The 55,679-nt window shown below is 64.2% G+C and carries 55 protein-coding genes, 1 tRNA gene, 4 pseudogenes and 1 riboswitch; of the genes and pseudogenes, 34 read left to right on the forward strand and 26 right to left on the reverse strand.

The genetic code is table 11. The features are described from left to right. The 3 genes and pseudogenes from X730_RS0134600 to X730_RS139985 form a co-directional block, all read left to right on the forward strand. Positions 1-743 (forward strand): annotated as a pseudogene (locus X730_RS0134600) (KUP/HAK/KT family potassium transporter); the annotation flags it as partial. Between the two features lie 4 nt (positions 744-747). Further along, a pseudogene (locus X730_RS1000000166715) lies at positions 748-1,194 on the forward strand (KUP/HAK/KT family potassium transporter); the annotation flags it as partial. Positions 1,195-1,229: 35 nt separating this feature from the next. Further along, positions 1,230-2,270, forward strand: a complete 1,041-nt coding sequence (locus X730_RS139985) for an aldehyde reductase (RefSeq protein ID WP_023731260.1) — start codon at positions 1,230-1,232, stop codon at positions 2,268-2,270. A gap of 53 nt (positions 2,271-2,323) precedes the next feature. Here X730_RS139985 and X730_RS139980 read toward each other — a convergent pair whose 3' ends face one another. Beyond that, a complete protein-coding gene (locus tag X730_RS139980; RefSeq protein WP_023741658.1) occupies positions 2,324-3,214 on the reverse strand; it encodes an SDR family oxidoreductase in 891 nt (296 codons plus the stop codon). A 138-nt stretch (positions 3,215-3,352) separates the two neighbouring features. On the opposite strand from X730_RS139980, the gene X730_RS139975 reads away from it, so the two are divergent. Both X730_RS139975 and X730_RS139970 read left to right on the forward strand, forming a co-directional pair. Next, positions 3,353-3,760: a helix-turn-helix domain-containing protein gene (locus X730_RS139975; RefSeq protein ID WP_023690335.1), complete on the forward strand. Its 408-nt coding sequence runs from the start codon at positions 3,353-3,355 to the stop codon at positions 3,758-3,760. Positions 3,761-3,835: 75 nt separating this feature from the next. Then, positions 3,836-5,068, forward strand: a pseudogene (locus tag X730_RS139970) (NAD(P)/FAD-dependent oxidoreductase); the annotation flags it as partial. Here X730_RS139970 and X730_RS1000000166720 read toward each other — a convergent pair. Together X730_RS1000000166720 and X730_RS139965 are read right to left on the reverse strand one after the other, a co-directional pair. Continuing rightward, entirely contained in the window at positions 5,034-5,792 is a 759-nt protein-coding gene (locus X730_RS1000000166720; RefSeq protein ID WP_081731648.1) for a glutathione S-transferase family protein, read from the reverse strand. The pseudogene X730_RS139970 and the gene X730_RS1000000166720 sit on opposite strands and share 35 nt — an antisense overlap. Position 5,793: 1 nt before the next feature. Continuing rightward, entirely contained in the window at positions 5,794-6,099 is a 306-nt protein-coding gene (locus X730_RS139965; protein WP_023668375.1) for a Rieske (2Fe-2S) protein, read from the reverse strand. Between the two features lie 95 nt (positions 6,100-6,194). Between X730_RS139965 and X730_RS139960 the strand changes: the two genes are divergently transcribed. The 3 genes from X730_RS139960 to ilvC all read left to right on the forward strand — a co-directional run bounded on the left by X730_RS139960 (position 6,195) and on the right by ilvC (position 8,505). Beyond that, a complete protein-coding gene (locus X730_RS139960) occupies positions 6,195-6,653 on the forward strand; it encodes a MarR family transcriptional regulator (RefSeq protein WP_023668376.1) in 459 nt (152 codons plus the stop codon). 155 nt (positions 6,654-6,808) lie between these two features. Further along, positions 6,809-7,462: a TetR/AcrR family transcriptional regulator gene (locus X730_RS139955; RefSeq protein WP_023690330.1), complete on the forward strand. Its 654-nt coding sequence runs from the start codon at positions 6,809-6,811 to the stop codon at positions 7,460-7,462. A 23-nt stretch (positions 7,463-7,485) separates the two neighbouring features. Further along, the gene (gene ilvC, locus X730_RS139950; RefSeq protein WP_013531065.1) at positions 7,486-8,505 is read left to right on the forward strand and encodes a ketol-acid reductoisomerase; all 1,020 of its coding nucleotides are present in this window, start codon (positions 7,486-7,488) and stop codon (positions 8,503-8,505) included. Between the two features lie 80 nt (positions 8,506-8,585). On the opposite strand, the gene X730_RS139945 is transcribed toward ilvC, so the two are convergent. Beyond that, positions 8,586-8,870 carry a PilZ domain-containing protein gene (locus X730_RS139945; protein WP_023685169.1) on the reverse strand — a complete coding sequence of 95 codons (285 nt, stop codon included), beginning with the start codon at positions 8,868-8,870 and terminating at the stop codon, positions 8,586-8,588. Positions 8,871-9,036: 166 nt separating this feature from the next. Next, complete coding sequence (locus tag X730_RS139940; protein WP_023690328.1) at positions 9,037-9,630, reverse strand: BA14K family protein; 594 nt, start codon at positions 9,628-9,630, stop codon at positions 9,037-9,039. A 157-nt stretch (positions 9,631-9,787) separates the two neighbouring features. Between X730_RS139940 and X730_RS139935 the strand changes: the two genes are divergently transcribed. Beyond that, positions 9,788-10,900, forward strand: coding sequence for an endonuclease/exonuclease/phosphatase family protein (locus X730_RS139935; protein WP_023690932.1), 1,113 nt, complete (start codon positions 9,788-9,790; stop codon positions 10,898-10,900). 5 nt (positions 10,901-10,905) lie between these two features. Further along, complete coding sequence (locus X730_RS139930; RefSeq protein WP_023668380.1) at positions 10,906-11,625, forward strand: hypothetical protein; 720 nt, start codon at positions 10,906-10,908, stop codon at positions 11,623-11,625. Here the strand turns inward: X730_RS139930 and X730_RS139925 are convergent. The 4 genes from X730_RS139925 to X730_RS139910 all read right to left on the reverse strand — a co-directional run bounded on the left by X730_RS139925 (position 11,622) and on the right by X730_RS139910 (position 15,202). Beyond that, a complete protein-coding gene (locus X730_RS139925) occupies positions 11,622-11,864 on the reverse strand; it encodes a hypothetical protein (RefSeq protein WP_023690325.1) in 243 nt (80 codons plus the stop codon). The two genes, X730_RS139930 and X730_RS139925, sit on opposite strands and share 4 nt — an antisense overlap. A 128-nt stretch (positions 11,865-11,992) precedes the next feature. Beyond that, positions 11,993-13,210, reverse strand: coding sequence for an ABC transporter permease (locus X730_RS139920; RefSeq protein ID WP_023685173.1), 1,218 nt, complete (start codon positions 13,208-13,210; stop codon positions 11,993-11,995). Then, entirely contained in the window at positions 13,207-13,911 is a 705-nt protein-coding gene (locus tag X730_RS139915; RefSeq protein ID WP_023685174.1) for an ABC transporter ATP-binding protein, read from the reverse strand. Before X730_RS139915 ends, X730_RS139920 begins: the two co-directional genes overlap by 4 nt. Before the next feature lie 4 nt (positions 13,912-13,915). Further along, positions 13,916-15,202: an efflux RND transporter periplasmic adaptor subunit gene (locus tag X730_RS139910; protein WP_023827322.1), complete on the reverse strand. Its 1,287-nt coding sequence runs from the start codon at positions 15,200-15,202 to the stop codon at positions 13,916-13,918. 113 nt (positions 15,203-15,315) lie between these two features. Here X730_RS139910 and X730_RS139905 point away from each other — a divergent pair, with 113 nt between their 5' ends. Both X730_RS139905 and X730_RS139900 read left to right on the forward strand, forming a co-directional pair. Beyond that, entirely contained in the window at positions 15,316-16,224 is a 909-nt protein-coding gene (locus tag X730_RS139905) for a PhzF family phenazine biosynthesis protein (RefSeq protein WP_023827323.1), read from the forward strand. Between the two features lie 346 nt (positions 16,225-16,570). Next, positions 16,571-16,646, forward strand: a tRNA-Lys gene (locus X730_RS139900). Positions 16,647-16,823: 177 nt separating this feature from the next. On the opposite strand, the gene X730_RS1000000167745 is transcribed toward X730_RS139900, so the two are convergent. The 8 genes from X730_RS1000000167745 to X730_RS139865 form a co-directional block, all read right to left on the reverse strand. Beyond that, a complete protein-coding gene (locus X730_RS1000000167745; RefSeq protein WP_155922523.1) occupies positions 16,824-17,096 on the reverse strand; it encodes a hypothetical protein in 273 nt (90 codons plus the stop codon). Between the two features lie 250 nt (positions 17,097-17,346). Continuing rightward, a complete protein-coding gene (gene cobT / locus X730_RS139895) occupies positions 17,347-18,357 on the reverse strand; it encodes a nicotinate-nucleotide--dimethylbenzimidazole phosphoribosyltransferase (RefSeq protein WP_023827324.1) in 1,011 nt (336 codons plus the stop codon). Between the two features lie 24 nt (positions 18,358-18,381). Next, the gene (locus X730_RS139890; protein WP_031197312.1) at positions 18,382-19,149 is read right to left on the reverse strand and encodes an adenosylcobinamide-GDP ribazoletransferase; all 768 of its coding nucleotides are present in this window, start codon (positions 19,147-19,149) and stop codon (positions 18,382-18,384) included. Beyond that, positions 19,146-20,459 (reverse strand): cobyrinate a,c-diamide synthase, encoded by a 1,314-nt coding sequence (locus tag X730_RS139885; protein WP_023827326.1) that lies wholly within the window; start codon positions 20,457-20,459, stop codon positions 19,146-19,148. Before X730_RS139885 ends, X730_RS139890 begins: the two co-directional genes overlap by 4 nt. Further along, positions 20,456-21,268: a uroporphyrinogen-III C-methyltransferase gene (gene cobA / locus X730_RS139880; RefSeq protein WP_023827327.1), complete on the reverse strand. Its 813-nt coding sequence runs from the start codon at positions 21,266-21,268 to the stop codon at positions 20,456-20,458. Before cobA ends, X730_RS139885 begins: the two co-directional genes overlap by 4 nt. Continuing rightward, positions 21,265-22,029 carry a precorrin-4 C(11)-methyltransferase gene (gene cobM / locus X730_RS139875; protein WP_023690316.1) on the reverse strand — a complete coding sequence of 255 codons (765 nt, stop codon included), beginning with the start codon at positions 22,027-22,029 and terminating at the stop codon, positions 21,265-21,267. The genes cobA and cobM overlap by 4 nt, the downstream gene beginning before the upstream one ends. Next, positions 22,026-22,412 (reverse strand): cobalamin biosynthesis protein, encoded by a 387-nt coding sequence (locus tag X730_RS139870; RefSeq protein WP_023822155.1) that lies wholly within the window; start codon positions 22,410-22,412, stop codon positions 22,026-22,028. Before X730_RS139870 ends, cobM begins: the two co-directional genes overlap by 4 nt. Next, positions 22,409-23,644 carry a bifunctional cobalt-precorrin-7 (C(5))-methyltransferase/cobalt-precorrin-6B (C(15))-methyltransferase gene (locus tag X730_RS139865; RefSeq protein WP_023827328.1) on the reverse strand — a complete coding sequence of 412 codons (1,236 nt, stop codon included), beginning with the start codon at positions 23,642-23,644 and terminating at the stop codon, positions 22,409-22,411. The genes X730_RS139870 and X730_RS139865 overlap by 4 nt, the downstream gene beginning before the upstream one ends. A 1-nt stretch (position 23,645) precedes the next feature. Between X730_RS139865 and X730_RS139860 the strand changes: the two genes are divergently transcribed. Beyond that, a complete protein-coding gene (locus X730_RS139860; protein WP_023827329.1) occupies positions 23,646-24,413 on the forward strand; it encodes a cobalt-precorrin-6A reductase in 768 nt (255 codons plus the stop codon). Here the strand turns inward: X730_RS139860 and X730_RS139855 are convergent. The 9 genes and pseudogenes from X730_RS139855 to X730_RS139820 form a co-directional block, all read right to left on the reverse strand. Continuing rightward, positions 24,377-25,141, reverse strand: a complete 765-nt coding sequence (locus X730_RS139855) for a precorrin-3B C(17)-methyltransferase (RefSeq protein ID WP_023685186.1) — start codon at positions 25,139-25,141, stop codon at positions 24,377-24,379. The genes X730_RS139860 and X730_RS139855 overlap by 37 nt on opposite strands. Beyond that, a complete protein-coding gene (locus tag X730_RS139850; RefSeq protein ID WP_031197313.1) occupies positions 25,138-25,911 on the reverse strand; it encodes a precorrin-2 C(20)-methyltransferase in 774 nt (257 codons plus the stop codon). The genes X730_RS139855 and X730_RS139850 overlap by 4 nt, the downstream gene beginning before the upstream one ends. After that, positions 25,908-26,616: pseudogene (locus X730_RS01000000164800) on the reverse strand (precorrin-8X methylmutase). Before X730_RS01000000164800 ends, X730_RS139850 begins: the two are co-directional and overlap by 4 nt. 2 nt (positions 26,617-26,618) lie before the next feature. Then, positions 26,619-28,097 (reverse strand): precorrin-3B synthase, encoded by a 1,479-nt coding sequence (cobG, locus tag X730_RS139845; protein ID WP_023827330.1) that lies wholly within the window; start codon positions 28,095-28,097, stop codon positions 26,619-26,621. Continuing rightward, positions 28,094-31,696, reverse strand: a complete 3,603-nt coding sequence (gene cobN, locus X730_RS139840) for a cobaltochelatase subunit CobN (protein ID WP_023827331.1) — start codon at positions 31,694-31,696, stop codon at positions 28,094-28,096. The genes cobG and cobN overlap by 4 nt, the downstream gene beginning before the upstream one ends. Positions 31,697-31,714: 18 nt before the next feature. Beyond that, positions 31,715-32,767 carry a cobalamin biosynthesis protein CobW gene (cobW, locus tag X730_RS139835; RefSeq protein WP_023827332.1) on the reverse strand — a complete coding sequence of 351 codons (1,053 nt, stop codon included), beginning with the start codon at positions 32,765-32,767 and terminating at the stop codon, positions 31,715-31,717. A gap of 2 nt (positions 32,768-32,769) precedes the next feature. Then, on the reverse strand, positions 32,770-33,195 hold the full coding sequence (locus X730_RS139830; RefSeq protein WP_023700378.1) for a DUF1636 family protein: 426 nt from the start codon (positions 33,193-33,195) through the stop codon (positions 32,770-32,772). A gap of 37 nt (positions 33,196-33,232) precedes the next feature. After that, positions 33,233-33,438, reverse strand: a riboswitch (cobalamin riboswitch). A gap of 58 nt (positions 33,439-33,496) precedes the next feature. Further along, positions 33,497-34,189, reverse strand: a complete 693-nt coding sequence (locus X730_RS139825; RefSeq protein ID WP_023690307.1) for a DUF6348 family protein — start codon at positions 34,187-34,189, stop codon at positions 33,497-33,499. A 29-nt stretch (positions 34,190-34,218) separates the two neighbouring features. Further along, a complete protein-coding gene (locus X730_RS139820; RefSeq protein ID WP_023827333.1) occupies positions 34,219-35,442 on the reverse strand; it encodes a winged helix-turn-helix domain-containing protein in 1,224 nt (407 codons plus the stop codon). A 327-nt stretch (positions 35,443-35,769) separates the two neighbouring features. Between X730_RS139820 and X730_RS139815 the strand changes: the two genes are divergently transcribed. From X730_RS139815 to X730_RS139715, 21 genes are all read left to right on the forward strand, one after another. Beyond that, positions 35,770-36,135, forward strand: coding sequence for an NADH-quinone oxidoreductase subunit A (locus X730_RS139815; RefSeq protein WP_023670825.1), 366 nt, complete (start codon positions 35,770-35,772; stop codon positions 36,133-36,135). Next, positions 36,126-36,707, forward strand: a complete 582-nt coding sequence (locus X730_RS139810; protein WP_023670824.1) for an NADH-quinone oxidoreductase subunit B — start codon at positions 36,126-36,128, stop codon at positions 36,705-36,707. The genes X730_RS139815 and X730_RS139810 overlap by 10 nt, the downstream gene beginning before the upstream one ends. A gap of 4 nt (positions 36,708-36,711) precedes the next feature. Then, positions 36,712-37,317 (forward strand): NADH-quinone oxidoreductase subunit C, encoded by a 606-nt coding sequence (locus X730_RS139805; RefSeq protein ID WP_023731236.1) that lies wholly within the window; start codon positions 36,712-36,714, stop codon positions 37,315-37,317. A gap of 9 nt (positions 37,318-37,326) precedes the next feature. Further along, positions 37,327-38,517, forward strand: coding sequence for an NADH-quinone oxidoreductase subunit D (locus tag X730_RS139800; protein WP_023670822.1), 1,191 nt, complete (start codon positions 37,327-37,329; stop codon positions 38,515-38,517). Then, positions 38,518-39,849: an NADH-quinone oxidoreductase subunit E gene (locus tag X730_RS139795; protein WP_023670821.1), complete on the forward strand. Its 1,332-nt coding sequence runs from the start codon at positions 38,518-38,520 to the stop codon at positions 39,847-39,849. Continuing rightward, positions 39,849-40,052, forward strand: a complete 204-nt coding sequence (locus tag X730_RS139790) for a hypothetical protein (RefSeq protein ID WP_023670820.1) — start codon at positions 39,849-39,851, stop codon at positions 40,050-40,052. Before X730_RS139795 ends, X730_RS139790 begins: the two co-directional genes overlap by 1 nt. Before the next feature lie 3 nt (positions 40,053-40,055). Further along, on the forward strand, positions 40,056-41,360 hold the full coding sequence (gene nuoF, locus X730_RS139785; protein WP_023670819.1) for an NADH-quinone oxidoreductase subunit NuoF: 1,305 nt from the start codon (positions 40,056-40,058) through the stop codon (positions 41,358-41,360). A gap of 74 nt (positions 41,361-41,434) precedes the next feature. Next, a complete protein-coding gene (locus X730_RS139780; protein WP_023685199.1) occupies positions 41,435-42,127 on the forward strand; it encodes an NADH-ubiquinone dehydrogenase subunit in 693 nt (230 codons plus the stop codon). Between the two features lie 11 nt (positions 42,128-42,138). Further along, positions 42,139-42,420 carry a pentapeptide repeat-containing protein gene (locus X730_RS139775; RefSeq protein ID WP_023685200.1) on the forward strand — a complete coding sequence of 94 codons (282 nt, stop codon included), beginning with the start codon at positions 42,139-42,141 and terminating at the stop codon, positions 42,418-42,420. Then, positions 42,420-44,501, forward strand: coding sequence for an NADH-quinone oxidoreductase subunit NuoG (nuoG, locus tag X730_RS139770; RefSeq protein ID WP_023827334.1), 2,082 nt, complete (start codon positions 42,420-42,422; stop codon positions 44,499-44,501). The genes X730_RS139775 and nuoG overlap by 1 nt, the downstream gene beginning before the upstream one ends. A gap of 2 nt (positions 44,502-44,503) precedes the next feature. Then, the gene (gene nuoH, locus X730_RS139765; RefSeq protein ID WP_023685202.1) at positions 44,504-45,547 is read left to right on the forward strand and encodes an NADH-quinone oxidoreductase subunit NuoH; all 1,044 of its coding nucleotides are present in this window, start codon (positions 44,504-44,506) and stop codon (positions 45,545-45,547) included. Beyond that, positions 45,547-46,038 (forward strand): NADH-quinone oxidoreductase subunit NuoI, encoded by a 492-nt coding sequence (nuoI, locus tag X730_RS139760; RefSeq protein ID WP_023685203.1) that lies wholly within the window; start codon positions 45,547-45,549, stop codon positions 46,036-46,038. Before nuoH ends, nuoI begins: the two co-directional genes overlap by 1 nt. Positions 46,039-46,161: 123 nt before the next feature. After that, entirely contained in the window at positions 46,162-46,782 is a 621-nt protein-coding gene (locus X730_RS139755) for an NADH-quinone oxidoreductase subunit J (protein ID WP_023690957.1), read from the forward strand. 1 nt (position 46,783) lies between these two features. Then, a complete protein-coding gene (gene nuoK, locus X730_RS139750) occupies positions 46,784-47,092 on the forward strand; it encodes an NADH-quinone oxidoreductase subunit NuoK (RefSeq protein ID WP_023670810.1) in 309 nt (102 codons plus the stop codon). 10 nt (positions 47,093-47,102) lie between these two features. Then, complete coding sequence (gene nuoL / locus X730_RS139745; protein WP_023827335.1) at positions 47,103-49,076, forward strand: NADH-quinone oxidoreductase subunit L; 1,974 nt, start codon at positions 47,103-47,105, stop codon at positions 49,074-49,076. Further along, a complete protein-coding gene (locus X730_RS139740) occupies positions 49,076-50,581 on the forward strand; it encodes an NADH-quinone oxidoreductase subunit M (RefSeq protein WP_023827336.1) in 1,506 nt (501 codons plus the stop codon). Before nuoL ends, X730_RS139740 begins: the two co-directional genes overlap by 1 nt. A gap of 18 nt (positions 50,582-50,599) precedes the next feature. After that, positions 50,600-52,036, forward strand: coding sequence for an NADH-quinone oxidoreductase subunit NuoN (nuoN, locus tag X730_RS139735; RefSeq protein ID WP_023827337.1), 1,437 nt, complete (start codon positions 50,600-50,602; stop codon positions 52,034-52,036). Between the two features lie 4 nt (positions 52,037-52,040). Further along, positions 52,041-52,862, forward strand: a complete 822-nt coding sequence (locus tag X730_RS139730) for a biotin--[acetyl-CoA-carboxylase] ligase (protein WP_023670806.1) — start codon at positions 52,041-52,043, stop codon at positions 52,860-52,862. Between the two features lie 32 nt (positions 52,863-52,894). After that, positions 52,895-54,568 carry a ribonuclease J gene (locus X730_RS139725; RefSeq protein WP_023739141.1) on the forward strand — a complete coding sequence of 558 codons (1,674 nt, stop codon included), beginning with the start codon at positions 52,895-52,897 and terminating at the stop codon, positions 54,566-54,568. A gap of 97 nt (positions 54,569-54,665) precedes the next feature. Further along, positions 54,666-55,070, forward strand: coding sequence for a methylmalonyl-CoA epimerase (gene mce, locus X730_RS139720; protein ID WP_023827338.1), 405 nt, complete (start codon positions 54,666-54,668; stop codon positions 55,068-55,070). Further along, positions 55,067-55,351, forward strand: coding sequence for a DUF1467 family protein (locus X730_RS139715; RefSeq protein ID WP_023670803.1), 285 nt, complete (start codon positions 55,067-55,069; stop codon positions 55,349-55,351). The genes mce and X730_RS139715 overlap by 4 nt, the downstream gene beginning before the upstream one ends. Positions 55,352-55,679 lie beyond the last annotated feature (328 nt).

The following is a 55,679-nucleotide window of genomic DNA, read 5'->3' on the forward strand; positions in this document are numbered from 1 at the left end:
CGTCAATGTTTTGCTGGCGTTGGCGGTGATGTTGCTGGTCGTCGGTTTCGGCGAATCGAGCAAGCTGGCCTCCGCCTATGGCATCTCGGTGACCGGCAACATGCTGGTGACGACGGTGCTGCTGTTCGTCGTCATGACGCGCATTTGGAAATGGCGCCTGTGGGTGGCCGTCGCCATGACGGCGCTGTTCGCGTTCATCGACATCGGCTTCTTTGCCTCCAACATCGTCAAGGTGTTCGAGGGCGGCTGGGCGTCGCTTGCGGTGGCCTTCACCATCGTTCTGGCGATGTGGACCTGGGTGCGCGGCAGCCGCTATCTGTTCGACAAGACCCGGCGCAACGAAATCCCGCTCGATTTCCTCGCCGGCAATCTGCTGAAGAAGAAGCCGCAGCTGGTGTCCGGCACCGCCGTGTTCCTGACCAGCGATCCGCAAAGCGCGCCGACAGCGCTGATGCACAGCCTGAANGCTGGTGTCCGGCACCGCCGTGTTCCTGACCAGCGATCCGCAAAGCGCGCCGACAGCGCTGATGCACAGCCTGAAGCACTACAAGGTGCTGCACGAGCAGAACGTCATTCTGTCGGTGGTCACCGCGCCGCAGCCGCTGGTGCCCGACAGCGAGCGGGTCAAGATGGAGACAGTCAACGAGTTGTTCATGCGGGTGGCGCTGACCTTCGGCTATATGGAGCAGCCCAACATTCCGCGCGCGCTGGCGATCTGCCGCAAGCAGGGCTGGAAGTTCGACATNGCTGGTGTCCGGCACCGCCGTGTTCCTGACCAGCGATCCGCAAAGCGCGCCGACAGCGCTGATGCACAGCCTGAAACACTACAAGGTGCTGCACGAGCAGAACGTCATTCTGTCGGTGGTCACCGCACCGCAGCCGCTGGTGCCCGACAGCGAGCGGGTCAAGATGGAGACAGTCAACGAGTTGTTCATGCGGGTGACGCTGACCTTCGGCTATATGGAGCAGCCCAACATTCCGCGCGCGCTGGCGATCTGCCGCAAGCAGGGCTGGAAGTTCGACATNTCGTTCTTCCTGTCGCGGCGCTCGCTCAAGGCATCGCCCAATTCCGGCATGCCGGTGTGGCAGGACAAGCTGTTCATCGGGCTCGCCCGCTCGGCGGCCGATGCGACGGAGTATTTCCAGATCCCGACCGGACGTGTGGTCGAGATCGGCACGCAGGTGGCGATCTGAGGGTCTCGAACGGATAAATCGTCGAGGAGGCTAATATGAGCGGCGAATTGGTGCTGGTCACCGGCGGGTCCGGCTTCCTCGGCGCTCACTGCATCCTCGAACTGTTGAAGGCCGGCTACCGCGTCCGCACCTCCGTGCGATCGGCCAGGCGCGAAGCCGATGTGCTCGCCATGCTCAAGGCAGGTGGCACGGAGCCCGGTGACGCCCTTTCATTCGCCCATGCCGATCTGATGGCCGACGCAGGCTGGCCGGCGGCGGTGGCCGGCTGCGATTACGTGCTGCATGTCGCATCGCCTTTTCCGCCCGGCGTGCCCACGCATGAGGATGACCTGATCCTTCCGGCGCGCGAGGGCGCGTTGCGCGTGCTGCGGGCGGCGCGGGATGCCGGGGTCAGGCGCGTCGTGCTCACCTCATCCTTCGCGGCCGTCGGCTATGGCAAGATGCGCGCGGATGGGCAGCCTTTCAACGAGGAAAACTGGACCGATCCGGCAGGCAAGGTCAGCGCCTATGTGAAGTCCAAGACGCTCGCCGAGCGCGCGGCCTGGGATTTCATCGCCGAGCAGGGCGGCGCGCTGGAGCTTGCGGTCGTCAATCCCGTTGGCATCTTTGGACCGGTGCTCGGCGCGGACCATTCGACCTCGACCGAATTTGTCCAGCGCATGCTGAACGGCGCCGTGCCTGGGCTGCCGCGCCTGTCCTTCGGCGTCGTCGACGCGCGCGACGTGGCGGATCTGCATGTTCGCGCCATGACCCACCCCGCCGCCAAGGGCGAACGGTTCCTCGCTGTCGCCGGCGATTTCATGACGGTGCGCGAGATCGCGCAGACCCTGAAGACGCGGCTCGGGCCGGCGGCGTCGCGCGTCTCGACGCGGGAGTTTCCCGATTGGCTGGTGCGCATCATCGGGCTGTTCAATCCGGAAGCGGCACAACTCGCAACGGAACTGGGCAAGATCAAGAACGCCACCAACGCCAAGGCGGTGCGCGTGCTCGGCTGGGCGCCACGCTCGCGCGAAGATGCTTTGATTGCCACGGGCGAAAGCCTGATCCGGCTGGGACTGGTCAAGCGACGTAGGTAATTGTGCGGGAGGCCGCCGAACCTTAAGGGCTCGGCGTCCCGCAACGGCAGCTTTCAGCCGGCCAGTGCAGCCTTGTTCGTCTCCAGAAACTGCTTCAGCGGCACCGACTTTCGGCCGGAGAGTTTTTCGACCGCGTCGGTCACCATGCCGAGGTCACCGGCGCGGGCGGCGGCGTCGAATGAAACCAGCACCTTGGCGAAGGGTTCAGGCAGGCCGGCCGACTTCATTCCCTCGGTCAGGGCTTCGTCGGAAAGCTGGATGACCTGGATCGGCTTGCTGGTGACTTCGGTGACCAACGCCGCCACTTCGGCAGCCGTATACGCACTGGGGCCGGTCAGCGTGTAAGTCGCGCTTTCGCTGCTGTCCGAGGCGAGCCCCGCTGCGATCGCCGCCGCGAAATCGTCGCGCGTGCCGTAGGAAATGGCGCCGTCGCCGGCGGAGGTGTACCACTGACCCGATGCCAGAACCTGCGGCAACGCCATGAACAGGTTCTCGTTATACCAGCCATTGCGGAAGATCGTGTAGGGGATGCCGCTCGCCTTGATCGCCTGTTCGGTGTCGTAGTGGTCGGGCGCGAAAACAACCGGCGAACCAGGCTCGGGGTTGGGCATCGAGGTGTACAGCAGGTGGCCGACGCCAGCCTGTTTGGCCGCCGTCACCGCCGCAAGCTGCTGCTCGCGCCGCTTCCCCTGTACCTCAAGTTCGTTGGTCGAGATGACGAGTGCCCGGTCGGCTCCCGCGAAGGCCTCGGCAAGCGATTGCGGGTCGTTGAAGTCAGCGGCTCTGACGACGACGCCGCGCGCCGCCAGATCGGCAAGGTTGGCGGGTGTACGGGTGGTGGCGATGATGCGGTTTGCGGGGACCTTTAATGTGTCCAGCAGGTGGTTGATGACGCCGCGGCCAAGCTGGCCGGAAGCGCCGGTGACGAGAAGGGTTGCGGTCATGGGGGATCCTGAAATTGCGCCGGGTGGCGGGTGCTTCTGACAGTCTCAAAAAGAGACCAGCACTAAAATAAGAATTGACCGGCCACCGTAAAGAAGGCAGTTTTTAGGGAGGTAGGCACCGCCAGGGAACCAGCAGCCATGGACGGCAAGGTCGTCAATCTGAGAACCAAGCTCAATATATTCAAAGCCACCAGCGATGGCGCAAACATTGCCGATTGCCCGGTTCGCGACGTGATGCAGGGCGTGAACGGCAAATGGAGTTCGCTGCTGATGGCGGCGCTCGCAGAGCAGCCCTATCGTTTCGGCGAGTTGCGGCGCCTGGTGCCCGACATCTCGCAGCGCATGCTCACCCAGACGCTCCACGATCTGCAGCGCGACGGCTTTGTTCATCGCGAAGTGTTCCCGACCAAGCCGCCAAGCGTCGAATACAGCCTGACCGATCTCGGCCGTTCGATGTTCGGCGCCTTGCATCAATTGATCCTGTGGGCCGAACTCAACCATGGTGCGGTGCGCAAGGCGCGCGCTGCCTTCGACGCCGGTGGCTGATATTTTGGTCCATGCAGCAAAGGCTTGATTTGACAATGGCGCTGAAGGATTGTCCGGCCAGTAGTTGGGCGGGCAATGGAAAAATCTCTCGACATCGCGATTGCGGGCGCCGGCCCGGCGGGGCTCGCCACCGCGCTCTATCTCAAGCGCGCGGGCCACAACGTCACCATCTTCGAACGTTTCGAGGAACCCAAGCCCGTCGGTTCCGGACTGATCCTGCAGCCGACCGGGCTGAGCGTGCTCGCCGATCTCGGCCTGCTCCACGACATTCTGGCGCTGGGGAGCCGCATCGAGCGTCTGCATGGCGCCGATGCCTCGAGCGGCCGCACCGTGCTCGCCGTGCGCTACGACGCGCAGCCTGGCGGCCGCTTCGGGCTGGCGGTGCACCGGGCGGCGCTGTTCAACATGTTGTTCCGCGCCGCGCAGCGCCAAGGCATCGCCATGGAAACCGGTGTCGAGATCGAGGCGCTGGACGTCGGTGAGCGGGCAAGCCTGATCTTCGACAAGAGCCGAACGGTGGAGGGCCGCAGGGCAGGGCCGTTCGACCTCGTCGTCGACGCCAGCGGCTCGCGTTCGAAGCTGCGCCGGTGCCTCAACGATCCGGCCGAGCCGCGGCAGCTCACTTACGGCGCGTTCTGGGCCTCGCTCGGCTGGCGCCAAGGCTTCGACGAAAATGCGCTGCTGCAGCGCTACGACAAGGCCAGCGTGATGATCGGCGTCCTGCCGATCGGCCGACTGGAACCGGGCGCGGAAAAGATGGCGGCGTTCTTCTGGAGCCTGAAGCCGGCGGATGCCGAAAACGTGCGCGCGGCAGGGCTCGACGCCTGGAAGGCGAGACTGGTCTCGCTGTGGCCGCAGTGCGAGGCGTTCACCAGCCAGATCGACAGCTTCGACCAGCTGTCGCTGGCGCGCTACGGCCACCACACGATGAAGCTGCCGGCCGGCCGCAGGCTGGCCGTGATCGGCGATGCCGCGCATTCGACCAGCCCGCAGCTCGGGCAAGGCGCCAACATGGCGTTGCTCGACGCGGCAGCGCTCAGCCATGCCTTGGCACAGACGGGCAACGTCGAGGCAGCGCTGGAAAGCTACGCCCGGGCGCGGCGATGGCATGTCCGAATCTTCCAGCTGCTGTCGCTGGCGCTGACGCCGTTCTACCAGTCGGACGGCACGATGCTGCCCTTCTTCCGCGACAGGCTGGTGGCAACCATCGCCAAAATCCCGCCAGTGCCAAGCGTGCTTGCCTCGATGGTGGCCGGCACGCTGATCGATCCGTTCAGGCGGATCGGGCTAGAGGAGGTGCACTGGCCAGATCATCCGGCGGGATCAGGGTCGAGAGAAGCGAATTTCTCGCACGCAGGAATAGACGCAGCCGCTGCGGATAGTCCGGCGCCACGGCACCCTTGATCGAGGCGCGTTCGCTCAACGCCTTGCGCCAGGCCTGGACCAATGGCTTGCCGTCCAGAATGCCGAAATTGCCGATCCGGTCGAAGGCGTCGAGATAGCGGAAGACCGGGCCGTAGACGGCATCGACGAGGCAAAAGCACTCGCCATTGAACCACGGTCCGGCCTGGTCGGCCAGTTCGTCCTCCAGACGATCGAACATGGCCGAAAGTGCCGTGGACTCTGCCAGGAAGGCGGCCTCCGTCGAAGCCGAGTAGAACCGGCCGATGGCGTTCAATGTCGCCGAGCCGAACTCGATCCAGGCGCGATGCCGGGCACGGGCGTAGGCGTCGGCCAGATGCAGAGGATTGGCTTGCGTCTCCTCGAGGAATTCGAGAATGACGGCGGATTCGAAGATCACTGTCTCCTCGCCATTTGCCTGGACGATCAGCAGCGGCACCTTGCCCAGCGGCGAAATCGCCTTGAACCAGTCCGGCTTGTTGGCGAGGTCGATGGTGACACGCTCAAACGGCACGCGTTTCTCGGCCAGCGAGATCGCCGCGCGCTGCACATAGGGGCATAGATGATGGCTGACGAGAATGAGCTTGCCAGTCATTTCATTCTTCTCAGCCATTTCATTCTTCTCAGGCATGTCACTCTCCCCAGACATAGTTCAACGCGCCGTCCTCGACGCGCGTCGACAGGAACATCAGTCGCGACGCTTTTGGCGCCGGACCTTCAAGCCGATCGCCGCTTTCCATATCGAAGGCGGCACCGTGCCATTGGCAGACCAGCTTGCCGTCCTTGCAGTCGAGCGGCCCGCCGAAATGCAGGCAGACATTGGCCGCGGCACGGACACGCTCGCCGCTGCGCCAGACATGGACCTCGCGGCCGAAGAACGGTGCGATCAGGCTGCCCGTCTGTGGGACGTCGGCGACTTTGCAAATTTCGTGTTTCATGGATCTTTCCCGGATCGATGCAGTTGCATGCATATAGATGCAAGTGCATTGACCGTCAAGCTTGATGCAACTGCATCTACCGCCTAGGGTGGGTCATGACCAAAACAACCACGCCTTCGCCCGAAGCCGTCAAGGCCTGGGCCCGCCTGATGCGGGTTTCGCGCCAGCTCATCGAAAAGGCGGAAGAGGCTTTGAAGACTAGCGGCTTGCCGCCGCTCGACTGGTATGACGTGCTGCATGAACTCGCCGAGGCGGGTGAGGGCGGGCTGCGGCCATTCCAGCTGACCGAGCGCACACTGTTTGCGCAGTATAACATCTCGCGGCTTCTGGCGCGCCTCGAGGCAGACGGACTGGTCGAGAAGCTCAGGGCTGCCGATGACGGCCGCGGCCAGACCATCCGCATCTCGGCCAAGGGCCGTCAGACGCGGCGACGGATGTGGGCTGTCTATGGACGGTCTATTGCGGAATTGGTCGGCGCAAAACTCTCCGCCGAGGAGCTGAAGATACTGGCGAGCCTGCTTGGAGAGCTGCGCCATCCGCCCGCCGATGATTGATCCGTCAGAATCTCGTGGTTTGCCCGGCGGCTCTCACGTCGACGATTTTTCTACCTAACCCCTTGCGTCGAGCACAGGATTGCGCAATATGCCGAACCGTAACGTACGGTACGCCGTTTGAGGCGACCCGGCGACCTCATCGAATGGGCAGGAAATTGTTGCAGGCGAGTGCCGAGATCGATACCAGCGAAGTGCTGACAGAGCGGCAAACGGCCGTCCTGGACGCGGCTTTGCGGCTGCTGGTCGAGGAGGGCGACAATCTGACCATGACGGCGGTGGCGCGGCGCGCCAGCTGCTCGAAGGAAACGCTCTACAAATGGTTCGGCGACCGCGACGGATTGCTGACGGCGACCGTGCAGTGGCAGGCATCGAAAGTGCGCGTGGTGCCGGTCGACGGTGAGCGGCTCGATCTTGCCTCGATGACGGCAAGCCTGGAAGGCTTCGCCTCGGACTGGCTAAAGGTGATTTCGAGCGATACCTCGATCGCGCTGAACCGCGTCGCGGTCGGCCATGCCGGATCCGGAAAGGACGATCTCGGCGCCATCGTGCTGGAGAATGGCCGTTTCGCGCTGGCCAGACGGCTGAAGCCGGTGCTGCTTGCCGGCAAGCAGGCCGGACTGCTCGACTTTACGGACGCCGAAATGGCGTTCCGGACCTTTTTCGGGCTGGTCGCCCGCGACGTGCAGATCCGTCTGCTGCTCGGCGACAGGCTGGAATTGACTGAAGCGGCGATCGGCGGCGATGCCGCCCGGGCGACGCAGCAGTTTCTCGCTCTTTATGGAGCAAAAACCGGGCCGCAAGGCCTCTAATCTCTGTGGGAAGGAAGCAAAAGATGCGTGTCTATTACGATCGCGACGCCGATCTCAATCTGATCAAGGGCAAGAAGGTCGCCATTATCGGCTATGGCAGCCAAGGCCGGGCGCACGCGCTCAACCTCAAGGATTCCGGCGCCAAGGAAATCGCCATCGGCCTCAAGGCGGGATCGGCGACCGCCAAGAAGGTCGAGGCTGATGGCCTGAAAGTGATGAGCGTGGCGGACGCTGCCAAATGGGCCGATTTGATGATGATGGCGACGCCTGACGAATTGCAGGCCGACATCTACAAAAACGAAATCGCGCCAAACATTCGTGACGGCGCCGCGATTGCCTTCGCGCACGGCCTCAACGTGCATTTCGGCCTCATCGAGCCGAAGTCGACCGTCGATGTCGTCATGATCGCGCCGAAAGGCCCCGGCCACACGGTGCGCGGCGAATACCAGAAGGGCGGCGGCGTGCCGTGCCTGGTCGCCGTCAACCAGGATGCTTCCGGCAATGCGCTCGATCTCGCTCTGTCCTACGCCTGCGGTGTCGGCGGCGGCCGTTCGGGCATCATCGAGACCAATTTCCGCGAGGAATGCGAGACCGATCTGTTCGGCGAGCAGGTCGTGCTCTGCGGCGGCCTGGTCGAGCTGATCCGCGCCGGCTTCGAGACGCTGGTTGAGGCCGGCTACGCACCCGAAATGGCCTATTTCGAGTGCCTGCACGAGGTCAAGCTGATCGTCGACCTGATCTATGAAGGCGGCATCGCCAACATGAACTACTCGATCTCGAACACCGCCGAATGGGGTGAATATGTCTCAGGCCCGCGCATCATTACCGCCGAGACCAAGGCCGAGATGAAGCGCGTGCTGAAAGACATCCAGACCGGAAAATTCACCTCGGAGTGGATGCAGGAATACCGCGCCGGCATGTCGCGCTTCAAGGGCATCCGCCGCAACAATGACAGCCACCAGATCGAGGAAGTCGGCGCCAAGCTGCGCGCCATGATGCCCTGGATTTCCAAGAACAAGCTGGTCGACAAGGCCAAGAACTAACCCGCAGTCGTCGGGATTGGGAGCAAAGAGCCGGCGGAGCGATCCGCCGGCTTTTGATGCCGGTTTATCGATCAGGATAATCAGCCATAGTGCCAATGCGGCTTCGGCTCGGTGCCGGTGAACTCGACGCCGATGCGGTCGTCGCGGCGCCAGCGCACGATGGCCTTGTAGCCGATGCCGTCGACAGGCACATAGAGCAGGAACTCGTCCGGCACGCGCGCGTCTATCGAGACTTTCAGTTCGGCGCCGCCGGCATGCATGTTGCGGACCGTGCACTTGACCTCGGAATTGGTGAGGCCGGTCAGAATCGTCGCGCCCTTCAGCACGCGCTGCCGGTGTTTGTTTCGCAATTCGTTGTCGGCCATGACGGCGTCCTTCGCGACCGGATCGGCGCGATCGTCAGATGGGGCACGATATCACGGATAGGCTGAGCCGATAAACATATGGTTAGCGGTGACCGAGACCAGCCGTCTTTCCCAATGAAAACGGCGCCGCGATGGGGCGGCGCCGTCGTTTATTGTCGTTTATAGGTCAGCTGTAGGGCGACCAGCATTGCTGGCGCGGGCCACCATAGGGCTGGAACGTGTTGTCCCAGGCCCGGTAGGACCGATAGCGGTCGTAGCACCACTGGACATGGGCGCTGGACAGACGCTGCGTGCGGTAATAGCGGCGGGGCGCCGGCTGCACGTAGTAGCCGTCATTGTAATAGCCGTTGTTGTAGTAGCCGTTGTTGTAGATGCTGCCGAGGCCGAGACCCAGGCCGAGGCCGAGAACTGCTGCGGCGCCGGTGTCAAAATCACGGCCGCGATGGTGGCGGTGATGGCGCCAGCGCCAGTTGTCGCCGCCGTTCCAGTTGCCGCCATTCCAATTGCCGTTGTTCCAGTTGCCTGACCCGGCAAAGCGACGGCTGTCGTGGCGGCGCCACTGCCAATCGTTGAAGGAGCGGCGGTCATTGCCGCCCGCCCAGCTGTCGCGAACCGGTGTGATGTCAGACAATGCGGTGCTTGCCGGCACCGACAAGTCCGGCTGCAGGATCGGGCCCGCGGCAGATGGCGCCGTGAGACCCGAGAAAAGACCGAGCGCTAACAGCCCGGATTTGACTGTGGACGAAAAGAGCGAGCTCATTGCACTCTCCAAGTGATACAGGCCCCACGCCCGGATACCCCAGGGAAGTGGCCTATTGATGGACCTTGGCGTCTGAACGGAGGATGAACAGAAAGGTTCCATCAGCCATGACGAGCAGCCCTTGTTTTCATTGGCGCTTGCGGGCAAAGGTCAGTCCATGTCGCTGCGCCTCGCCACTTTCAATGTCGAAAACCTGATGAACAGGTTCGATTACTCGGGCTTCCGCAACCAGCTCAACGAAGACCGCACGCTGGCGCTTTTCGACATCCAGAGCGAAGCCGAATACCGGATGCTGGAGCAGGCGCGCGCCATCGCGCAATCCGACGATACGCGCCAGTTGACCGCGCTCGCCATCGCCGCCACCCGCGCGGACATCATCTGCATGCAGGAGGTTGACAACATCGAGGCGCTGAAGGCGTTCGAGTATGGCTATCTCTTCAAGATGGTGGGCGAGGGTTACCGGCAGAAATACACCACCGCCGGCAATGATTCGCGCGGCATCGACGTTGCCGTGATGATGCGCAACGAGACCGCGCAAGGTCAGCCGATCGAATTCGTGCGCATGACCAGCCATGCCTATGTCACCTTCGAGCAGTTCGGGCTGCACACGCCTGAACTCGAGGCGCTCGGCAACCTGGCCAACGAACGCATCTTCCGGCGCGATTGCCTGGAGGTCGACATCAAGGTCGGCGGCGTGCCGCTGACGCTTTACCTCGTCCATTTCAAATCGATGGGCTCGCCGCGCAACGGGCTCGACGGACGCGAGGCGACGATGCCGGTGCGCATCGCCGAGGCGCAAGCCGTGCGCCGCATCATCGAGGAGCGCTTCGGCAAAGAGCACGCAGCCGATAAAAACTGGGCGATCTGCGGCGACATGAACGACTACCGCCAGCGGGTGAAGATCGAGGGCGACGCCGTCGACGGCTACCGCTTCCAGGTGATCGACGAGAGCCAGTCCTGTATCGATGTGCTCACCGCCGGCGGCTTTTGCGAAAACGTCGTCGAACGCCGGCCGGAGATGGACCGCTGGAGTTTCTACCACACGCGCGGGCCGAAGGAGCGGCATCTGTGCCAGCTCGACTACATCCTGCTGTCGAAAGGGCTGGCGGCGAAGAATGCGACGGCGGTTCCCGACATCATCCGCAACGGCCAGCCCTGGCGCACCATCTTTCCGGCGGGACAGGCGGTGGAGCGCTTTCCGCGCGCCGGCTGGGACCGGCCGAAGGCGTCGGACCATTGTCCCGTCGCAATTACCCTGGACATGGCTTGAGCACGGTGAGCTTCGACCTGCCGCGCAACGTCATCCTGCCCGTCGACGAAATCGACGTCCGGCTCGACCCCGGCCCGCATCCGTTCGAGCGCGACAACGCGCAGGCGATCACTGACAACTGGCGGCGCGAGGTCACGGCCAATCCGGCGCTGTTCGACGGCACGGTGGTGCTGCTCTCGGCGCTCGCCTGGCGCGACAACCGGATCGTCGGGCGTTGTCACGCGGTGAAGTACTCGACCTTCCTGCTGTGGCGAAAGAACCGGCAGGGGACGGGCGCCGAGCATGCCTATGGCCACGCCATGCTGGTCGCCGGCGACAACGCCCTGGTGGCGATCCGCATGGGCGCGCACACGGTCCCGGCCGGCAGTGTCTACTTCGCTGCCGGCTCGTTCGAGCCGATCGATTTTCGCGATGGCCGCGTCGATGTCGATTTCAACATGATCCGTGAAGTGCGCGAGGAGACCGGGCTTGACCTGACAGGCGCTGCGCGCGGCAAGCGCTACCATGCGCTGTCGACTTCGACCGGCACGGTCCTCTTCCGCCGCTACCACGTCGATGCGCCGGCCGACGAGATTGCGCGGCGCATCGGCGCCTTCGTCGCGACCGAGACCGAGCCGGAGATCGAGGGGCCGGTGATCATCCGCCACGCCGCCGACCTGCCGGAAGGGCTGGCACCGCATATGAAGCCGCTGGTCGAGTGGCATTTTGGCGGTGGCGGGGGCTAACGGCGCGGATTGTTCTGCGCCGCCTTGCGGTCGTTGCGGGCGGCGACGAGGAACAGGATAACGCCGATGCCCAGCAATCCACCCATGACCATGCCCATCGTCTGGCCGACGACTGCCTGAAAATCGGCGGTGACACGATCGGGATTGGCCATGCCGTAGCGGGCGAGATACCACCAAAGTCCCGCAAGGGCGCCTTCGATGATCACCATCGTCAGAATCAGCCGCGCCTTCTTGCTCATTGCCACTCCTTGACCAGATGCTTTGCTCTAAAATTAGCATCGCAGACCGGACGACAACAAGTATTGCGATGTCGACAAGCACCCATCCTTGTGGATAGCGGTTGGTTGCGGTGGAGCTGATCTGGCGCTTATTCGTGGCGCAGCGCGTCGATCGGGTCGAGCCTGGCGCCGCGCAGCGCCGGGAAGAAGCCGAACACCATGCCGATCAGCGCCGAAAAACCGACGGCGAGCAGGATGACCGCCGGGCTCGGCGCAAACGGTATGGCCAGCGTTGCCGAGGCGAGGCCGGCCAGCGCCAGGCCGATCAGGATGCCGATAATGCCGCCGAGCAGCGACAGCACCGTCGCCTCGACCAGGAACTGGATGAGGATGTGCTTTTCATGCGCGCCGATGGCGAGCCTGATGCCGATCTCGCGGGTGCGCTCAGTGACCGAGACCAGCATGATGTTCATGATCCCGATGCCGCCGACCAGCAGGCTGACGCCCGCGACGGCGCCCAGCATGCCGGTCATGGTGGTGGTGGCGCTGGCCATGGCGTCGGCGATCTGGGTCATGTCGCGGATCGAGAAATCGTCTTCGCGGTCCGGCGTGATGCGGCGGGTGTCGCGCAAAATGTCCTCGACTCGCGGCTGCAATTCGGTGGTCGGCGTGCGGTCGTCGGCGGCGACGTAGATGTTGTCGATGTCGCGGTTGCCGGCGATGCGGCGCTGATAGGCGGCAAGCGGCATCAAGACGACATTGTCCTGGTCCTGGCCGAAGCCGGTATAGCCCTTGGGTTCGAGCAGGCCGATGATCTTGCACGAGGTGCGGTTGACGCGGATGATCTCGCCCTCGGGTTCGCCGGCGCCGAAGAATTGCTGGCGCACCGTCTCGCCGATCAGGCAGACGCCGGTGCCCGAGCGTGTCTCCGAATCGCTGAATGGGCGGCCCGACACCAGCTTCCAGTCGCGGGCGTCGAGATAGGCGCTGTCGGTGCCGGTGACGCCCGAGGTCAGGCTCTCGGTGCCGAAGATGACGCGGACTTGTTTCTGCGACGCCGGCGCGATGGCGCGCGCGCCGGTCAGGTGGGCTACGAGGGCGGCTACATCCTTGTCGGCCAGAGGCCGTACCGCCTGGTCGAGCCCGCCTGGTCCGCCAGTGCCTGCCGGGCGGCCGGAACGGACGACGAGCAGGTTCGAGCCGAGCTTGGCGATGTCCGACTTGACCTTGGCCGTGGTGCCCGAACCGATGGTCAGCATGGCGATGACGGCGGCGACACCGATGACGATGCCGAGCAGCGTCAGGAACGAGCGCAGCACATTGCGGCGGATGGAGCGCAGAGAGAGGCGGACGGTTTCCCAGATCATGACGCCAACTCCGACTTGGCCGTGTCGGACGCGACGTGGCCGTCGAGGAAGCGGATGGTGCGCTCGGCATAATCGGCGACATCGGCCTCGTGGGTGACCATGGCGATGGTCAAGCCGAGCTCCCGGTTCAGCCGCGTCAACAACTCCATGATCTCATGCGTGCGGGCGGTGTCGAGATTGCCGGTCGGCTCGTCGGCGACGAGCAGCGTCGGCCTGGTGACGATGGCGCGCGCGATCGCCACGCGCTGTTGCTGACCACCGGAGAGTTCGGCCGGCGTGTGATGTTCGCGCCCGACCAGGCCGACCTCCGCCAGCGCCTGCATGGCAAGATCGCGGCGCTCGCGGGCCGGCGCGCCGCGATAGATCAGCGGCAGCTCGACATTTTCCGCCGCCGTGGTGCGCGGCAACAGATTGTAACCCTGGAAGACGAAGCCGATATAGAGATTGCGCAGAAGCGCCCGGCGGTTGCGGTCGAGCCGCCCGGCGTCGATGCCCATGAAGGAGTAGGTTCCGGCCGTCGGCGTGTCGAGGCAACCGATGATGTTCATCGCGGTCGATTTGCCCGAACCGGACGGGCCCATGATGGCGACGAATTCGCCACGCTGGATGGCGAGGTCGACGCCGGCCAGCGCATGGACCTTGGCTTCGCCCTGGCCATAGCTCTTCCAGACCGTGTCGAAACCGATGAGGCCCGCGGCCATGGCGTCAGCTCCGCAGCTGCGAGGTCGTGATAACCTCTGCACCTTCATCCAGCCCGGAGGTGATCTCGGTCAGTTCGCCGTCGGTGGAGCCGATCTTGACGTTGACCGGGTGCGGCCGGCCGTTCTCCAGCACATAGAGCGTGCGTGAGCCGTCGGTGGGCGCCTTCACCGGCTGGCGGCGGTTGCCGCCACGGCCCATGCGGCCGGTGAACAGATCGCTGAGGCTCCACGCGCGCGCGGCCTGCTGCGCCGGGCGGTAGCGGAAAGCGGTGGACGGCACGGTGAGCACGCTCTTGGCCTGCCTGGTGACGACCGAAACCGTGGCGGTCATGCCGGGCCGCAGCAAAAGCTCGTTATTGTCGACTTCCAACCGTGCATTGTAGGTGACGACGCCGTCGGTGGTGACCGAGGCGTAGGAGATGTCGCGGATCTCGGCGTCGAACGGCCGCTCCGGAAAGGCATCGACGGTGAAGCGTGCATGCTGGCCTGGTTTGACCGCGCCGATATCGGCCTCGTCGACCGCCGCCACCAATTCCATGTTCCTCAAATCGGCGGCGATGATGAACAGAACCGGCGCCTGCAGCGAGGAGGCGACCGTCTGGCCGGGGTCGACGGAACGCGTCAAGACGATGCCGTCAATCGGCGCATAGATGGTGCTCTTGGCAAGGTCGGTCTGCTGCGCCTTGAGATCGGCCTGGGCGATGGCGAGATTGGCCTGCGCACTATCGAGCGCCGCCTTGGAGCGGTCGCGCGTGGCAGTCGCCGCCTCGAGCGACTGATCGGTCGCCATGCCACGCCTGGTCAGTTCGGCCGCGCGGGTGAGGGCGCTTTCGTTCTCCTTCAGGGTTACCGTGGCGTCCTCGACATTGGCGGCAGCGGCCTTGGCCGAGGCTTTGGCGCGTTCGATCTGGACCTCAAGTTTCACCGTGTCGAGCGTCGCCAGCACATCGCCCTTCTTGACCTGCTGGTTCTCTTCGGCCGACACCGAGCGGATGATGCCGGACAGTTCGCTTGAAATGTCGACCTGGGTGAGGGGCTGCAGCGTGCCGGTCGCCGATACCGCGACGGTGAGGTCGGCAATGGTGGCCGGCGTTGTGGTGTAGTCGATCTTGGCCGGGGAGCCGGCATACCATTGGTAGCCGGCGAGGCCGCCGGCAACGGCGATCAGCGCCAGCAGCGCGTAAAGCCAGCCACGACGGCGCGTCTTGCGCACACCACTCTGGTCAAGCCCAAGCGCCGCCTCGATGGCGGAATCCGATTCCGTCTTTGGCAGATTGACAAGCTGGTCCACGCCGGACCCCTATGAAAGCGTAATGTCCCTATATGTGCACAGATCAGGCTTGGTGGTTCGAATATCAAATTAAATTTCGGCCATGTTCGGATTGAGGCGGAAGGTTTTTCAAGATGCAGACCCGCAATTACTTGCTCTACGATGTGTTTACGACGGAGCGGCTGGCCGGCAATCCGCTGGCTGTCGTGCTCGACAGCCAAGGGCTGGATACAGCCGCCATGCAGGCCATTGCGCGCGAGTTCAACCTGTCCGAATCGGTCTTCGTGCTGCCGCCGGACAATCCAAAACATCGCAACCGCATCCGCATTTTCACGCCCGACTATGAGATGCCGTTCGCCGGACATCCGACAGTTGGCGCCGCGATCGCGCTGGCCGAACTGACAGGCGAGGGCGAAGCCGGCATCTTCGTGCTGGAGGAGAATATCGGCCCGGTGCGCTGCGCCGTCAGCCGGCACGATGGCGCCACCTTTGCCGAGTTCGACCTGGCGAAGCTGCCGGAGCCGCTGAAGCTCGATGCCGACCCGGAGGCGATCGGCGCCGCCCTCGGGCTGGCGCCGCACGAGATCGGCTTCGAGAATCACCTGGTGTCGTTCTGGTCGGCAGGCGTGCCTTACGTCACCATTCCGGTTGCCAATCTGGAGGCTGCCGGCCGGATCAAGCTCGACAACCAGGTCTGGTCGGAACTGGCGCCGCGCAAGAGCGAATGGGCCTTCGCCAGCCCGTATGTCTATTGCCGCCAGACGGTGAACCATGACAGCGCCTTCCATGTCCGCATGATCGTGCCGGGCACGCCGTCCTATGAAGACCCGGCGACCGGGTCGGCGGCGGCGGCCTTTGCCGGCGCCATCATGCAGTTCGATGGCCCGACCGACGGCATTTCGCAGCTGTGGATCGAGCAGGGGCTGGAGATGGGCCGGCCATCGCGTATCCGGCTCGAACTCACTGTCGAGGGCGGAAAACTGGCCTCCGCGCGCATCGGCGGCCATGCCATCAAGGTGGCGGAAGGCAGGCTGTTCGTTTGAGTGGCCCGTGGCTGAGATCGTCGCTGTCGGCGATCCTTCACGCCCCCCTCTGTCCTGCCGGACATCTCCCCCACGAGGGGGGAGATCGGATGTCGCATTGGCTTTCGCCAATCTCCAACGCCGAAAGACAGGCGAAACGGCAAGGCTGCCAATCTCCCCCCAAGTGGGGGAGATGCCCGGCAGGGCAGAGGGGGGCGCTGTCCCGCCGACGACTCTGGTTTTTGCTTCGCTGCAACACTCGAAACCGAAGCCCGGAGCGATTTGTCGGGAAATGATTCCGGCAGGGCTGGACAGGACCGGTATCGGCGGCTATATGCCCGCCAACGCCGGTTTTTGCCGGCCGAGTGGGTGCGTAGCTCAGTTGGTAGAGCAGCTGACTCTTAATCAGCGGGTCCACAGTTCAATCCTGTGCGCACCCACCAAATTTCTAGAAGAGTTGGTGGAAGACCTTGGAATGCCGGACGCGTTGACGCGCCTCGACATGCCTCAATCATGGGGCAGGTTTGCCTTAAACTCGGCGGCCGGTAAGCCGGTGCGCTATTTGGCGAAGGAGTGAAGGCCGCGCTGGATTAAGAAAAGCCCGGAAGCCGAAGCCGCCATCAATTAAAGCCAGTTTGAAACCACGGACTGGTGTCATACCCTAAGCGCGGATTATAATGATCCAGGAAGTTTTCGGCCCTATTTGACGGTCGCGCAACCACGGTGCCTGTCGATTTGCAATCCGGTTTCGCGGTCGGCTTGCTGCCAGCCTTCTTATGAGCTGTAGAACACGAGGTTGTAGCCTGAGCGGTGGCCACCTTTTTCTTCTCTTTCGCAACAGCTGCTCCGGTAGCGGCCAATACTATTGCTACGCCAAAGACAACGAGTTTCATTGAAAACGCCCTCACCCTGCACAATCCGTAATGATTGCGCCTGGTCACCGTTACGTCAATCACATTTTGTCGGCAACGGCGGCGAATAGTGCCAGTAAAAAGAGCCCACCACAGAAGCAGCGGGCCAACCCCCAGGTGGGGAATCTTTCAGCGGCCGTGCTGTTCGAGCCACCAGCCTGGAATGCCAGTGACCGGCCCGACGATGGTCAGTGAAGGTTCGGGCCGGCGCCCTCCCGTCAAATCGCTCTAGCTACTTCTCTGACACGCCAGCCTCGGCAAAACTCGCCATCCTCGCATGGCATTCCAGTGCCGAGCGGACGATGTTGACGGCGAGGCAGGCGCCGGAGCCTTCGCCGAGCCGCATGCCGAGGTCGAGCAGCGGCGGCAGGCCGAGCGCTTCGAGCAGGCGGCGGTGGCCGGATTCGGCCGAGACATGGGCGGCGATGGTGTGGGCGAGGCCTGAGGGGTGCAGTCGCGCCAGGGGCGCTGCCGCTGCCGTGCAGACGAAGCCGTCGAGCAGCACCGGGACGTTCTTGCGGCGAGCGGCGAGCGTGGCGCCGAAGATGGCGGCGAGTTCGCGGCCGCCAAGGGCGGCGGCGATCTTCAGCGGGTCGGACAGCGCGTCGGCATGGCGCTTGAGGCCGGATTCAATGGCGGTGACCTTGCGCTTCAGCCCGGCATCGTCGACGCCGGTGCCGCGCCCGGTCCATTTTTCAGCGCCGCCGCCGAACAGGGCGGTCGAGATGGCGGCCGCCGGCGTGGTGTTGCCGATGCCCATCTCGCCGAAACAGACGAGGTCGAGGTCGTTCGTCACCGCGTCATAGCCGGCCGAAACGGCGGCGAGGTAGTTTTTTTCGTCCATTGCCGGCACGTCAGTGAAGTCGCCGGTCGGATGATCGAGATCGAGCGGGATGACGTCGAGTTCCGCGCCGGCGATGCGGGCAAGCTGGTTGATGGCGGCGCCGCCGCCGGCAAAATTCGCCACCATCTGCACGGTCACTTCCGACGGGAAGGCCGACACGCCCTGCGCGGTGACGCCGTGATTGCCGGCGAATACGAAGACTTTGACGCGATCGAGTTTCGGCATGTCGCGGCCCTGCCAGCGCGCCAGCCAGGCGGCGAGGGTTTCCAGCCGGCCCAGGCTGCCATGCGGCTTGGTCAGCGTGTCCTGGCGGCGGGCGACGGCATTGGCGGCGGTATCGCTGCCGGCAGGCAGATCGAGACAGGCGGCGCGCAGTTGGTCGAATGATTTGAAGGGCATGGGGAAGGAATCTCCGGGGAAGAATCAGGACAGGGAAACGGAAGCGACGAGCAGGACAGTGATCTCGCCCAGCTGCTGCAGGGCGCCGATCGTGTCGCCGGTGTGGCCGCCGATCTGGTTGAGGCAGAGCGCGCGCAAGGCGCTGAACACGAGAGCGAGCAGGATCAGTGCGGCAAAGGCGCCGCCGAGCCCCAGGGTCAGAAGCGGGATGGCGCCGAGCACGGCGCCGAGAACAGCTGTCTGGGTCGAGACGGTCCCGGCGCCGGCAGACAGGCCGTCACTGCGCGCCGCCGGCGCCAGATGCATGAACGCGCCGAGCAGGCCGCGCGATGCGGCGTTGGCGGCGATCAGCGCGAAGAGCACGCCTGTCGGATTGGCCAGTTGCCACAGCGCGCTCCAGCGGATGAGCATCGACAGGCCAAGAGCTGCTGCGCCATAGGCGCCGATGCGGCTGTCGCGCATGATCTCCAGTTTTTTATCGCGCGTCTTGCCGCCGCCAAAGCCATCTGCGACATCCGACAGCCCATCCTCATGCAGGCAGCCCGTGGCGAGCAGGGTTGCTGCAAGCGCAAGGGCGGCCGCCGGACCGGCGGCGAGGCCGAGCTTAATCCCGATAGCGTAGACGACAGCGCCGACCAAAGCGACGGCGAGGCCGGCGACAGGCGCCGCCCAGATCGCATCGGCCAGGCTGCGGCCACGAAGGTCGAAGACCGGCAGCGGCAGGCGGGTGAAGAAGACGAGGCAAAGCGCGGCGTCGTCGAGCGCTTGCCGGGGCGAGGGCACGGAGGTCATGCGCCCCTCGCAATGGCGTGGAAGAAGGTGCCGCTCACATGGCCGCGGCGATAGCCGGAGGCGCCGAGTGGATTGCCCTGGCCGTCGGCGAGGTCGGCCAGCGGCTCATCATTGCCGGTGGCGATCATCTGCGCATAGTGGAATTCATGGCCACGGATCAGCGCGCCTTGCGGCCCCAGCGGACAGGCGGCGCGCAGGCGTGCCTCGCGGTAGCCGAGGTTCATCTTGCGCTTGGCAAAGCTGGTGGAATGGCCGAGCAGGCCAAGCATGGCGTGCGTCTCGCCGGCCGCGTCCTCCAGCGCTTCGCCCAGCACCATGAAGCCGCCGCACTCGCCATGGATGGGTTTGGTCTCGGCAAACCTTGCCATGCCAGCTCGGAAATTGGTCGCCGCCGCGAGGCGGCCGGCGTGAAGCTCGGGATAGCCGCCGGGCAGCCAGCAGACATCGCAATCCTGCGCCGGTGCTTCGTCGGCGAGCGGCGAGAACGGCACGATCTCGGCGCCGGCCTGACGCCAGTGGGCGGCGACGTGCGGATAGAGGAAGGTGAAAGCGGCATCTTCGGCGAGTGCGATGCGCTGGCCGGGCGGCTGCAAGGCATGTTCGAAACTGCCTGATGCCGGCGAAAACGGCGCGGCCAGCGCCATGATGGCGTCAAGGTCGAGGGATTTCTCGACCATGTCGGCGAGGCGGTCGAGATGCGTCATCAGGTCGGCATATTCGCCGGCCTGGACGAGGCCGAGATGGCGCTCCGGCAAATTGAGCGTGGGATCGCGCAGGATGGCGCCGACGACCGGCAGGCCGAGCGTTTCGATCGCCTCGCTGCACAGCTTGCGGTGGCGCTCGCTGCCGAGACGGTTGAGCACGATTCCGGCCATGCGCACATCCGGGTCGTAGGTGGCAAAACCCTTCGCGACGGCGGCCGCCGTCGTCGACTGTCCCGAGACGTCGAGCACCAAAAGCACCGGCAGGTGGTAGAGCCGCGCCAGATCGGCGGCCGAGCCGGTGCGGCCTTGTCCGGCCGGGATGCCGTCGAACAGGCCCATGGCGCTTTCGAGGAAGATAAAATCGGCGTCCTCGGTGGCATTGCCGGCCAACGCGTTGAGCAGGTCAGGCGACATCGCCCAGCTGTCCAGGTTGACGCCGGACAGACCGGTGGCGGCGGTATGAAAACCCGGATCGATATAGTCGGGGCCGGACTTGGCGCCGCGCACCTTGATGCCGCGCCGGACGAGCGCGCGCAAAATGCCGATGGTGACGCTGGTCTTGCCGGAGCCGGAACGCGGCGCGCCGATGATGATGGCGCGGGTCATGCGTTACCCGCCAGTGCTGCGCGCATGGCGACGATGCCGCCGACGACAATGAGGGCCGGCGAGGCCAATTCCGCCGCGGCGGCCGCTTCGGAAATGGTGGCGAGTGTCGCGACGACGGTCCGCTCCTGCGGTGTCGTCGCCGAAACGATGACAGCCGCCGGCGTCGACGGCGCCAGCCCGCCTTCGAGCAGCGACGCGGCGATAACAGGCAGATTGGCCATGCCCATATAGATGACCACCGGCTGGCCGGTGCGGGCGATCGCGCCCCAGTCGAGATCGTCATCTGTGCCGGCGGCATGACCTGTCGCCAGGATGATCGCCTTGTTGATGCCGCGCATGGTTGCGGGAATGCCGGTGGCGGCCAGCGCGCTCAGCCCCGATGTCAGGCCGGGCATGACGCGGAAAGGGATTTTTTCGCGCGCCAGCGCCAGCGCCTCTTCGCCGCCGCGGCCGAAAATATAGGGATCGCCGCCCTTCAGCCGGACGACGCGGCGGCCCTCGCGTGCCAGCCGCACCAGCAAAGCGGTGATGTCGTCCTGCTTCATCGACGGCTTGCCGCCGCGCTTTCCCGCAAAGAACAGCTGGGCATTGTCCGCAACGGCGACAACGTCAGAGGAGACCAGCGCGTCATAGACCACAGCGTCGGCCTCGGCCAATGCCGCCAGCACTTCCAGCGTCAGGCAGCCGGGATCGCCGGGACCGGCGCCGGCCAGCCAGACATGGCCCGGCTCAAGCCGGCGCGGCTTGAAGTTCAGCCGTGCAAGCGCCTGTTCGAGCATCGGGTTTTCGCTTTTGGTCTTGCCGCTCACAATCCGTCCCGCCCGCGAAAACGCCGCTGGTAGTGGGCGTCGTACAATGAACTCTCGCCAAAACCTTCCGCTGCCAGCGAGCGGCCGACGAAGATGATCGCCGTGCGCTCCATGGGATCGGCGGCGAGCAGCGCCTCGATGGTCGCTAGCGTGCCGGTCAGCACGCGCTCGTCCGGCCATGAAGCGCGAAAGACGATCGCCACCGGGCAATCGCCGCCATAATGCGGCGACAATTCGGCGACGACGCGATCGATGGCGTGGATGGCGAGATGAATGGCCAGTGTGGCGCCGGTGCGGCCGAAGCCGGCCAGCGTTTCGCCCGGCGGCATTTTCGAGGCGCGGCCGGAGACGCGGGTCAGCACCAGGCTTTGCGCCACCTCGGGAATGGTCAGTTCGCGGCGAAGGGCTGCGGCTGCGGCGGCGAAAGAGGGAACGCCCGGCGTCAGCGTGTAAGGAATGCCGTGTTTTTCCAGCCGGCGGATCTGCTCGGCCACGGCGCTCCACACCGAGAGGTCGCCGGAATGCAGGCGGGCGACATCGTGGCCGGCCTGGTGCGCTGTCACATATTCGACCTCGATTTCGTCGAGTGACATCGGCGCCGTATCGATCAGTTTGGTCCCCGGTGCGCAGTGTTGCAGCAATTCCGGCGCGACGATCGAGCCGGCATGCAGACAGACCGGGCAGCTTGCCAGCAGCTTGGCGCCGCGCAGTGTGATGAGGTCGGCGGCGCCGGGACCGGCGCCGATGAAATGCACGGTCATGGCGCGTCTCCGCTGATGGCGATGGCGCAGGTGACCGGGCCGAGCACGGTGCGTGGACCAAGCAGCTTTGCACCGGGGCCGGCAACGGCAAGGGCGGAGGCTTCTGAGACGGAGGGCGTGCCGGCGAGATCCTGCGAGAGATCGGATTTGCTGAGTGCCTCCGACGAGACGGCCTGAAGTGCTGCGTCATCAACGATGATGACGGGAAGGTTGAGCGTGCGGCCAGCGGCAGAGATCGGTTCTTCGTCTTTCTTGAGCGCGGCGGTCGCCAAGGCCGACAGCGCCGTTTTCGCCAGCCCGTGCGCTTCGAGGGCGGTTTCGATCGCCGCGAGCACGTCTTCGACGCTCACGCCCTTCCGGCTGCCGATGCCCGCCACCATCATGGCTTCACCCAGCTCCACTGGGTGACCGGCATGGCCGGGCGCCAGGCCTGCATCGAACCGACAGGAGAAGCGCGGGAAATGGTGATGCGGGTAAGGTCGCCGCCGCGCTTGATGTGCTCCGCGAGAAGCAGCGCCTCCATCTCCAGCGTCACCGCATTGGCAACGAGACGGCCACGGGATGGCAGCGCCTTGATGGCGGCGTTCAGTACGCCGGCGTCGCTGCCACCTCCGCCGATGAAGATCGCATCCGGCGTGTCCAGCCCGGCCAGTGCCTTGGGCGCCGACCCTTCCACCACGACAAGACCGGGCACGCCGCAATGCGCGGCGTTGCGGACGATGCGGGCGGCGCGGTCGCTGTTGGCCTCGATGGCGATGGCGCGCATCGAGGGGTGAGCGAGCATCCATTCGATGCCGATGGAGCCGGAACCGGCGCCGATGTCCCACAGCAATTCGCCACGCCTCGGCGCCAGCGCCGCAAGCGTCATGGCGCGGATGTCGTGCTTGGTGATCTGGCCGTCATGCTCGAACAGATGGTCGGCGCGGCCAACGCTCAGCGGCAGGATGCGGGCCTCTTGTGTCGATTCAAGCTCAAGCGCCAGCACGTTGAGCGGATTGATGTCTCTGAGATCGAAAGCGTCGGCACGTGCCGAGCGAAGCTTCTCGTTCGGTCCGCCCAGCGCTTCCAGAACGGTCAGCCGCGAACCGCCGAAGTCGAGCTCTACGAGCAGGCGCGCTATTGTCGCTGGTGCATCGCCGTCTGATGTCAGCGCCAGGATGCGCGCCCTGGGCTGCAGCAGCGGCCGGATCAGGTCGAGCGGCCTTCCATGCAGCGAGACGGTCTCGATGTCCTGCAACGCCCAGCCGAGCCGTGCGGCGGCCAGCGAAGTCGCTGACGGCGCGGGGATAACATGCATTTGCCCAGGCTTCACCTTGCGGGCAAGCGTAGCGCCGACACCATGGAAGAACGGATCGCCGGAGGCGAGCACGCAGACCTGCCGGCCGGCCAGCGCCAGCACGTCTGCCATGCCGGCATCGAAAGGAACCGGCCAGGCGCGCGCCTCGCCCTTGGCCAGGGAGGCCACCAGCGCCAGATGCCGCTTGCCGCCGAAGACGAATTCGGCCTCGGCGATCAGCCGCTTGGCCTCGTCGCCGAGACCCGCTAAACCGTCCTCGCCGATGCCGATCACCGTCAGCCATTTCGGCTTGGCGCCGCGCTTACTCTCAGCAGGCATGATGACCCACCGCATTCTGATCCTTGGCGGCACCAGCGAAGCCCGGCACCTGGCGGGAAAGCTGGCCGCGCGGAGCGATCTGTCTGTCACTCTGTCGCTGGCCGGCCGCACCGAAAGCCCGGTGGCGCAAGGCGTGCCGGTGCGCAGCGGCGGATTTGGCGGCAGTGAAGGGTTGGCCGCCTATCTCAGGGAGACGCGAACCGATCTGCTGATCGACGCGACGCATCCCTATGCCGCGCGAATTTCCGCCAATGCGGCGCAAGCCGCGCGCACTTCGGTTGTGCCGATCCTTGCTTTGCGCCGCCCTGGCTGGGAGCCGATAGATGGCGACCGCTGGACGCAGGTCGATATGACAGGCGATGCGGTGCACGCGCTTGGGTCGCCGCCGCGCCGTGCCTTCCTGGCGCTCGGCCGGCAGGAGGTCGCGGCTTTCGAGGCGGCGCCGCAGCATCATTACCTTGTCCGCAGCGTCGATCCGGTCGAGCCGAAACTGGCGGTGCCTGATGCGACCTACCTGCTGGCGCGTGGGCCGTTTCGCGAGGCGGATGAACGCGCGCTGCTCGAGGAGCACCGCATCGATGTCGTCGTATCCAAGAACAGCGGCGGCGAGGCCACCTACGGCAAGATCGCGGCGGCGCGGGCGCTCGGTATCGAGGTGGTGATGGTGCGCAGGCCCATCCTGCCGGAGGTGCCGTCGGCCGAAACTGTCGAAGCATTGGCCGCGATGATCGATCATGGTCTCGACCCCGTCGCGGAACGCGGTGTGTAGACCAGCGCCGGTTTGTCACCGCGCTTGATGATCCTTGTCTCCGGCGAGCCGATGATGATGCAGGTCGCCATGTCGGCCCTTTCCGCCTCGACATCGGCCAACAGAAAAACCTCGATGCGCTCGTCCGGGCGGCCGGCGGCGCGGCCGAAGATGACCGGCGTGGTGCCGGGCAGGATGGCGCGCAGGCATTCGAAGGCACGGCCGAGCTGCCAAGGGCGCGCCTTGCTGATCGGATTGTAGAGCGCGATGACGAAGCCGGCGCCGGCGGCAGCGAGCAGGCGCAGTTCGATCAGCTCCCACGGTTTGAGATTGTCGGATAGCGAGATGGCGCAGAAATCATGGCCGAGCGGGGCGCCGATGCGGGCGGCGACAGCCAGCATCGCAGTGATGCCCGGCACGACGGCGACATCGACCGCGCGCCACTCGGCCGGACCGGCCTCGATCGCCTCACAGACCGCGGCGGCCATGGCAAAGACGCCGGGATCGCCGCCGGAAACGACGGCGACGTCATGGCCCTCGGCGGCCTTGACCAGCGCGTCCTTGGAGCGGGCGAGTTCCTCGCGATTATCCGAGGCGACGCGGGTCTGGTCCGGGCGCAGCTCCAGCCGGTCGAGATAAGGCTTGTAGCCATAGAAGAACTTTGCCTCGGCGACGGCGCGGCTGGCTTGCGGCGTCACTTGATCGGCATTGCCGGGCCCAAGGCCGATGACGGTGAGGCGGCCGCTCATGGCTTGGCTCCCATGACGCCAGGCCGGCCGGACCAGCCGGCAACCAGCACGATGGCGAAATAGGGCGCCTTGTCGTCCGGCTTGTCGGCAAGCCTCATCGTGATGCTGCCGGCCATGGTGCCGCGCTCGACATAGACGGCGCGGGCGAGCTTGCCGGTGGCCTCCAGCGCCCGCCTGATCTTGGGCAGGTTGCGGCCGACCTTCATGATGACGGCGGCATCGGTGTCGGCGAGACGGCGTGTCAGTTCGAATTCGCTCATCGTGCCGGGCAAAACCGTCAGCACATCGTCGCCCTGGACGATCGGCACGCCGGTCTGCGACCAGCAGCCCGACATGGCGGTGACGCCGGGGATGACTTCGGTCGGGAAGCGATGGGCGAGGCGGACATGCAGGTGCATGTAGGAGCCGTAGAACAGCGGGTCGCCTTCGGAGAGCACGGCGACCATGCGGCCGGCTTCGAGGTGTTCGGCGACCTTCTCGGCCGACTCCTCGTAGAAATCGGTGATCTGCGAACGGTAGTCGTCGTGATCCTTGTCGATCTCGGTGGTGACGGGATAGAGAAGCGGCAGTTCCAGCATATCCGGCCGGAAACGCGCCTCGACGATGGCGCGCGCGTTGCTGTTGTTGCCGCGCTTGGCGAAATAGGCAACGACATCGGCCTCGGCCAGGACGCGCGCGGCTTTCAGCGTCAAGAGTTCGGGATCGCCGGGACCGGTGCCGACGCCGACGAGGCGGCCTTTTGCCAGATCTTCTTTGACAGCTGCGTTCACAGGCCGGGCCTCGCCAGCGAATTGAGCGCGGCTGCAGTCATGGCGCTGCCGCCAAGCCTGCCGCGCACGATGGCGTAGGGTACGCCATAGGAATTCTCGGCCAGCGCATCCTTGGATTCGGCGGCACCGACGAAGCCGACCGGCATGCCGATGATGGCGGCCGGTTTCGGCGCGCCATCGCGCAGCTTTTCCAGGAGATAGAAGAGCGCTGTCGGCGCATTGCCGATGGCCACGACCGAACCGGCCATGCGTTCGCCCCAGAGGTCGATCGCGGCGGCCGAGCGGGTGTTGCCGATCTGCTTGGCGATGTCGTGCGTGCGCGGGTCGCGCAAGGTGCAGATCACCTCATTGCCGGCCGGCAGCCTGGCGCGGGTGACGCCATGCGAGACCATTTCGGCATCGCAGAAGATCGGTGCGCCGGCCGCCAAAGCGCTGCGGGCGGCGGCGACGAAANCCATGCGAGACCATTTCGGCATCGCAGAAGATCGGTGCGCCGGCCGCCAAAGCGCTGCGGGCGGCGGCGACGAAATCGCTGGAGAAGACAAAATGACTTGATGCTTCGACCTGGCCGCAGGCATGGATCATGCGGATGGCAACGTCGGCCTCGGCCTCGGAAAAGCGGGACAAATCTGCCTCGGCGCGGATGATGGCAAAAGAGCGCTCATAGATGGCGTTGCCGTCATGGATGTAATAGTAGGCGGCCATGCTTATTCCTGTCGGTAGCTTTCGGCGATTGCCGCCGGCCCGAGCCTTGTCAGGCAAGCGGCGGCGGTTTCGCCCTGAAATCGTGCGCTGCGGATCATCGCCGCGACGCGACTGACGCCGCGTGCGGCGTCATAGCCCGGCCTGTAGCCCGCAGGAAGGGCCTTTGCCGTCGCGTTCACGACAAGTCCGGCTCCGTTTTCGCCGCCGACGATTGTTAGCGCGGTAGAGCCGGGGTGAGCGCAGCCCTTGGCGCAACCGGAAATGTGCAGTGTGAAGTCGAGGATATCAGCGTTTTCGGCGGCGATTGTCTCGGCGATGTCGCGCGTGGCGATGCGGCCGGAGGCACACGCAGGGGTGCCGGGGCAAGCGGCGATGCGGGTGCGCGGGTCGGCGGCGGTGGTGACGAAGCCGAGGGCGGCGGCGGTGGTTTGGAGGAGGGGGTTCGCGGCTGGTGGTTGGCCGAGGAACAGCAAGGCGCGGCCGGGTGCGAGGCGGATTTCGGCGGTGCCGAGGGACAGGGCGCTTTGGGCGAGGGCGATGAGTTTTTCGGCCGGCATGCTGCCATAGGGGAGGGCTATGCCGAGAGCGGTGGTGTCGTTGGATAAGGGGAAAAGACCGATAGGCCGGCGATCCTGCACACCCCCCTCTGTCCTGCCGGACATCTCCCCCGCTTGGGGGGAGATTGCGTCTTCGTGGGCGATTTCGCCAATTTTCAGCGTTGAAAGTGGAGAGCCGCCGGCGACCCTGCTGATCTCCCCCCTTGAGGGGGAGATGTCCGGCAGGACAGAGGGGGGCGCCTCGCGCAAACTTGTCAAACATAGCCAATCGGCAAGAGATGCCAATTGCCTCTCCGACAAATCCTTTGCATGGGCGTCGCGGCCCTTCTCTGCAACCATTCGAAGAGCAGCGACAGTGATATCGCGCGCTGCATCGTCCCCAACCGTCGCAAGCAGTCTCGCGCTTTGGCCGTCAATCGCGACAGATACAGTCCACAGAACGTTACCGCCGTCCCCCACCGCCTTCAGCCTGACATCGGCCGTCACCCCATCCATCGTCAACTGCCCGCCGCCATCGACAACCACCGAAACCTTCGGCCCGAGCCTTGGCGTCAGCCCAGCTTCCTCGACCGCAGCCCTGACCGGCTCAGCCAAAGCTCGCGGATCGGCAATCTCCCGTGGATCGATGCCGGCCAGCGGCCCGGTCTCGACCGGCACGCCGGTACGCACTGCAATCCCCAGTGCATCGACCTCCGCCGCCAACAGCACCGCACTTTCCGCTGTCAGCCCGCGTATCTGCAGGCTGCCTCGTGCGGTCACTTCCATGATGCCGTTGCCGTGCTTCAAGGCGGATTCGCAGAGTCCGATCAGCGACCTGGGGGAAAGCCCTCCCGCAACCGGGTTGAGCCGCACCAGCAGGCCATCGCCGGTCTGCATCGGCGCCGAGAGAGCCGGACAGGCGCCGCGGCGCGAGAAGGCGTTCATGCCGCGACCCCGAGCCACTCGGCCTCGGCGATGAGGGCCGCGAGATCATCGTCTATCGAGTTGCGCAGGGGATGCCAGAGACCGCGCCGCCGTGCCGACAGGAAGCGTTCGGCGATGACTTTGGCTGCGGCCGGGTTTTCGCGCAGGATGAAGGCGCGGACATCGGGAGCACCGACATAGGCATCATACACGGCCTCGATCAGCGCGCCTGAAATGGCGTGCGTGGTTTCGGCAAAGCCGATGAGGCGATCGACCGTCTCGGCGAATTCCGATGCGCCGCGCGGGCCGTGCCGCATCTGACCGGCTATAAAGCGGGCATTGACCGCACGCGCCCGCACCACCCGCGATACCGCCTCGCCGACCGAGCGCGGCTTGGGCTTCAGCGGATCGGTGGTGTCGAGCACGATGACGTCGGCATTTCGGCCCAATGCCGCAAGGGCGGCCGAAAAGCCGCCGATGAAGGCGACATCGGCGGAGCCCTCGAGAATATCGCGGCCGGGATCGTCGCCGGTGTGGACGAGCAGATCGGCCTCGGCGATGCGGGTCTCGAAAGCGCCGGGGGAGGCGATGCCTTCGCCCTCGGCGCCGCCATAGGCATGCGATGTCGCATCGAGATAGGCGCGGCCGATCTCTTCGCGCGCGGCCCAGTCGCCACTCGACAACAGGTCCTCGACGCCGGCGCCGTAGGTGCCGGGCGAGGTGCCGAAGATGCGCGGGCCGATCTTGCCATCGGCACGGGTTCTGGCGGCGAGCGGGTTTTCCGAATCGTCCTCGTCGCGTGCGGCAACGGCGTTGGCAGCGGCGTCGATCAGCGCGATCTGGGTCGGGAACATGTCGCGGAACAGACCCGAAATCCGCCAGGTGACATCGACGCGCGGGCGGCCGAGCGTGGCCGGCGGCAGCACTTCGATGCCGGTGATGCGGCCGGTGGCCGAATCCCATTGCGGCCGGCAGCCCATCAGCGCCAGGCCTTGCGCGATCTCCTCGCCCCCGGTGCGCAGCGAGGCCGAGCCCCAGAGGTCGATGACCAGAGAACGCGGCCAGTCGCCATGTGACTGCATATAGCCGCGCACGACCTCTTCCGCCGCCGATCGGCCCAGATCATAGGCGGTCGGCGTCGGCATGGTGCGCGGATCGGAGGTGAAGAGATTGCGGCCGGTGGGCAGCACGTCGGAGCGGCCACGCGCAGGCGCCCCGGCCGGGCCGGCCTTGACGTGGCGGCCGTCGAGCGCCGCCAGCAGCGCGGCCTTCTCGGCTTCGGCGCTTTGCCGGCGCATGGCGTCGGGTTCGTCGTCTGGCGCGCGGCCGTAAATATGCAGGCCGTCCTTGATGGCGAAATCCTTGAGGTCGCAGAGCCAGGCGTCGATGCGGCGCAGCGCCTCGTCGGGCGCATCGGTTCCGGCGACGCCGGCTTCGGAGGCGAAGCCGGTCTTTTGCGCCGTGTCGACGATCAGCTTGGCCAGACGATCGCGGCGGCGGCGGTCGAGGCCGTCGGCCTGGGCATATTCGTCGACGAGGCGTTCGAGCTTGTGCTGCCCTTCGTCTAGGCCGGCACCGGTCAGCGGCGGCGGCAGATGGCCAAGCGTGACGGCGGCGATACGCCGCTTCGCCTGCGCCGCTTCGCCGGGATTGGAGACGATGAAGGGGTAAATGACGGGCAACGAGCCGGTGACGATCTCGGGGAAGCAGTTTTGTGAGAGCGCTACCGTCTTGCCGGGCAGCCATTCCAGCGTGCCATGAGCGCCGACATGGATGAGAGCATGGATGCGGAGCGATTTGCGCAGCCACAGGCCGAAGGCGATGAGGTCGTGGCGGGGAGGGAGCGTCGGGTCGTGGTAATCGGCGCGGCGGTCGGCCGAGCGGCCACGGTCGGGGGCGAGAGCGACAGTGATGTTGCCGAAGGTGGCGGCGCGGAAGGGGAAGCCGCTCTTACCCTCCCCCTTGTGGGGAGGGTGGCCCGNCGCCGACCCTCCCCACAAGGGGGAGGGTGAAGGGACGCCCCATGCCGCCTCGACTGCAGCCAGTGCCTCAGCCGGCAAATCCTTTGAGAAGTCCAGATACTCATCCAGCCCCAGCCCACCATCGCTCCGCTCCAACGCGTCCAGCAGCGCACGCGGCGTTTCTGGAATCCCGTCAACGCGATAGCCCTGCTCCTTCAGGTCATGCAGCATGGCCAGCACGCTGGACGGCACATCCAGGCCCACTGCATAGCCAGTGCGGCCGGGCGCGCTCGGATAGTCCGGAATGAGGATCGCCAACTTACGCGTCGCGCGGGGCGTCTGCTGCAACCGTGTGAACGCCGCTAGCCTGTCCGCCACTTGCGCCACGCGATCCGGTTCCGGGCGGTTGGCGAAGGCGCGGTGGCCGAGCGCCGGGTCGGTCTCGCTCTCGCCCTTGAAGGAAATCGCGCCGGCGAGGATGCGGCCGTCGAGTTCGGGCAGCACGACATGCATGGCGAGGTCGGCGGGCGCCAGGCCGCGCTGGTTGTTGTCCCAGACGTCGCGGCGGGTGGTGGCCACGATGACCTGGAAGACAGGCACGCCGGCGCGGTCGAACAAGGTTTCGACGCCCGGTTCGGCGCCGGATGCGAAGGCGGTTGCGGTGATGATGGCGGCGGGGTTGAGCGCGGCCAGAGCAGTTTCGACGAAGGCCAGGGAGGTCGGGTCTTTGAGGCTGGAGACGAAGATCGGGACCGGTCTCATGCCGCGCTGGCGGAGTGCAGCAAAGAGGGCATCGATTGGCGCGACATCGGCGGCCAGCAGCATCGAGCGGTAGAAGAGGATGGGGATGATGGGAGAGTTGATGTTGTCTGCGCCGAGTTCCCGCCCACCCCCCTCTGTCCTGCCGGACATCTCCCCCGCAAGGGGGGAGATTGATCTGTCGTCAACGGTTTCGCCAATCTTAGATGACCCAGACAGCTTCCTGTTCAACGGGGCCGAAGAGGAGCCGGCTGTGGTGACGGCTGATCTCCCCCCTTGAGGGGGAGATGTCCGGCAGGACAGAGGGGGGTGTGACGGAACGCCGACATCGGCAAATTCGACCACGCCGCAGCCAGGCTCATAAAACCCGGCTTTCGGCACGCTGACCGGCTCAGCCGCCGCCGCATCCTGCCCAGCCAACCCCGCCAGCCGCTGCATCAGCGCTGCCATATTCTCCGGCCCGCCCTCGCGGAAATAGCCCAGCAGGCCGTCCAGCTCCTCGCGCGGCAGCGTAGAGGCTTCGATCAGCCTGAGATCCTCGTCGTGGCTCTCGCCCGGCAGCAGCGCCAGCTTGATGCCGTTCGCACGGGCAGTCGCGGCAAGCTGGTCGCAGCCATAGCGCCACCAGTCGTAGCCGCCGAGGATGCGCACCAAAATCACCTTGGCGTGGCGGGCGACGCTGTCGATCCAGAGGTCCACGGACATGGGATGGCGCAGGTCGCGCAGCGCCGCCAGCCGCATCGACGGCAGGCGGACGGCATCGGCCTTCCAGGCCGCCGCGAGGCCGGCGAGGTCGCTGTCGGTGAAGGACAGCGCCACGATATCCGCCGGCGTCTGCCGGAGATCAACTGGCTCGGCGAGATCGTCGAGCGAGGCGGAGGTCGTGGCGAGTATATGCATCGCGGCTCGTGCCTGAGATCAACCGGCGAGTATACGCTCGATCGCCGGACGGTTCAGCCCCTTCAGGCCAATGACGACGAGACGCGAGCGGCGATCGTCCTCGGCCGTCCAGGCGCGGTCATAGTAATGGTTGACGCGTGGGCCGACGGCCTGCAGCAAAAGCCGCATCGGCTTGCCGCCGACATCGACGAAGCCTTTTACACGCAACACGTTTTCCTGTTCGGCGGCGGTGGCGACGCGCTTGGCCAGGTCGTCGGGATTGGCGATCGAGGGGATGTCGACGATGAAGGTGTCGAAATCGTCATGCTCATGATCGAAAGCGCCGTCGTGATGCGACTTGCGGTTCTCGATGTCGTCTTCGACGGCGAGACCGAGGCCAAGCAGCACCGACGGGTCGACCTTGCCATGCGCAGTCGGCACGATTTTTACCCCGCGAGCGGAATGCTCATTGATGATGGCGTTGGCGCGGGCCGAACCGGCTGAATCCATCAAATCGCTTTTCGACAGGATGATCAGGTCGGCGCAGGCGATCTGGTCCTCGAAGACTTCTTCGACCGGATCGTCGTGGTCGAGCGTTTCGTCCTGAGCGCGCTGTGCCTGCAACGCGTCCATGTCGTTGGCGACGCGGCCTTCGGCCAGCGCCGGGCCGTCGACCACGGCGATGACGCCATCGACGGTCACCCGGCTCTTCACGCTTGGCCACTGGAACGCCTGGACCAGCGGCTTGGGCAGAGCGAGGCCCGAGGTCTCGATCAGGATGTGGTCGACCCTCGGTGTCAGCGCGAGGATCTTGTCGAGGGCGGGCACGAAATCGTCGGCGACTGTACAGCAGATGCAGCCATTGGCCAGTTCGACGATGTTTTCCTCGGGGCAGGTGTCGATGCCGCAGCCTTTCAGGATTTCCCCGTCGATGCCGATGTCGCCGAACTCGTTGACGATGATGGCGATGCGCTTGCCGCCGGCATTTTCCAGGAGATGGCGGACCAGCGTCGTCTTGCCGGCGCCGAGGAAGCCTGTAACGACAGTGCAGGGAACACGGGAGAGGTTGGCGGCCGGGTTTGAAGCGTTCATCGTCAGTCCTTCAGCATGTCGAGGGGTGGGATGCGGGCAACGAGGCCGCGCTTGAGGCTATCGGGCCGGCCGCGCCACGGGATGAGGCCGTCGGCCGAAGTCGCGAAGAGCTTTGCGCCGGTAACGAGGTCGGCGCCGCTGGTTGCGGTCAGATCGCCGAAAACATAGCTCCAGCAGCCATCGCGCAGGATCGCGGCGCTGAGGCGGCGCTTGCAATTGCCGAGACATTCGGCGGTGCGGACCCGGATATCGCCGGCAGCGGCGCGGCGTGTGTCCTCAGCCAGCAATTCGCCGGCGCGCGGATGGGCGTCGGAACCGGTCTCATCGCGGCAGGAGGCGCAGACGATGACGGTCACGCCGGTCAGGGCGTCGTTGTCCCCGGACGCAATGTCCGCTGTGCCAGCCGAAAAACTGCTGTTCTGGTCCAAAAACCGTGCTCCTTGCCCGGAAACCCGCCAGGCGATCGGATACTTTGTCTCAGACGGCAGGTCTCCTGGCTCGCGGGTCGTCGCCTTGGTTAGCCGCCTTCCCGGTGTTACCCAGTGGCTTTCGGCCTTGGCTCGTCGCTTACAGTTGCGGGGACAGCCGCGGATTTGGGACCGAAATCCCGCACCGCATTCCCTCTTGGCCCTTGCCGTTGCGGGCAGGGGACCGTCTGCAGCGGATTTAGGCTTTTGCGGGCGGCGGTGTCAACGCACGGCTACGACATGGCGATGTCGGCAGGGGCTGTCATGTCCCGGCTTCCGGCAGTGCCAGGATGACCTGTCGGATAGCTTGATAGCCATCGCTATAGTCCCAGTCATGACCGACAGCCAGATTCTGTCCCTCATGCCAAACCGCGTTGTCCAGAAGGACTTCGGCACTAATCAGCGTGCCCTTCAAGCCTGCCAGAAAGGTCCGGACAAAATGGCTTCCGGGGGGTACCGAAGCTGTGAACAGCTTTTCCAGCTTGGCATAGAATGCTGGATAGCCTGGTGTCAGCGAGCATAGCTCGGTTGTGGCCTGGGAAATGACCGGGCCGCTATAGATTTTCCAGCGGGCATCTTTTCGCCAGATCTTCCAACTGGCGCTGCTTCGCTGCCAAAGCTCTATTTCGGCCTGCATGTTCTCGCAGACGTGATCGGCCAGTCCCTCAATGGCCACATGGAAAACACCACGGAGAAACTTTTCAAACGCCTGGTTCAGTTCCTGTTCGCGCGTGTCGCCGAAGCCAGCAAAGGATTCAATGACCGGCTGAACATCAAGCAGCGGAGAAAAAATGTAGATTTCCAGGACCAGCCGGTCAGAACTCGTCTCGAACACCTCAGCCTCAAACCGAAGCTGCTTCGATTGGAGCATGACGTCCCTATCTCTGCGGACTGCATCTATTCCATGCGCAATGAGGGCGCCATGGATCATGTCGAGCACTTTGTCCGATGCCATTGCACAACCTACGAGGCTTATTGAGGCGTCTATGACAGACGCTGCAAGGGTTGGCCATCTCTCTCGCTAGCCAATGCCGGCCCCAGATTGCCGGCCGGCGTCACTTCGATGCGCTCAAGGCCAAGCCAGCCCTGCATCTCCTTTAGTTCCTCGAAAAGCTGTGCGGTGGTCTCAGGCGGTGCGCCTGCTTCGGCATAGGCGGCGTGGACGCGTAAGACACTCGCAGGCCGGTCGGCCTTGAGATCGACGCGGGCGACGATCCGGTCGCGGAGCAGGAAGGGCAGCACGTAGTAGCCATATTGGCGCTTTTCGGCCGGCGTGTAGATCTCGATGCGGTAGTGGAAATCGAACAGGCGCTCGGTGCGCGAGCGCTCGAAGACCACCGGATCGAAGGGCGCCAGTAGCGCGCGGGCCTCGATCTTTCGCGGCAGACGGGCGTCCTTATAGAGGTAAGCCGGCTTGTCCCAGCCTTCGACGTTTACCGGCAGCAACTCGCCCATCTCAACCAGTTCCTCCAACCGGCCCTTCATGTCGGCTGGCGACAAGCGGAAATAATCGCGCAGGTCACCCGACGTCGCGATGCCGTGGGCGCGGGCGGAAATGCGCAGCAATTCGCGGTGCGCGTCCTCGGCCGCCGGCACCGGCAGATCGAGGATCGCCTGCGGCAGCACGCGCTCGGGCAGGTCGTAGAAACGCTCGAAGCCACGGCGGTGCGCCGTGGTGATGCGTCCGGCCCAGAACAGCCATTCGAAGGCGTGCTTGGCGTGGCTCCAGCCCCACCAGCCGCCCGAACCTTTCTGGCCTTCCAGTGCCGAAGCGGCGATCGGGCCGCGCTCGGCGACCGCGCGGTAGATCTCTTCGATATAGGCGGCGTGCTCGCGGCCCCATTTGGCGAGGCCGAGATACATTTCGTCGCCGCTTTCAGCGCGCTGCATGCGCCAGCGCATCAGCGGGTAGGTCTCGACCGGCAGGAACGAGGCCTCATGCGCCCAGTATTCGAACACCGTGCGTTTGCGGGTGATGGCCGCATTGTCGAGCAAAGCCAGCGGGTAGGGGCCAAGGCGCGAATAGAGCGGCATATAGTGGGCGCGCACCACGGCGCTGACGGAATCGATCTGCAGCAGGCCGGTGCGCGACAGCACGCGGGCGAGGTGGCGGCGATCGGGCGTGCCGACCGGGCGGGGATCGAGAAATCCTTGCGCGGCGAGCGCGATGCGCCTGGCCGCGGGGAGTGAGATTTTGTCCTTCGTCAAAGTGTCTTGCCTCGAACCATTTTCCCGACTTTAGCCGGCGATTCCGGTCATGCTAGCAGGCAAATGGCGGGAGATGTGTCAGGAGACAAAAGTGGAGTGAAAGATGAAGGAAATCAAACAGGAGGAGATCGGACCAGTTTTTCCCGGCCTGCCGTCCAGCACTGTCTTTTGAACAAGGTTTGACTTGCTTCGCTGAAAGCCCTGCGCTAACCCTCGCCGCGTTGCAGCAAAGGCACCTAAAACGGTTCAGCGGTTAAACTGTCGCGCTTCCGCATTAGGGTTGGTTGCTGTAATCAAAGTGGATTGGCCGCCAACGGAAAGCCGAGCATGAACGTACTCCTCAGTTCATACCTGCCCATCGTCCTCTTCATCGCCGTGGCCGCAGTTGTAGGCCTGGCGCTTATCATCGCGCCGTTCCTGGTGGCTTATCGCAATCCCGATCCGGAGAAGCTTTCCGCCTACGAGTGCGGGTTCAACTCGTTCGACGATGCCCGGATGAAATTCGACATCCGCTTCTACCTGGTGTCGATCCTGTTCATCATCTTCGATCTGGAAGTGGCCTTCCTGTTTCCGTGGGCGGTGTCGTTCTCGAAGATCGGCATGCTCGGTTTCTGGTCGATGATGGTGTTTTTGGCGGTGCTGACCATCGGCTTTGCCTATGAATGGAAAAAAGGAGCGCTGGAATGGGATTGAACGACAGTTCCGGAACGCTCGTCGCGCCGAAGCCCAAAGGCCTGATCGACCCCAATACCGGACGTCCGGTCGGTTCCGACGATCCGTTCTTCCTCGAGATCAACAATGAACTGGCCGACAAGGGTTTTCTGGTCACCTCGACCGAGGCGCTGATCACCTGGGCACGCAGCGGCTCGCTGATGTTCATGACCTTCGGTCTCGCCTGCTGTGCCGTCGAGATGATCCACACCTCGATGCCGCGCTATGATTCTGAAAGGTTTGGCGTGGCTCCTCGCGCGTCGCCGCGCCAGTCCGACATCATGATCGTGGCGGGAACGCTGACCAACAAGATGGCCCCGGCTTTGCGCAAGGTCTACGACCAGATGCCGGAGCCGCGCTACGTCATCTCGATGGGCTCCTGCGCCAATGGCGGCGGCTATTATCACTATTCCTATTCGGTGGTGCGCGGCTGCGACCGCATCGTGCCGGTCGACATCTATGTGCCCGGCTGCCCGCCAAGCGCCGAAGCGCTGCTCTACGGCATTCTTCTCCTGCAGAAGAAGATCCGCCGCACCGGCACGATCGAACGGTAGACCCATGGCCGCATCCCTGAGCGAACTGTCGACCTATCTCGGCGAAAAGCTGCCGGGCCGCGTCACCGATGCAGTGCTTGCCTATGGCGAACTGACGATCTCGGTTGCTACAGACAATCTGATCGAGGTGACAAGCTTCCTGCGTGACGATTCGGGCTGCCAGTTCATTTCGATCATCGATATCTGCGGCGCCGACTACCCGTCGCGCGTCAAGCGTTTCGATGTCGTCTATCATCTGCTGTCGCCGAAGCAGAATTTGCGCATCCGCATCAAGGTGCAGGCCGACGAAGAGACGCTGGTGCCGTCGCTCACCGCTGTCTATCCCGGCGCCGACTGGTATGAGCGCGAAGCCTACGATCTCTATGGCGTGCTGTTCTCCGGCCATCCGGACCTGCGCCGCATCCTCACGGATTACGGCTTCGAGGGCCATCCCCTGCGCAAGGACTTCCCGCTGACAGGTTTCGTCGAGGTGCGCTACGACGACGAAGCCAAGCGCGTGATCTACGAGCCGGTGGAATTGAAGCAGGAATTCCGCAATTTCGATTTTCTTTCGCCATGGGAAGGGACGGATTACGTCCTGCCTGGGGACGAAAAAGCCAAGACGAATTGAGGCGCCAGAATGGCTGAAACCTCCGTCCGCAACTTCAACATCAACTTCGGACCGCAGCACCCTGCGGCGCACGGTGTTTTGCGTCTTGTGCTGGAGCTCGACGGCGAAGTGGTCGATCGCGTCGATCCGCATATCGGCCTGCTCCATCGCGGCACCGAAAAGCTGATCGAGCACAAGACCTACCTGCAGGCCGTGCCCTATCTCGACCGGCTCGATTATTGCGCGCCGATGAACCAGGAGCATGCCTTCGCGCTCGCCACCGAGCGGTTGCTCGGCATCGAGGTGCCGAAGCGCGGCCAGCTGATCCGCGTGCTCTATTCCGAGCTCAGCCGCATCATGTCGCACATCCTCAATGTGACGACGCAGGCGCTGGATATCGGCGCGCTGACGCCGCCGCTGTGGGGTTTCGTCGAACGCGAAAAGCTGATGGTGTTCTATGAACGAGCCTCGGGTTCGCGCATGCACGCGGCCTATTTCCGTCCGGGCGGTGTGCACCAGGATCTGCCGGCGAAGCTGGTCGAGGACATCGGCAAGTGGATCGACCCGTTCCTGAAGTCGCTCGACGACCTCGACAAGCTGCTTACCGGCAACCGCATCTTCAAGCAGCGCAATGTCGATATCGGTATCGTGTCGCTGGCCGACGCCTGGGCCTGGGGCTTTTCCGGCGTCATGGTGCGCGGCTCGGGTGCGGCCTGGGATTTGCGCAAGTCGCAGCCTTATGAATGCTATTCCGAGATGGATTTCGACATCCCGATCGGCAAGAACGGCGACTGCTACGACCGCTACCTCGTGCGCATGGAAGAAATGCGCCAGTCGGCCAAGATCATGCGTCAGTGCGTCGACCTTCTGCTAGGCAAGGAGAGCACCGGGCCGGTGTCGAACCTCGACGGCAAGGTGGTGCCGCCCAAGCGCCAGGCGATGAAGCGCTCGATGGAAGCGCTGATCCATCATTTCAAACTCTATACTGAGGGTTACCGCGTGCCGGCCGGCGAGGTCTATGCCGCAGTCGAGGCGCCGAAGGGCGAGTTCGGCGTCTATCTCGTCTCCGACGGCACCAACAAGCCCTACCGCTGCAAGCTGCGCGCGCCCGGCTTCGCGCATCTGCAAGCCATGGATTTCCTCTGCCGTGGCCACATGCTGGCCGACGTCACTGCCGTCCTGGGTTCCCTCGACATCGTGTTTGGTGAGGTCGATCGCTAAATGTCAGTCCGCCGTCTCGCAGAAGCAAGCGTCCAGCCAGCCTCCTTCGCCTTCAACCGGGCGAATGCGGCGGTTGCGAAGCAATGGATCAAGAAATATCCGAAGGGCCGCGAGCAGTCGGCGATCATTCCCTTGCTGATGATTGCGCAGGAGCAGGAAGGCTGGGTCACCAAGGCGGCGATCGAGACGATTTCGGACATGCTCGGCATGCCGCGCATTCGCGGCCTCGAAGTCGCGACCTTCTACACGCAGTACCAGCTCAATCCGGTCGGCACGCGCGCACATATCCAGGTCTGCGGCACCACGCCCTGCATGCTGCGCGGCTCGGAAGCGCTGATGGATGTGTGCCGCTCGAAAATCCATCACGACCAATTCCACACCAACGACAAGGGCACACTGTCGTGGGAGGAAGTCGAATGCCTCGGCGCCTGCGTCAACGCGCCGATGGTGATGGTCTTCAAGGATACGTTCGAGGATCTCACCCCCGAGCGGCTGGCCGAAATCATCGATCTTTACGATGCGGGCAAGGGCGCCTCGGTTCCCACGGGACCGCAAAACGGCAGAACCGGCTCGGAGCCGGCGCCTGGCCTGACGACGCTGAAGAGCGAAAAGGCGATCCTCAAAGCAACGCGCGACAAGGAAGCCAGGGCGGCGAGCAAGGCTGCCCACGCGGCGCCCGACGCAATCATTGCGGCGCCTGTTCCGGCTCCTGCCGCTCCTGCAGCGGCCGCCCCGGTCGCGCCATCCAACGCCGGCAAACCGAAAACCGATGCGCCGGAAACCAGCTCGGCGTTGAAGTCGCCCTCCAGGGCCAAGGTTGCACCGGCGGCGGAAAAAGCGGCGAGCGTCCCGGCGCCCCTGCATTCGGCCGCCAACGCCAACACCGCGGCGCCTGAAGTCGAGAAGGTCGCCAAGCAGCGTAATGGCCCGAAGACCACCTCCACGCCGGCAGCTGCCTTCATCGCTCCGGAATTCAAGGCGCCAGCGGCCAACGCCCCGGTGGCCCCGACCGTCAAGGCGCCGACAGCCAGACCCGCAAAGCCGTCGCTCGAGGACAAGAACCGTCCGGCCGGAATCGACAGGCCGGCTGCGGTCGACGATCTCAAGCTGATCTCGGGCATTGGCCCGAAGATCGAGGGCATCCTTCATTCGCTTGGCATCTTCACCTTCACACAGGTCGCATCCTGGAATAAGGCCGAGCGCGACTGGGTGGATGGATATCTCGCTTTCCAGGGCCGCATCGAGCGCGACGACTGGGGCAAGCAGGCCAAGGCGCTCGCCAAGGGCGGCGTCGCCGAATACATCCGCGTCTTCGGCAAGGAGCCACGTTGATGGCTGAAGCGCAAAGCACCGGATCTTTGCTGTCGCTGCGCAGCATTGTCATCGGCGTTGTCTGCATCGCTGCTGCCAACATCCTTCTGGAGGGGCTTCGGCGCCTCGTCGAATTGCCGTTTTCGGATACCCTGGAATCGATGGCCGCGACCGGCATAGGCGTGCTGGTGTGGGTCTCGATCGTCTTGCGGGGAAAGAGGTAAGTCATGCTGGCTGACAAAGACCGCATCTTCAACAACATCTACGGGCTCTTCGACAAGTCACTGGCCGGCGCGATGGCGCGCGGCGCCTGGGACAACACGCCCGGCATCATCGCCAAGGGGCGAGAGTGGATCGTCAATGAGATGAAGGCGTCCGGCCTGCGCGGCCGTGGCGGCGCCGGCTTCCCGACCGGGCTGAAATGGTCGTTCATGCCCAAGCAGAGCGATGGAAGGCCGAGTTATCTCGTTGTCAACGCCGACGAGTCCGAGCCCGGCACGTGCAAGGACCGCGATATCCTGCGCAACGATCCGCACACCCTGGTCGAGGGCTCGTTCATCGCCGGCTTCGCCATGGGCGCGGTCGCCGCCTACATCTATGTGCGCGGCGAGTTCATCCGTGAGCGCGAGGCGCTGCAGCGCGCCATCGACGAGGCCTACGAGGCCAGGCTGATCGGCAAGAACAACACGTCCGGATACGATTTCGACATCTACATGCATCACGGCGCCGGCGCCTATATATGTGGCGAGGAAACAGCACTTCTCGAAAGCCTCGAAGGCAAGAAGGGCCAGCCCCGGCTGAAGCCGCCATTCCCAGCCAATGTCGGCTTGTACGGTTGTCCGACTACCGTGAACAATGTCGAGTCAATCGCGGTCGCGCCGACCATTTTGCGCCGTGGCGCCGCCTGGTTCTCGTCCTTCGGCCGCCCCAACAATGTCGGCACCAAGCTGTTTTGCATCTCGGGCCATGTCAACAATCCGTGCACCGTCGAAGAGGCGATGTCGATCCCGTTCCGCGAGCTGATCGAGACGCATTGCGGTGGCATTCGCGGCGGCTGGGACAATCTCCTCGCGGTCATTCCGGGCGGCGCTTCGGTGCCGCTGGTGCCGGCCGAGCAGATCATCGATGCGCCGATGGATTTCGATGCTTTGCGCGACCTGAAATCCGGCCTCGGCACGGCGGCTGTCATCGTCATGGACAAATCGACCGATATCGTGAAGGCGATCGCCAGGCTTTCCTATTTCTACAAGCATGAGAGCTGCGGCCAGTGCACGCCATGCCGCGAAGGCACCGGCTGGATGTGGCGGGTGATGGAGCGGCTGGTGCGCGGCGAGGCGCAGAAGCGCGAGATCGACATGCTGCTCGACGTCACCAAACAGGTGGAGGGTCATACGATCTGCGCGCTGGGCGATGCCGCGGCATGGCCGATCCAGGGCCTGATGCGGCATTTCCGCGGCGAGGTGGAGCGGCGCATCGACGAGTTTTCGCGCAACGCGCACCGGGCCGAACCGGTGATGGTGGCGGCTGAGTAGATTTGAAATACGGGCGCAAGCCCGGGACTGACACAGCGGGGCGGGGCAAGCGAAGAAACGACCAGGAGATGTCTATGGCGCAGTATTCGAACCCTTTGATGCCCAATTTGGACCAGCTTGAAAAGATGAACCAGGATTTGACCAGGATGATGCCGAAGGAGATGGCCAGCGCCGTCAACCTTCTCGCGCATCCTGTCGCTGGTGCCGCCGCGATGTCGGCGCTGGGCTTCGGCCTTGCCAACCATGCATTTGGCGTGTGGCTCGGCGCCTTGTCGGGTGCTGCCGAGGCATCGCAGCGGATTTTCCAGCCGATCATCGACGATTTCGAGCAGCGCACCCAAGAGTTCTCCGAGACCGCGCCGGCCACCAAGGCGCGCGCGGCGACCAGAACCCTGATCGCCGAGGCGCAGAGTTTTGCCCAGGATGTGACCGATATTGCCGCTCGCACCGTCGATGCCGAGCCGGAGAAGACCGATGCCGTCGCCGAAGGCGCGACGATCGGATTGATGCCGGAGGATTTCAGACAGCCCAAGGCCATGGCGCGTCCGGCCAAGCCGTCGGATCTCAAGGCGATCACCGGCGTTGGGCCGAAGCTGGAAAAGGTGCTGAACGGCCTCGGCATCTGGACCTTTGCCCAGATCGCGGCGTGGACGCCGGAAGAGATCGCCTGGGTCGAGGACTACCTGTCGCTCACCGGCCGCATCGGCCGCGACGAGTGGACCCGCCAGGCCGCGGCGCTGACGCTGGCTGCCAAGGCGAAGAAGTAGGGGTGGCAGGCATGGAGATCCACGACAGGAGCGATGTTCTCGATGTGCGCAATGCCATCGTCAGCAACTCCAGATTTGACGATGTGAACTTGTCGAACACGCAGTTTCACAACGTCGACCTGTCGGCGGCCGTGGTGGACGACGCGAACCTCTCGAACGCGTTTTTCAGCAATGTGAATATGAGCAATCTGAAGATAGAAAACGCTGAAGTCGCCGGCATGATGATCAATGGCATCAGGCTGAGCGATCTGTTTCAGGCATATGAGACGGCGCAGACCGCCGGGGGCAATTGATGGCAAAGCTCAAGGTCGACGGGAAAGAGATCACTGTACCCGACCACTACACGCTGCTGCAGGCGGCCGAGGACGCCGGCGCGGAAGTGCCGCGCTTCTGCTTCCATGAGCGGCTGTCGATCGCCGGCAATTGCCGCATGTGCCTGATCGAGGTGAAGGGCGGGCCGCCCAAACCGCAGGCCTCCTGCGCCATGAATGTGCGCGACCTGCGTCCGGGTCCGAATGGTGAGGCGCCTGAAATCTTCACCAACACGCCGATGGTCAAGAAGGCCCGCGAAGGGGTGATGGAATTCCTCTTGATCAACCATCCGCTGGATTGCCCGATCTGCGACCAGGGCGGCGAATGCGACCTGCAGGACCAGGCGATGGCCTTCGGCGTCGATTCCTCGCGCTATCACGAGAACAAGCGCGCGGTCGAAGACAAGTATATCGGCCCATTGGTCAAGACGGTTATGAACCGCTGCATCCACTGCACGCGCTGCGTCCGCTTCACCACGGAAGTTGCAGGCATTTCCGAGCTTGGCCTGATCGGCCGCGGCGAGGATGCCGAGATTACCACCTATCTCGAAAGCGCCATGACCTCGGAGCTGCAGGGCAATGTCATCGACCTTTGCCCGGTCGGCGCGCTGACGTCGAAGCCTTTCGCCTTCCAGGCACGGCCGTGGGAGCTGACCAAGACCGAATCCATCGACGTCATGGACGCCGTCGGCTCGGCAATCCGCGTCGACAGCCGCGGCCGGGAGGTGATGCGCATCCTGCCGCGCGTCAATGAAGCGGTGAACGAGGAGTGGATTTCCGACAAGACCCGCTTCATCTGGGACGGATTGCGAACGCAGCGCCTCGACCGCCCCTATGTCCGCAAGGACGGAAAGCTGGCGCCGGCCAGCTGGGCCGAAGCGTTCGTTGCGATCAGGGATGCGGTGTCGAATGCCGCGCCCGAGAAAATCGGCGCGATTTCGGGCGATCTTGCCGCCGTCGAGGAAATCTACGCACTGAAGCAGCTTATGGCTGCGTTGGGCTCAAGGAACACCGATTGCCGCCAGGACGGCGCCGCACTCGATCCGGCGCTCGGCCGCGCCAGCTACATCTTCAACCCGACCATCGAGGGCATCGAGCAGGCCGACGCGGTGCTGATCATCGGCGCCAATCCGCGCTTCGAGGCCTCGGTGCTCAATGCCCGCATCCGCAAGCGCTGGCGGATCGGCAATCTGCCGGTCGGCGTCATCGGCGAGGTCGGCGACACGCGTTACGACTACGAACAGCTCGGCGCCGGTCCGGAGTCCTTGAAAGATCTGGCCGACGGCAATGGCAAGTTCTTCCAGGTGCTGAAGAAGGCGACGCATCCTCTGATCATCGTCGGCCAGGGCGCGCTGTCGCGTGCCGACGGCGCGGCGGTGCTCGGCCAGGCGGCGAAACTCGCCACGGCCGTCAACGCTGCGCGCGCCGACTGGAACGGCTTTGCCGTGCTGCACACTGCGGCCGCGCGCGTCGGCGGTCTCGATGTCGGCTTCGTGCCTGGCAAGGGCGGCAAGAACGTTGCCGGCATGCTGGGGGAGAGCGAGGTTCTGTTCCTGCTCGGCGCCGACGAGGTCGACATGTCCAAGACCGGCGGCGCCTTCGTCGTCTATGTCGGCACGCATGGCGACGCCGGTGCGCACCGCGCCAATGTCATCCTGCCGGGAGCCGCCTACACCGAAAAGTCCGGCACCTATGTCAACACCGAGGGACGCGTGCAGCAGACCAACCGCGCGGGCTTCGCGCCGGGCGACGCGCGCGAAGACTGGGCGATCCTGAGGGCATTGTCCGATGTGCTGGGCAAGAAACTACCCTTCGATTCGCTGCAGCAGTTGCGCGCCAAACTTTATGGCGAATACCCGCATCTCGCCCGCATCGATCATGTCGAAGCCGGCAATGCCGATGACGTCGCTAGGGTGGCGAAGCTCGGCGGGCGGCTGAACAAGGGCACTTTCACCTCGCCGGTCACGGATTTCTATCTGACCAACCCGATCGCGCGGGCCTCCGCCGTCATGGCGGAATGCTCGGCGATGGCGAAAAACGGCTTCAGGCAGGCGGCAGAGTAGACATGGACACCTTCTTCTCCTTCTACGTGCTGCCGACGCTGATCATCCTTTTAAAGTCGGTCGTGCTGATCGTCGTTTTGCTGATCGGGGTTGCCTACCTGCTTTACGCCGACCGCAAGATCTGGGCGGCGGTGCAATTGCGCCGCGGCCCGAACGTCGTCGGCCCGTGGGGCACGCTGCAGGCTTTCGCCGATCTGCTGAAATTCGTCTTCAAGGAACCGGTCATTCCGTCCGGCGCCAACAAGGGCGTGTTCCTGCTGGCGCCGCTGGTGTCGGCCGTGCTGGCAATCTCGGCCTGGGCGGTCATTCCCGTCAATGCGGGCTGGGGGATCGCCAACGTCAATGTCGGCATCCTCTACGTCTTCGCCATCTCCTCGCTCGAGGTCTATGGCGTGATCATGGGCGGCTGGGCGTCCAACTCGAAATACCCGTTCCTCGGCGCGCTGCGCTCGGCGGCGCAGATGGTGTCCTACGAAGTCTCGATCGGCTTCGTCATCGTCACCGTGCTGCTCTGCGTCGGCTCGCTCAACCTGTCGGACATCGTGCTGTCGCAGCAGGATGGGCTGGGCACCAAGCTTGGCCTGCCCAACAGCTTCCTCGACTGGCACTGGCTGGCGCTGTTCCCGATGTTCGTCATTTTCTTCATCTCGGCGCTGGCCGAGACCAACCGCCCGCCCTTCGACCTGGTGGAAGCCGAGTCGGAACTCGTCGCCGGCCATATGGTCGAATACTCCTCGACGCCGTTCCTGTTGTTCTTCCTCGGCGAATACGTCGCCGTGGTGATGATGTGCGCGCTGGCCACCATCCTGTTCCTCGGCGGCTGGCTGCCGCCCTTCGACTTCGCCCCCTTCACCTGGGTGCCCGGCGTGATCTGGTTCGTGCTCAAGATCTGCCTGATGTTCTTCATGTTCTCGATGGTGAAGGCCTTCGTGCCGCGCTACCGCTACGACCAGCTGATGCGGCTGGGCTGGAAAGTGTTCCTGCCGATCTCCCTGTTCATGGTCGTTGCCACCGCGGCCTTCCTCAAAATCACGGGGTTTGCGTGATGTCCGCTTTTGGCCAGGCCGCAAAATCGCTGCTGCTGCAGGATTTCGTCAGCGCCTTCTTCCTGTCGATGCGCCAGTTCTTCGCGCCGAAGGAAACGATCAACTATCCGCACGAGAAAGGGCCGACCAGCCCGCGCTTCCGTGGCGAGCACGCGCTGCGCCGCTATCCCAATGGCGAGGAACGCTGCATCGCCTGCAAATTGTGCGAAGCGATCTGTCCGGCGCAGGCGATCACCATCGAGGCCGGCCCGCGCCGCAATGACGGCACGCGCCGCACCGTGCGCTACGACATCGACATGGTGAAGTGCATCTATTGCGGCTTCTGCCAGGAAGCCTGCCCGGTCGACGCCATCGTCGAGGGGCCGAATTTCGAGTTCGCGACGGAGACGCGCGAAGAGCTTTACTACGACAAGGACAGGCTGCTGGCGAATGGCGACCGCTGGGAGCGCGAACTGGCGCGCAACATCTCGCTGGACTCGCCTTACCGCTGACATTTGACGCATGGACGGGGCGAGGGCCCTCGTCTAAGGACAACGCAACTTGCCGGCCTGAGGCGGTCGCAGAAATCAAACAGGACGGATGTCCTGTTTGGACAGGAACCCGGGGGATCCCCAATGCTGAGTGGACTAGAGGCGGCCTTTTTCTACCTCTTCGCCTTTGTCGCGGTGGCGTCGGCCTTCATGGTCATTTCGTCGCGCAACCCCGTGCATTCCGTGCTGTTCCTGATCCTGACCTTCTTTAACGCCGCCGGCCTGTTCATGCTGACCGGCGCCGAGTTCCTGGCGATGATCCTGCTCGTCGTCTATGTCGGCGCGGTCATGGTGCTGTTCCTGTTCGTCGTCATGATGCTCGATGTCGACTTCGCCGAGATGAAGGAAGGCGCCCTGCAATATGCGCCGATCGGCGCGCTGGTCGGGCTGATCCTGGCGGCCGAGCTGATCGTGGTGCTCGGCGGCTACACCTTCGCGCCGCAACTGGCCTCGACGGTCTCCAAACCCATCCCGGATCTTGCCGCGCGGACAAACACCGCAGCACTCGGCGACATCCTCTATACGGACTACCTCTACTACTTCCAGATTTCGGGCCTCATCCTGCTGGTCGCCATGATTGGCGCCATCGTGCTGACGCTGCGCCACAAGGAAGGGGTCAAGCGGCAGTCGATCGCCGCCCAGGTCGGCCGCACGCCGGCGACAGGCATGGAAATCCGCAAGGTCAAGTCGGGCGAGGGGCTCTGAGATGGTCGTCGGCATCGCACATTACCTGACCGTATCGGCGATCCTGTTCACGCTGGGCGTGTTCGGCATCTTCCTGAACCGCAGGAACATCATCGTCATCCTGATGTCGATCGAGCTGATCCTTTTGGCGGTCAACATCAATTTCGTTGCCTTCTCGGCGGCATTGGGCGATCTCGTCGGCCAGGTGTTTGCCCTGTTCGTGCTGACGGTCGCCGCCGCCGAAGCGGCCATCGGTCTTGCCATTCTCGTCGTCTTCTTCCGCAACCGCGGCTCGATCGCGGTCGAAGACGTGAACCAGATGAAGGGTTGACGGGGCTAACATGTATCAAGCGATCGTCTTCCTTCCGCTGCTCGGCTTCCTGATCGTCGGTCTGTTCGGCAATTCGCTGGGCGCCAAGGCATCGGAATACATCACCTCGGGCTTCCTGGTGATCTCGGCCGTGCTGTCCTGGGTCGCCTTCTTCTCCGTCGGCTTCGGCGAGGGCGAGGTGTTCACCGTGCCGGTGCTGCGCTGGATCCAGTCGGGCGGGCTCGACGCGTCCTGGGCGCTCAGGATCGACACGCTGACGGTGGTCATGCTGGTGGTGGTCAACACGGTGTCGGCGCTGGTCCACATCTATTCGATCGGCTACATGCACCACGATCCGAACCGACCGCGCTTCTTCGCCTATCTGTCGCTGTTCACCTTCGCCATGCTGATGCTGGTGACGGCCGACAATCTGGTGCAGATGTTCTTCGGCTGGGAAGGCGTGGGTCTCGCGTCCTATTTGCTGATCGGCTTCTGGTACAAGAAGCCGTCGGCCAATGCCGCGGCCATCAAGGCCTTCGTCGTCAACCGCGTCGGCGATTTCGGTTTTGCGCTCGGCATTTTCGGCGTCTTCGTTTTGTTCGGCTCGGTCAATCTCGGCACCATCTTCGCCAATGCCGCGACGTTCATTCCGGCCGAAGGCGCGCCGCAAGGGGCGGCAGTACTGACCTTCCTCGGCTATGCGCTGGACAAGCAGGCGGCCATGACCATCGTCTGCCTGCTGCTGTTCATGGGCGCCATGGGCAAGTCGGCGCAGGTGCCGCTGCACACTTGGCTGCCGGACGCCATGGAAGGACCGACCCCGGTTTCCGCGCTGATCCATGCCGCCACCATGGTCACGGCCGGCGTGTTCATGCTGGCGCGGCTGTCGCCGCTGTTCGAACTGTCGCATTCGGCACTCACGGTGGTGACCTTCATCGGCGCCTTCACCGCCTTCTTCGCGGCGACCGTCGGCCTGGTTCAGAACGACATCAAGCGCGTCATCGCCTATTCGACCTGCTCGCAGCTCGGCTACATGTTCGTCGCGCTCGGCGTCGGCGCCTATGGCGCGGCGATTTTCCATCTGTTCACGCACGCCTTCTTCAAGGCGCTGCTGTTCCTGGGCTCCGGCTCGGTCATCCATGCCGTGTCCGACGAGCAGGACATGCGCAAGATGGGTGGCCTGCGGAAGCTCATTCCGAAGACCTACTGGATGATGGTGATCGGCACGCTGGCGCTGACCGGTGTCGGCATTCCGGTGACCGTCATCGGCACAGCCGGCTTCTTCTCCAAGGATGCCATCATCGAGGCTGCCTTTGCCGGCCACAATTCGGTCGCCGGCCTCGCTTTCGTCCCGCTGGTCATCGCTGCCTGCTTCACCTCCTTCTACTCCTGGCGGCTGATCTTCATGACCTTCCACGGCGAGCCACGGGCGAGCCACGACGTCATGCACCATGTCCATGAATCGCCGCCGGTGATGCTGGTGCCGCTGTTCATCCTGGCTGCGGGCGCGCTGTTTGCCGGCGTTATCTTTCATGGCGCCTTCATCGGCGAAGCCTATGCCGAATTCTGGAAGGCGTCGCTGTTCACGCTGCCGGACAACCACATCCTGCACGACATCCATCAATTGCCGCTGTGGGTCGAGCTGGCACCGTTCGTCGCCATGGTCATCGGCTTTGCAGTCGCCTGGAAGTTCTACATCCGCTCGCCGGAACTGCCCCGGAGCGTCGCCGCCAACCATCGGCTGCTGTATGCCTTCCTGCTCAACAAATGGTACTTTGACGAGCTCTACGACGTCCTGTTCGTGCGGCCGGCAAAGGCGCTGGGCAGGTTCTTGTGGAAGACCGGCGACGGCACCATCATCGACGGGCTCGGTCCTGACGGCATTTCGGCGCGCGTCGTCGACGTCACCGACCGCGTCGTCAAGCTGCAGACCGGCTATCTCTATCACTATGCCTTCGCCATGCTGATCGGCGTGGCCGCACTCGTCACCTGGATGATGCTCTGATGACCGCCTGGCCAATCCTCTCGCTGGTCACCTTCCTGCCGCTCGTAGGTGTGCTGCTGATCCTGTTCATCAGGGATGACAGCCCGAATGCGCGTCGCAACATCCGCGCCATCGCGTTCACGACGACGGCGGCCACCTTCATCATCTCGCTGTTCATCTGGACCGGCTTCGACAATTCGCAAGCCGGCTTCCAGTTCGTCGAGAAGTTTGCCTGGTTGGATTCCGGCATCTCCTACCATATGGGCGTCGACGGCATTTCGATGCTGTTCGTCATCCTGACGACGTTCCTGATGCCGCTCTGCATCCTGGCGTCGTGGGAAGCGATCGACAAGCGGGTCAAGGCCTACGTGATCGCCTTCCTGCTCTTGGAAACGCTGATGATCGGCGTGTTCTGCGCGCTCGACATCGTGCTGTTCTATGTCTTCTTCGAGGCCGGCCTGATCCCGATGTTCATCATCATCGGCGTCTGGGGCGGCAAGCGCCGCGTCTATGCCTCGTTCAAGTTCTTCCTCTATACGCTCGCCGGCTCGGTGCTGATGCTGCTCGCCATCATGGCGATGTTCTTCCAGGCGGGCACCACCGACATCCCGACGCTGCTGACCCACAACTTCCCGGCCCACATGCAGACATGGCTATTTCTAGCCTTCTTCGCCTCCTTCGCGGTGAAGATGCCGATGTGGCCGGTGCACACCTGGCTGCCCGATGCGCACGTCGAAGCGCCGACGGCGGGTTCGGTGATCCTGGCGGGCATACTGTTGAAAATGGGCGGGTACGGCTTCCTGCGCTTTTCCCTGCCGATGTTCCCGCTGGCCTCGGAAATGTTCGCGCCGCTGGTGTTTACGCTGTCGGTCGTCGCCATCATCTACACCTCGCTGGTGGCGCTGATGCAGGAGGACATGAAGAAGCTGATCGCCTATTCCTCCGTCGCCCATATGGGCTTCGTCACCATGGGCATCTTCGCCATGAACCAGGAAGGCGTGCAGGGCGCGATCTTCCAGATGCTGAGCCACGGCCTCGTCTCGGGCGCGCTGTTCCTGTGCGTCGGCGTCATTTACGACCGCATGCACACACGCGAGATCGACGCCTATGGCGGCTTGGTCAACAACATGCCGAAATACGCCACGGTGTTCCTGATCTTCACCATGGCCAATGTCGGCTTGCCCGGCACATCAGGCTTCGTCGGCGAGTTCCTGACCATGCTCGGCGTGTTCCGGGTCAACACCTGGGTGGCGTTCTTCGCCGCCACCGGCGTCATCCTGTCGGCGGCCTACGCGCTCTGGCTCTACCGCCGGGTGATCTTCGGCGCGCTGACCAAGGAAAGCCTGAAGGGCCTGCTCGATCTGTCGACGCGCGAGAAGGCGATCATCTACCCGCTGGTCGTGCTGGTCATCTTCTTCGGCGTTTATCCCGCTCCCGTCTTCGATGCCACGGCCCAATCGGTCAAGGCGCTCGTCACCAATGTCACCGCATCCATCGGCGCCGCGCAGACCGCGGCGGCGAACTGACCAGAGGTTTTGCGAACCATGACGCCGGACCTTTACTCCAGCCTTTCGCTCTCGACGCCGGAGCTGATCCTCGCCATCGGCGCGCTGGCGCTGTTGATGGTCGGCGCCTATTCGCGCGCCAACACTGCCATTCTGGTGACTGTCCTTGCCGTCGCCGTGCTGGTGATCGCAGGCTTATGGCTGATCTTTCCCACGGGGCAGGGGAGCGCCTACGGCAACGCCTTCATCCAGGATCCGTTCTCCCGCTTCATGAAGGTGCTGTCGCTGATCGGTTCGGCGGTGACGCTGGTGATGTCGATGCGCTTCGCCAGGCAGGAGCATTTCGACAAGTTCGAATACCCGGTGCTGATCCTGCTCTGCACGCTCGGTATGATGCTGATGATCTCGGCCAACGGCATGATCGGGCTCTATCTCGGCCTCGAGCTGCAGTCGCTGGCGATTTACGTGCTGGCGGCGATCAATCGCGACAATCTGCGTTCGACCGAGGCCGGTTTGAAGTATTTTGTGCTCGGCGCGCTATCGTCGGGCATGCTGCTTTACGGAATCAGCCTCATTTACGGCTACACCGGCAATGTAGGCTTCCAGGAAATTTCCTCCGCGCTTGGCAGCGGCGAGCGCCAGTTGGGTCTCGTCGTCGGCCTGGTCTTCGTTTTGGCCGGCCTTGCCTTCAAGATTTCGGCGGTGCCGTTCCACATGTGGACGCCCGATGTTTACGAGGGCGCGCCGACGCCGGTCACCGCCTTCCTGGCGGCCGCTCCCAAAATGGCGGCAATGGCGCTGATCGTGCGCGTCACCATGGGCGCCTTCAAGCCGATCGCTTCCGACTGGCAGCAGATCATCGTCTTCATCTCGATCGCCTCGATGGCGCTCGGCTCCTTTGCCGCGATCGGCCAGACCAACATCAAGCGGCTGATGGCGTACTCCTCGATCGGCCATATGGGGTATGCGCTGGTCGGCCTTGCCGCCAACAGCCAGGCCGGCGTGCGCGGCGTCGCCATCTACATGCTGATCTATCTCGTCATGACGCTCGGCACCTTCGCCTTCATCCTCGCCATGCGGCGCAAGGAAGGCAATGTCGAGCAGATCAGCGATCTCGCCGGTCTGTCGTCGACCAATCCGATCATGGCGACGATCCTGACCATCTTGATGTTCTCGCTGGCCGGCATCCCGCCGCTCGCCGGCTTCTGGGGGAAATGGTACGTGTTCCTCGCCGCCATCAACGCCAACCTCTATGCGCTGGCGATCATCGGCGTGCTGGCCTCCGTCGTGGGCGCTTTCTACTATCTGCGTATCATCAAGATCATGTGGTTCGACGAACCGGCCGGTGGCTTCGTGCCGATGGCGGTTGAGCTGCGCCTCGTGCTTGGTGTCTCCGGCGCTTTCGTGCTGTTCTATGTGCTGATCGGCGGTCCGATCGCGACCTACGCCGAAGCCGCCGCCAAGACATTTTTCTGACCGGATGGCATTTCGGCTGGCTCCAACCTCTGAGACGGAAGGGTTCCGGCTCGAGGCGCATGACAGCGTGGGTTCCACCAACACGCTGGCGCTGGACCATGCAAGGGCAGGCGATCCCGGCAAATTGTGGGTCGTTTCCAAGAAGCAGGAAAGCGGCCGTGGCCGCCGCGGCAGGGCCTGGGTATCGCCCGAGGGCAATCTGGCGGCGACATTGCTGGTCATCACCGGCGGTGAGTTGCGTCTGGCGGCGACGCTGGGCTTCGTCGCCGGCCTGTCGCTGGCCGATGCGCTTGACGCCGTGGTGCCGAAGGGCAGGATCGCCATCGGCCTCGACGGCGCCAGCCAAGGGCAGAACCGCTTCGAGCTGAAATGGCCGAACGATGTGCTTGCCTCCGGCGCCAAACTGGCCGGCATCCTGCTGGAATCGGCCATTCTCGATGGCGGCCGTTTCGCGGTGGCGGTGGGCATCGGCGTCAATGTGGTGGCGCATCCGCCGGATTTGCCGTATCCGGCGACATCGCTTCAGGCGCTGGGCGCGACATGCGACGCCGAAACGCTGTTCTTGGCGCTGTCCGATGCCTGGACCGACAATGCCCGGCTGTGGGATGACGGACGCGGGCTCGACGCCATCCGGCGTCGCTGGCTGGCGCGCGCGGCGGGGCTTGGCGGCGAGGTTGCTGTCAGGATTGACGGGAATGTGGTGCGCGGTACCTTCGAGACCATTGACGCGGACTGCCGTTTCGTGATCCGCGATGATGAGGGGTCGGTCGTGACGGTAGCCGCCGGCGACGTGCATTTCGGCGCCGTCGCGTCGGCAAAGATTTAGAGCTGGTCGCAAGGGCCGGGAAGGGAAAATTGATGGCGAAAGCGCAAAACGCCGAACTCGTCTTCGTGCCGCTCGGCGGCGTCGGCGAGATCGGCATGAACTTCGCCCTTTACGGCTATGGGCCGCCTAGCGCGCGCGAGTGGATCGTCGTCGATGTCGGCGTGACCTTTCCCGATGCGGCGCATCCTGGCGTCGACCTGATCCTGCCCGATACGCGCTTCATCGAGGAGAACCTCGCCGGCCTGCGCGGCATCATCATCACCCACGCGCATGAAGACCATTACGGGGCGCTGCTCGACATCTGGCCGAAGCTGAAGGCGCCGGTGTGGATGACACCGTTCAGCGCCGGACTGCTGGACGCCAAGCGCCAGGGCGAGCAGGGCGCGCCGAAGAAAATTCCGGTGACGATCTACCGGGCAGGCGAAACATTCACTGTCGGCCCGTTCTCGATCGAGGCCATTCCGGTGGCGCACTCGATCCCCGAGCCGATGTCGCTGGCGATCACCTCGCCGGCCGGCACCGTCATCCATACCGGCGACTGGAAGATCGATCCGGAACCGACGATCGGTCCGAAAACCGACGAGGCGCGGTTTCGCGCCTATGGCGACAAGGGTGTGCTGGCGCTGATCTGCGATTCCACCAATGCGCTGCGCGAAGGCGAATCGCCGTCGGAAGTGGCGGTGGGCGAAGGCCTCAGGGGCGTCATCCAGAGCGCTGTCGGCCGTGTCGCCGTCACCACCTTCTCCTCCAATGTCGGACGCATCGTCTCCATCGCCAAGGCGGCGCGCGATGCCGGCCGCCAGTGCCTGGTGCTCGGCCGCTCGCTGAAGCGGGTCATCGATGTCGCCGGCGAACTCGGCTACATGGACGGGCTGCCGGAGTTCATCGCCGAGGAGGATTTCGGCTTCATCCCGCGCGAGAACCTGGTCATCATCTGCACCGGCAGCCAGGGCGAGGCGCTGGCAGCGCTGGCAAAACTGTCGCGCGACGAGATGAAATCGGTGTCGCTGACGGCCGGCGACACGGTGGTGTTTTCCTCACGCACCATTCCCGGCAACGAGAAGGCGATCCTCGAGATCAAGAACCGCCTCATCGACCTCGGCATCAAGATCATCGAGGATGGCGACGCGCTTGTGCATGTCTCCGGCCATCCCCGCCGCAGCGAATTGCGCAGGATGTATGAATGGGTGCGGCCGCAGATCGGCGTTCCCGTGCACGGCGAAGCCGCGCATCTGGTGGCGCAGGGGTCGCTGATGTCGACGTCGGGCATCGGCCAGGTGGCGCAAGTGCGCGACGGCGACATGCTGCGGCTGGCGCCGGGTCCGGCCACGATCATCGACCAGGTGCCGTTCGGCCGCATCTACAAGGACGGCAGGCTGATCGGCACCGACCAGGCGATGGGCATACGCGACCGGCGCAAGCTATCCTTTGCCGGCCATGTCGCGGTCAATGTCGTGCTCGACGACAAATATGAGCTCGCCGGCGATCCCGATCTGGTCGCCATCGGCGTCGCCGAGGCCGATGCCCGTGGCGAAAACATGGAAGATCTGATGCTCGACGCGGCCGTCGGCGCGGTCGACTCGATCCCTCGCCAGCGCCGCAAGGACCTCGATCTGGTGCAGGAAGCGGTGCGCCGCGCCGTGCGCGGCGCCGCCAACGAGGCCTGGGGCAAGAAGCCGCTGGTGACGGTGTTTGTGACGAGGTGAGGGAATAGGCAGTAGGCGGTAGGCAGTGGAGAAAAATGCAGATGTATCACTACTGCCTACTGCCCATTCCCTACTCTCTTAACTTGTGGAGCACTTCATGCTCGGACGCCTGAACCATGTAGCGCTTGCCGTGCCGGACTTGGCCGCGGCGATTGCGGCCTATCGCGATACGCTTGGCGCGAAGGTCACCGCGCCGCAAGCGCTGCCCGAGCATGGCGTTACCGTGGTGTTCGTCGATGTCGGCAACACCAAGATCGAACTCCTGGAGCCGCTGGGCGGGGGGTCGCCGATCGCGGCCTTTCTGGACAAGAACCCCTCGGGTGGCATGCATCATGTCTGCTACGAGGTCGACGACATCCTTGTCGCGCGCGATCACCTCAAAGCGAGCGGCGCCCGCGTGCTGGGCGACGGCAATCCCAGAACCGGCGCCCACGGCAAGCCGGTGCTGTTCCTGCATCCCAAGGATTTCTTCGGCACGCTGGTCGAACTGGAGCAGGCATGAGCTGGATTTCGTTTGCCGCGCTGTTCTTCATCACCTGGTGGCTGATGCTGTTCATCGTGCTGCCGTTCAGCGTCAAGACGCAGGATGACGACCAGGACGTGACGCTGGGCACGGTTGCGAGTGCGCCGCGCGGGCCGCATATGCTGCGCGCCGTGATCCGCACCACCATCGTCACGGCTGTCGTCATGGGGGTTTTCTATAGCCTGACGCACGGGCTGGGCTACAGCCTCGACGAAGTCCCGCACATCATCCCCGAAGCCAGCCAGGCACCTGCAAACTAACCACTTTCCCGCCGGCAGATCGGGTGGGGTGTTCGTGCCTGTTTTCGGAGCGCCAAACTCAGGTTTTGTCTCGCCAGCCTGCGATGCACAATCGGCGGCCAGGCATGGCCGACCCGCATTAGAATCACGACTGGGCATCAGGCTGACGCAAGCTCACGTGATTTGGGAACAGGTTGATCTAACCAGATGATCGGGCAAAAAAAATGCAAGGCACAAGGCCTTGCAATTTAAACGCGTTCCGATCTGTTTTCCGGTTTCCGGCGGCAGCGGGTAACCGCGCCTAGATCGCATCCTCCCAAGACTTTGACCGCGTAGGAGAGCAGATTTT

The sequence above is a fragment of the Mesorhizobium sp. L103C131B0 genome (genome assembly GCF_000502275.1).
Lineage (GTDB): Bacteria > Pseudomonadota > Alphaproteobacteria > Rhizobiales > Rhizobiaceae > Mesorhizobium.

Excerpts from the sequence above, each read along its gene's own strand:
- nuoK (WP_023670810.1), top strand. The coding sequence starts at position 46,784 with ATGGTCGTCGGCATCGCACATTACCTGACCGTATCGGCGATCCTGTTC.
- X730_RS139965 (WP_023668375.1), bottom strand. The coding sequence starts at position 6,099 with ATGAAACACGAAATTTGCAAAGTCGCCGACGTCCCACAGACGGGCAGC.
- X730_RS139725 (WP_023739141.1), top strand. The coding sequence starts at position 52,895 with ATGGCGAAAGCGCAAAACGCCGAACTCGTCTTCGTGCCGCTCGGCGGC.
- nuoH (WP_023685202.1), top strand. The coding sequence starts at position 44,504 with ATGGACACCTTCTTCTCCTTCTACGTGCTGCCGACGCTGATCATCCTT.
- X730_RS139730 (WP_023670806.1), top strand. The coding sequence starts at position 52,041 with ATGGCATTTCGGCTGGCTCCAACCTCTGAGACGGAAGGGTTCCGGCTC.
- X730_RS139795 (WP_023670821.1), top strand. The coding sequence starts at position 38,518 with ATGTCAGTCCGCCGTCTCGCAGAAGCAAGCGTCCAGCCAGCCTCCTTC.
- X730_RS139905 (WP_023827323.1), top strand. The coding sequence starts at position 15,316 with ATGCAGACCCGCAATTACTTGCTCTACGATGTGTTTACGACGGAGCGG.
- X730_RS139715 (WP_023670803.1), top strand. The coding sequence starts at position 55,067 with ATGAGCTGGATTTCGTTTGCCGCGCTGTTCTTCATCACCTGGTGGCTG.
- X730_RS139755 (WP_023690957.1), top strand. The coding sequence starts at position 46,162 with ATGCTGAGTGGACTAGAGGCGGCCTTTTTCTACCTCTTCGCCTTTGTC.
- X730_RS139960 (WP_023668376.1), top strand. The coding sequence starts at position 6,195 with ATGACCAAAACAACCACGCCTTCGCCCGAAGCCGTCAAGGCCTGGGCC.
- nuoL (WP_023827335.1), top strand. The coding sequence starts at position 47,103 with ATGTATCAAGCGATCGTCTTCCTTCCGCTGCTCGGCTTCCTGATCGTC.
- X730_RS139860 (WP_023827329.1), top strand. The coding sequence starts at position 23,646 with ATGACCCACCGCATTCTGATCCTTGGCGGCACCAGCGAAGCCCGGCAC.
- X730_RS139870 (WP_023822155.1), bottom strand. The coding sequence starts at position 22,412 with ATGATGGTGGCGGGCATCGGCAGCCGGAAGGGCGTGAGCGTCGAAGAC.
- cobG (WP_023827330.1), bottom strand. The coding sequence starts at position 28,097 with ATGAACGCCTTCTCGCGCCGCGGCGCCTGTCCGGCTCTCTCGGCGCCG.
- X730_RS139815 (WP_023670825.1), top strand. The coding sequence starts at position 35,770 with ATGAACGTACTCCTCAGTTCATACCTGCCCATCGTCCTCTTCATCGCC.
- X730_RS139825 (WP_023690307.1), bottom strand. The coding sequence starts at position 34,189 with ATGGCATCGGACAAAGTGCTCGACATGATCCATGGCGCCCTCATTGCG.
- X730_RS1000000167745 (WP_155922523.1), bottom strand. The coding sequence starts at position 17,096 with ATGAAACTCGTTGTCTTTGGCGTAGCAATAGTATTGGCCGCTACCGGA.
- X730_RS139980 (WP_023741658.1), bottom strand. The coding sequence starts at position 3,214 with ATGACCGCAACCCTTCTCGTCACCGGCGCTTCCGGCCAGCTTGGCCGC.
- X730_RS139925 (WP_023690325.1), bottom strand. The coding sequence starts at position 11,864 with ATGAGCAAGAAGGCGCGGCTGATTCTGACGATGGTGATCATCGAAGGC.
- X730_RS139915 (WP_023685174.1), bottom strand. The coding sequence starts at position 13,911 with ATGGCCGCGGGCCTCATCGGTTTCGACACGGTCTGGAAGAGCTATGGC.
- X730_RS139985 (WP_023731260.1), top strand. The coding sequence starts at position 1,230 with ATGAGCGGCGAATTGGTGCTGGTCACCGGCGGGTCCGGCTTCCTCGGC.
- nuoF (WP_023670819.1), top strand. The coding sequence starts at position 40,056 with ATGCTGGCTGACAAAGACCGCATCTTCAACAACATCTACGGGCTCTTC.
- nuoI (WP_023685203.1), top strand. The coding sequence starts at position 45,547 with ATGTCCGCTTTTGGCCAGGCCGCAAAATCGCTGCTGCTGCAGGATTTC.
- cobW (WP_023827332.1), bottom strand. The coding sequence starts at position 32,767 with ATGAACGCTTCAAACCCGGCCGCCAACCTCTCCCGTGTTCCCTGCACT.
- X730_RS139800 (WP_023670822.1), top strand. The coding sequence starts at position 37,327 with ATGGCTGAAACCTCCGTCCGCAACTTCAACATCAACTTCGGACCGCAG.
- cobT (WP_023827324.1), bottom strand. The coding sequence starts at position 18,357 with ATGCCCTTCAAATCATTCGACCAACTGCGCGCCGCCTGTCTCGATCTG.
- mce (WP_023827338.1), top strand. The coding sequence starts at position 54,666 with ATGCTCGGACGCCTGAACCATGTAGCGCTTGCCGTGCCGGACTTGGCC.
- X730_RS139885 (WP_023827326.1), bottom strand. The coding sequence starts at position 20,459 with ATGACCCGCGCCATCATCATCGGCGCGCCGCGTTCCGGCTCCGGCAAG.
- nuoG (WP_023827334.1), top strand. The coding sequence starts at position 42,420 with ATGGCAAAGCTCAAGGTCGACGGGAAAGAGATCACTGTACCCGACCAC.
- X730_RS139775 (WP_023685200.1), top strand. The coding sequence starts at position 42,139 with ATGGAGATCCACGACAGGAGCGATGTTCTCGATGTGCGCAATGCCATC.
- X730_RS139855 (WP_023685186.1), bottom strand. The coding sequence starts at position 25,141 with ATGAGCGGCCGCCTCACCGTCATCGGCCTTGGGCCCGGCAATGCCGAT.
- X730_RS139890 (WP_031197312.1), bottom strand. The coding sequence starts at position 19,149 with ATGACCTCCGTGCCCTCGCCCCGGCAAGCGCTCGACGACGCCGCGCTT.
- X730_RS1000000166720 (WP_081731648.1), bottom strand. The coding sequence starts at position 5,792 with ATGCCTGAGAAGAATGAAATGGCTGAGAAGAATGAAATGACTGGCAAG.
- cobM (WP_023690316.1), bottom strand. The coding sequence starts at position 22,029 with ATGACCGTGCATTTCATCGGCGCCGGTCCCGGCGCCGCCGACCTCATC.
- X730_RS139810 (WP_023670824.1), top strand. The coding sequence starts at position 36,126 with ATGGGATTGAACGACAGTTCCGGAACGCTCGTCGCGCCGAAGCCCAAA.
- X730_RS139935 (WP_023690932.1), top strand. The coding sequence starts at position 9,788 with ATGTCGCTGCGCCTCGCCACTTTCAATGTCGAAAACCTGATGAACAGG.
- X730_RS139740 (WP_023827336.1), top strand. The coding sequence starts at position 49,076 with ATGACCGCCTGGCCAATCCTCTCGCTGGTCACCTTCCTGCCGCTCGTA.
- ilvC (WP_013531065.1), top strand. The coding sequence starts at position 7,486 with ATGCGTGTCTATTACGATCGCGACGCCGATCTCAATCTGATCAAGGGC.
- X730_RS139945 (WP_023685169.1), bottom strand. The coding sequence starts at position 8,870 with ATGGCCGACAACGAATTGCGAAACAAACACCGGCAGCGCGTGCTGAAG.
- X730_RS139975 (WP_023690335.1), top strand. The coding sequence starts at position 3,353 with ATGGACGGCAAGGTCGTCAATCTGAGAACCAAGCTCAATATATTCAAA.
- X730_RS139790 (WP_023670820.1), top strand. The coding sequence starts at position 39,849 with ATGGCTGAAGCGCAAAGCACCGGATCTTTGCTGTCGCTGCGCAGCATT.
- X730_RS139940 (WP_023690328.1), bottom strand. The coding sequence starts at position 9,630 with ATGAGCTCGCTCTTTTCGTCCACAGTCAAATCCGGGCTGTTAGCGCTC.
- X730_RS139865 (WP_023827328.1), bottom strand. The coding sequence starts at position 23,644 with ATGCCTGCTGAGAGTAAGCGCGGCGCCAAGCCGAAATGGCTGACGGTG.
- X730_RS139780 (WP_023685199.1), top strand. The coding sequence starts at position 41,435 with ATGGCGCAGTATTCGAACCCTTTGATGCCCAATTTGGACCAGCTTGAA.
- X730_RS139920 (WP_023685173.1), bottom strand. The coding sequence starts at position 13,210 with ATGATCTGGGAAACCGTCCGCCTCTCTCTGCGCTCCATCCGCCGCAAT.
- nuoN (WP_023827337.1), top strand. The coding sequence starts at position 50,600 with ATGACGCCGGACCTTTACTCCAGCCTTTCGCTCTCGACGCCGGAGCTG.
- X730_RS139805 (WP_023731236.1), top strand. The coding sequence starts at position 36,712 with ATGGCCGCATCCCTGAGCGAACTGTCGACCTATCTCGGCGAAAAGCTG.